Below are 56,617 nucleotides of genomic sequence, written 5' to 3'. Positions count from 1 at the left end.
CTTGCAGCTGTGCGCCGGTTTCGTCGATGTCGGGGCGTCGGCAGCGACGCTTTATGTGCTTCTGCCCGCCGATATCGCCGGATCGCCGGGAAGCTTCTTCATCGTTTACATATCGGCGGTCATTCTGGGCACCGCCAGCCATGCGCCGGGCGGCCTCGGCGTATTCGACGCGACGGTGATCGCCGGGCTGGGCGCAAGCGGAAGACCCGACGTGCTCGGCGCACTCGTTCTCTACAGGCTGATCTACTATATCGTTCCGGTCGTTCCGGTCGTCATCGTCATGCTGGCGACAGAGCTTTTCCATGGCGGGCGCGCCATCAAGGGCGGCGTCGGCGAGATTGGCCGTGTGACGCAACCGCTCGTGCCGCCGCTTGCCGCCGGACTGACCTTCGCGGCCGGGTTCGCGCTGATGCTGTCCGGGTCAATCCCGGTTGGCTCGTCCGGGCATGAATGGCTGAAGTCCAACCTGTCGCTGGCGATTTTCGAATCGTCCCATATGCTGGCGAGCCTCGTCGGACTGGCTTTGATCATCATTTCTCATGCATTGCTCAGACGCCGCCGCAGCGGATATTACGCTGTTCTCGGGCTACTGCTCGCAGGCGCTCTTTTCGCGCTCGGCAAGGGGCTGAATCTCTATCTGGCGGCTGGCCTCGTCGTCGTCTTCCTGGTGCTTCTTCCATTTCGGGAGGCGTTCCATCGCCGGTCCGGAGACTCTTTTCTCGCGCTCACGCCGTTCTGGCTGATGTTGATGCTCGTCACGCTGGCATCTGCTGTCTGGCTCGGTTTCTTCGCCCATCGCAACGCCGCATTCGCCAGCGATGTCTGGTGGCGTTTCGGGTGGGACAGCGACGCATCGCGTTTCCTGCGTTCGGCTTTCGTGATGGCCGTGGCGGTCTTTGCAATCGGTCTCTTTATGCTCCTCAACAGGCGCACCCTCACAATTGGCCCGGGCGAAACGATTGCCGAAAGCGTGCGCGAACTGGTGGCGCAATCGCCGAAGGCCGAGTCGACCATCGCGCTGCTCGGCGACAAGTCGTTTCTGATCTCTCCGCAAGAGAACGCCTTTCTCATGTACGGCGTCAGCGGCCGCACGCTGGTCGCCAAGGGCGATCCGGTGGGAGACCGCGGCGAGGGAGAAAATCTGGCCTGGCGGTTCAGGGAAATGGCCGATCGCGACGGCTATCGCCCGGCCTTTTACGCTGTTGGAACCGATTATTTGCCTCTCTACGTCGATATGGGCTTGTCGGTTTTGAAGATCGGCGAGGTCGCCCGGGTCGATCTCGCAGGCTTTACGCTTCAAGGGCACGGCAAGAAAGATCTGCGACATGCGCAGCGGCGCGCCAGCAAGGAGGGCCTGTCATTCGAAATCGTTCCGGCTTCCTGGATTACGCCCCACTTGCCGTCTCTGCGCCGGGTCTCGGACGCCTGGCTGGACGGCAAGTCGGGAAGCGAGAAACGCTTTGCGCTCGGAAGTTTCGACGAGCCCTATCTGATGAATTTCGACATGGCCGTCATTTGGCGCGATGAGGAGATTATCGCGTTCGCCAATGTCCTGCGCGGATCCGACCGCGAGGAAATGGCGATCGATCTGATGCGCTTTGTCCCCGGCGCTTCCAACGTGGTCATGGATTATCTCTTTGCCGAATTGCTGCTTTATGCGCAATCGGATCATTACCGCTGGTTCAATCTCGGCGCGGCCCCGCTTGCCGGCCTCGCCGACCACCCTTTGGCAACGACCTGGAACCGGATCGGAACGCAGATCTACAAGCGCGGCGAGGATTTCTACCACTTCGAGGGATTGCGGTCCTACAAGCAGAAATTCGATCCGGTCTGGACGCCAAACTATCTTGCCTGCCCCGGAGGTTTGGCCGCGCCGCAGGTTCTGCTCGACATCACGTCGCTGATTTCCGGCAGCCGGTTGGGCATGCTCAGAAAGTGATCAGAACAGGCTGCCCTGTCCTGCCGGTTTCTTCCGGGCGGCGGGTTTCGGTTTGGCCTTGCCGGCTGATCCGCCGGCAGTGACGGCGTCGACGCGACCGTCCTTGAACTCGATCGATACGGCGTCGCCGGAAGACAGATCTGACGCCCTGTCCACCACGTTCTCGCCGGCGTCGCGTATGACGGCGTACCCGCGCTGCAGAACGTTCTTGTAGGACATGGAGTCAAGCAGTCGCCCCGCCTCGTTCAGACGGCGGCGCTGTCTTTCGGAAAGCAGGGAGATCGCCTTGTCGCTACGCCCGGCAAGGCCCTGCAGGCCTGTGCGTCCCTGGTCAATACGCGCGAGCGCCGGCCTCAGTGAAAGACGGCTTGTCGCGTTCGACAGCCTTCCTGCGAGCCGGTCCTGCATGCGTTCGACGCGCCGGTCATAGGCGTTCGCCAGTTCGCCGATCCGCTGACGCTTCTGCAGGAACCTCCGCAACAGGGATTCCGGCGTTATCCGCTGGGCGCGACGCTCGAAGTCGCGCCTCTTGTTGGCTGTATTCAGTTGCAGCGCCCGGCCAAGATTGCCGGCCGACTCGTCAAAGCGGCGGCGCGGAAGGGCAAGCAGCATGTCGATGGAAGGCAGCGCGCGGGCCATCGCGCGCACGGCCTGGCGTCTGGCGTCGAGAAGCCGCGTCAGTCCTCCGGAGTGACGCGCGGCCAGCGCCGAGAGATCGGCTTCCAGATCCGCCTTGACCGGAACAGCCATTTCGGCCGCGCCCGTCGGCGTCGGGGCGCGGCGGTCCGCGACATGGTCGATCAGGGTCCAGTCGGTCTCGTGGCCGACGGCGGCAATCAGCGGAATGCCTGACGCCGCCGCGGCTCTCACAACCTCCTCGTCATTGAAGCCCCAGAGATCCTCCAGGCTGCCGCCCCCGCGCGCAACGATCAGCAAGTCAGGCCGCGGAATGGCTCCGTCCTTGTCGAGAGCGTTGAAGCCTTTGATCGCGGCCGCAACTTCCGGTCCGCTGGTCTCGCCCTGAACGCGCACCGGCCAGACGACGACATGCACTGGAAAGCGGTCGCTGATCCGGTGCAGGATATCGCGGATCACCGCCCCGGTCGGCGAGGTGATGACGCCTATGACCTCGGGCATGAAGGGCAGGAGCTGCTTGCGATTATCGTCGAACAGGCCCTCCGCGGCGAGTTTCTTCCGCCGTTCTTCCAGAAGCGCCATCAAGGCGCCGGCCCCGGCCGGTTCAAGCTGTTCGATGACGATTTGATACTTGGAGGAGCCCGGATAGGTCGTGACCTTCCCGGTCGCGATCATCTCCATGCCTTCTTCGGGCTTGAATTTCAGTCGCGAGAATACGCCGCGCCAAATCACCGCCTCGATGCGCGCCCTGTCGTCCTTCAGTGAGAAATAGGCGTGTCCCGACGAATGCGGTCCGCGATAGCCGGATATTTCGCCGCGCAGGCGCACATGCCCGAAAGCGTCCTCGACGGTGCGCTTGATCGAACCTGAAATCTCGCTGACGGTGTATTCCGTCAGATTGCTGGGCGAATCGCTCGTCTGCTGTGTCGACATGACCCCATAGCGCCTGTTTCGGGCGGCGAGGTCAAGAACGCCGGCGCAAGTAAACGCGCCCGCCTACCAGCTCGAAAACATCAACTCGTTGCGAATCCGGTTGTTCTGCATAAGGTTGGAAGCGGTGGCCTCGCCGCCCTCGTCAATCGATGTGTTCGAGATGTTGTCGAGGCTCGCCGCGACATGCTCGGTGATGGCGTCCATCAGCGCGGTCGGAACGCCGGCCCGCCGGATCATGCCGATTTCGGCGGATGGCAGCGAAGGAAATCCGTCTGCGGCAGTCAGAATACGCATGCCTGGCCTCAGTGCGGATTCCGGCAGGATGGACACGGCCAGCCCCGCAAGCACCGCCGATGCGACGACGGTGGACGAAAAGCTCGTGAAAAGGATCTGGTATTTGCGGCCCGTCGAATCGAGCGCCGCGCATCCCAGTTGCCGCCAGTCGCAACTGAGCCGCCCGACCGCCAACGGCACCGGGTCGTTCTGGTGCACTGAATGCGCCATCGAGGTCACCCACAGGAGCGGCTCCGCCCTCAGCATGCGTGAGCGCCAGTTCCGCGGACTATGCGTCACAAGCGCGATATCGAGCTCGTTGCGCTCCAGCCGGTCGATGAGATCTCGGGACGGCTCGCACATGATCGACAATTCGACATTCGGGTTGGTCTTCGCGAACCGGGCGATGATGTCGGGCATGTAGCGGTCGGCGTAGTCGTCCGGCGTTCCGAGCCTGATGCTGCCGGCCAGCGCATTGTCGTCGAACGCCGCAAGCGTTTCGTTGCTCAGCCGCACCATGCGGCGGGCGTAGGGCATCAGCCGCTCGCCTTCCGCCGTCAGCCGGTTCACGCGGCCGTCCTTTTCAAAGAGCGATTTGCCGATCCGCTCCTCCAGCCTTCGCATCTGCATGGAGACGGCGGACTGGGTCTTGTTCACCTCCTCCGCCGCGCGCGTGAAGCTGCCAATGTCGACGATGGCGATAAACGTTCTCAATTGGTCGATGTCGAGGGGCGAAGCCATATCGGTCTCATATCAAAAAAGATGATCATAAACATTAGAAACATTCACTGGACTGATTAGTCAAGGTTTGAAATGTTCGCACTGTCGATGACTTCCCGTCGTCGACAAGGCGGGTTTCCCAACAACCGGATTCAACTCACTCGGTGAAGCCACCTGAAGCACAGCGTTTTTCTGCCTTCGGCATCAGAGAGGCAGGCGCGGAAAGGAGACTGACATGACAGACAGACAGACACAATTGCTACTCGATACGACATTCAAGCCGAAAGGTCGCTTTGCTGCCTACTGGAACACGCTCGGCTCCTTTGTGCGCCGCTATCGAAACCGGCGCGAAGTGTACCGGTTGCTGGAGTTTACCGACAGCCAGCTTGCGGATATCGGATTGCGGCGCGATGACGTGCGCTACGCCGTTCGCGGCGGCGCATTCGATGATTACTCAAACGAACTGACGCGCGCCGCGCTGCGCCGGCGGTCTCGCAGATCATTGTCCCTGTAAGGTGAATGTCTGGTCGTTGACGTCGTTCGGCGCTAGCCCGCAAGGGCGATGAAACGGCAAAGCGGCCAGACGCCATGCTTTCCCCGCGGGTCACGTGCCCTGTGCCCGCTCCCTCCCGGCGGCTGGAGTGACAGTCGCCGGGTTTTTACGGGCTATTGCTTCTTTGCGCCCGATACATAGGTGTCGAAAATCGACTCCATGTTTTTCTGGTAGTCTTTCTGGATCTCTATTCCCGCCTCGAACATATTCCCGAAAAGCTTGTCGTAGGGGTTGGCGGATTTCTCGGGTTCAGGTTCCGGTTCGGGTTTCGATGAAGGCATGCTGGCGGCCATCATGTCTTCGAACATCTTCATGAACGGATTGTCGACCGCAGGTTTTTTATCCGGTTCCTTTTTTCCGCTCCCGAACATCTGCTCCATCATCGTCACGAAGGGATATTCGAATTCCTTCGGCTTCTGTCGAACGCCGGTCATCTGTTCCATCATGTCGGTAAAGACGTTTGCGCCCTGCGCGGAGTTTGCGCCGAATGCGTTCGACGCCTGTTTGTAGAGCCCGCCCATCATGGAGGCCGCGATAACAGGCATCATCTGCTTGAGAATTTCCTGGCTTAACCCCGAGAACTGCGCGGCCTGATAGGCGACCGCCCGGCTGATTTCCTTCGAGCCGAACAACTGGCCGAGAATATGGTTGCCTTCATCGATGCCCTTGGGCGTGAAAGCCTTCGTCATATTCTCGAAATATTGCGTATGGCCCGGATCGGCGAAAGCCTGCCAGAAATCCATCATCGTGTACGGATTGGTCGCCTTGCGCTTCAGGCCGGTCGAAAAGGCAGGCATCAAGGCTTCCATGGCGCGCGCGGCCTGGTCCTCGTCCAGCCCGAACTGCCGCGCCATCACCCGCATCGCCTCGCCGTTTTGCGCCTGCATCATCATGTCGTAGAGCGGTAGCATGGCCGGACACATCCTTTCGCTGCCTGTTGCGTGTGCATGCAGGCGTTCTGCCGAGTATATGTTCAGAAAGGATGAAGCGAAAGGGCAGTGTTCGCCCGGCCGCACAGCGCGATCAGTACGAGAATTCCTCGAAAACCGGCTCCACCGATTCCTGCCATTTGCCGTGGTAGAGGTCGAGCAGAAGGCCGGCCGCCGTCTTGCCGCGCGCCACGGTTTCTTCCAGCGGCGCCAGGAAGTGCGTTTCGTCATTGCCGTCATCGTTGAGGCGGGCCCGACGTTGCAGGCCCTGCCTGGACAGGCCGAGCACCTGCCGCGACAGCGTATGCAGGTCGACGCCGTTGATTTCAGCGTCGAGCCCCTTTGCCGGAACATCGTCGCGCAACGTTTGCACCTGTTCGACGGTCCAGTCCTTCGTGAGTTCTTCAGCGGCGTATAGTGACGTTTCGTCATAGAGCAGCCCGACCCAGAAGGCGGGCAGGGCGCAGATCTTGCGCCAGGGGCCGCCGTCGGCGCCGCGCATCTCCAGAAACTGCTTCAACCGCACTTCGGGAAACAGCGTCGAAAGATGGTTTGTCCAGTCGCCCATATTGGCCACGCCGTCGGGCAGTTCATCCTTCAGCGCCCCGTTCATGAATTGCCGGAAGGTGACATGCGTGCAGTCGTGATATTTTCCATCCCGCAGAACGAAATACATTGGAATGTCCAGCGCCCATTCCACATAGTCGGCGAAGCCGTAGTCGGGCGCGAAGGCGAAGGGCAGGATGCCGGTGCGATCCTTGTCGGTGTCGCGCCAGATGTTCGAGCGCCAGGAAAGCAGGCCGTTCGGTTTTCCTTCCGTAAAAGGCGAAAAGGCGAACAGCGCCGTCGCCAGCGGCTGAAGCTTCAGGGAAACCTGCATTTTGCGGCGCATGTCCGCCTCTGACGAAAAGTCGAGGTTCACCTGGATCGTGCAGGTGCGATACATCATGTCGAGGCCCTGGCTGCCGACCTTGGTCATGTAGTTCGTCATGATGTCGTAGCGCGACTTCGGCATGCGCGGCGTTTCCTCGCGCGTCCATTTCGGACTGCCGCCGAGGCCCAGAAAACCAATGCCCATCGGTTCTGCGACTTCGCGCAACTGCGCCAGATGCGCGTTTGATTCGCGGCAGGTCTGGTGAATGTTCTCCAGAGGCGCGCCGGACAGTTCGAACTGGCCGCCCGGCTCCAGCGAAATGGCGCCCATGCCGGTCGGCTCGACGAGGCCGATAATCTTGCCGGCGTCAATGATCGGCTCCCAGCCGAGCAGCTCGTGCATGCCGTTCAGGAGCGCCGAAATCGAGCGGGGCCCCTCATAGGGAACCGGGGATTTGTCCTCGCGGAAGAAGGCGAATTTCTCGTGCTCGGTGCCGATCCGGAATTTCTCGGGCGGCTTGCATCCCTCCGCCAGGTAGGAGACGAGGTCGTCGATGGACGATACAGGTGTCTGGTTGGTCGTATCTCGCGCCATGGGTCAGCTCTGGTACTCGGGCCACATGGCCGTGACAGTAGGGTGACGTTTCTCGCCGTGCTGCTTGGACCGGATTGGCGTTCGGCGCAAGTGAAAAGCGCTGACCTGATCGTTCAGAAATTCTAGATAATCTTTCATGCTACCAGTCGCCGATGGTTGACTGTAAGACCGCCAGGGCGGCGACCGCCGCCGTATCGGCGCGCAGAATGCGCGGCCCAAGCGGTATTGCCGTCACGAAGTCGAGGGAATGCAGCAGATCGCGCTCGTCGTCGGAAAATCCGCCTTCCGGGCCGATCAGCAGCGCCAGCTTGTCCTCCGTCACCGCCTGCAGAATCTCGATCGGGTTGTGTGTTTGCGCTCCTTCGTCGCAGAAGATGATGCGGCGCGACGCTTCCCAACCGTTCAGGAGTTCAGCGAGCGGTTGCGGATCGCGCGCTTCGGGAATGGCGAGTACGCCGCATTGTTCCGCGGCCTCTATCGCATAGCGCTCCATTTTCGCCATGTTGATCTTGTGGCTCTGCGTGTGATGGGTCAGCGCCGGCTGCAAGACGCCGGCGCCCATCTCGACAGCCTTCTGGATCATGTAGTCGAGCCGGCCCTGTTTCAGGGGCGCGAAAAGGTAAACGAGGTCAGGCGCCTCAGGCTGCAGGCGCGTCTGTTCGTCGATAACAAGTTCTATCCGCTTGCGGGCGGTATAGGCGATGCGCGCCGACCATTCGCCGTCGCGGCCGTTGAAGACGAGAACCCGGTCGCCTTCGGCGTAGCGCAACACGTTTGCCAGGTAATTGAACTGGTCCCGGTCGGTCGGCAGACGCGCGTCTTTCCCGATCGGCTGATCGACGTAAAGTCGCTGCATTCTGAAATTGGCGCGCATGAAGAGGCTTTTGGCGTCGTTCAGCTTCGGCGGGCAAAGGCCGACGCGACGCCTGCGCCGATCAGCATGACCGCGCCGCTGCGCGAGGCGGCTCTCAAAACAGCCGGGCGCCGGATGACCTGCCGGGCGCCGCTGGCAAGCAGCGCATAGGCCCAGGCGTTCGCGATGCCCAGTATCACGAAGACCGCGACGAAGATCGACGCCTGAGGCGCGAACGGCGCCGACGGCGTGATGAATTGCGGCACAAACGCCATGAAGAAGACGATGCCTTTCGGGTTGAAGAGCGTCACCAGAAAGGAGTCGCGAAACACCGGCCAGCGGGAGCGCTGGGCGCCGCCGTCAAAATCGAACTCCGGCAAGCTCACCGGGTCGCGCCACATCTTTACGCCGATGTAAATCAGATAGGCCGCGCCCAGCCATTTGACGATCATGAAAACGGTCGCCGAAGTCGCCAGAATGGTTCCGACCCCGATGATTGACAGCGATGCGGCCGCCAGGTCGCCGAGCCCCACGCCTGCAACGCTGGCGAAAGCGACGCGCCGGCCATGCGCAAGCGCCTGGGAAATGACCATGATGATGGTCGGTCCCGGAATGACCAGCAGCACAAAGCTGGCGAGCATGAAGGTCAGCAGAATTTCAGATGATACAGGCATGGACGGACGATAGTTCTCTGGCTGGTTGCGCGCAATAAGTTATTTTCCCGAGACGCGTCAGAAGAAGCGGTCCAGAAAATCGAAATACCACGCGCCGAGCGTCTCGTTGTGCAGGTCGAAGCCGCGGTTCTGTTCCTCCACCGACTGGGTTCCGGGCTTGCCGATATTGTGGGACAGTTCCTGCTGCCAGCGATCGAGCATCGGACGCGTCACTTCCGGGTGAAACTGGAAGGCGATGGTGCGGTCGCCGTAGATGAAGGCCTGATTGGGAAACACGTCGCCCGCGGCCAGCAAGGTCGCACCGGCCGGACAGTCGAAACCCTGCGCATTGGCGGCGAGCACGATGAACTCTTCCGGAAACCAGTCGAGACCGGCGCCTGTCGGGCGAAGCGGGTAATAACCGAGCGCGACATTTTCCTCCGGATGGTAGTCAACGGTCGCGTCCAGCACATGCGCAATCAGCTGCCCCCCGAGACAGATGCCGAGCAGCGGTATGCCGCGCTCCATGACGGCGCGCGCGAACTCCGCCTCGTCGCGCAGATAGGGAAAAGCCTCGAGATCGGAAACAAATTGCGCGCCGCCCTGGATTTTCACGCCCGCGATATCGTCGGTGAGGTCCGGCAGCGCCTCGCCGAGATAGGGTCGTATCTCCTCGACCTCGAACCCCTGCGACATTAAATGCAGCGTGCCGCGATCCGTTTCTGCCGGAAATTCGTGCATGATCGAGAGAATGCGTGTCATGGCCTGCGCGCCTTGAAAGGAGTGTCGGAGGCGGATGCCTCCAACGCATCGCGCGACGCTATCAAACGGGCCTGAATTTCGTCAATTGTTTGTGATGAGCGCGCCGGACCATCGGCTAATTCTCCCAATAGGGCCGCGGCCCGAACAGCTCCGCCCAGTAGTCGACGAAAACGCGAATCTTGGCCGGCAGGAACTGGCGGCTGGCGTAGACCGCGTAGACGGCGAGATTGCGCGAGCCCTCATAGGCCGGCAACACTTGCGTCAGCCTGCCCGCTTTCAGTTCCGCCGATATGTCCCAGGTTGAGCGGAGCGCGATGCCGAGACCGGAGATCACGCATTCCCGGATCACCTCGCTGGAATTCGTCATCAGCGGTCCGTCGGGCCGGTAGACGAGCGGTCCGTCCGGTCCTTCCAGTCGCCAGGGGTCGTTGTTGTGCGGCGGCAACAGGACATGGTTCGAAAGGTCCGCGATGGTTTGTGGGCTGCCGTGACGGGCGAGATAGTCCGGCGTCGCGCACAGAATCCGCCTGACAGGCGCCAGCCTTCGGGCGACGAGGCTGGAATCGGCGAGTTCGCCGATGCGGATAGCGATATCGAATCCGTCTGCGACGATGTCGACGAAGCGGTCGCTCAGCGAAAGATCGATCGAAAGATCCGGATTGGCGCCCATGAAAGCCTTGAGATTGGGCGCGATATGCATGCGGCCGAAGGAGGTCGGCGCGGACACCTTGAGCACGCCGCGCGCCTGCTGCGACCGTCTTGCGGCGAAGGCTTGCGCTTCCTCGATGCCGGCCAGTATGGCGGTGACGCGCTCGTAGAAACCCTTGCCGGTCTCCATCAGGGAGACCTGGCGCGTCGTGCGCTGCACGAGGCGCGTGCCGAGACTGTCCTCCAGTCGCTTCAGCCGCTTGGAGACCATCGCGGGCGAAAGCCCCAGTTCGCGGCCCGCCGCCGACAGGCTGCCGGTTGCGACAACCTGCGCGAATATTTCCAGATCGCCGAGATTCTGCATAATGATTTTGCTTCCGTTCGTTTCTGTGTTCTAGAACCAGTCAGCAATGAATTGAAGCCGTGAATTCGGCAGGAGGAGGCCGCCATGACAGGACCGCGAATGCCGGACCCCGACGTCAAGACGCTCGCCGAGCGCGCGCGCATCGTCGACGATCTGCGCGATATCGTGCCGGGCGAGGGGGTCGTCGATACGACCAACGAGATGCGCGCCTTCGAGACGGACGGTCTCACCGCCTATCGCCAATTGCCGCTCGTCGTCGTTCTGCCGGAAACCGTCGAACAGGTTTCGCGCGTGCTGAAATACTGCCACCGATACGGCGTCCGCGTTGTGCCGCGCGGCTCCGGCACCTCCCTTTCCGGCGGCGCGCTGCCGTTGCAGGACGCCGTGCTTCTGGTCATGTCGCGCTTCAACCGCATCCTCGAGATCGATTACGACAATCGCGTCGCCGTCGTGCAGCCGGGCGTCACCAATCTCGGCATCACCAATGCGGTCGCCGGTGACGGTTTCTATTACGCGCCCGATCCCTCGTCGCAGATCGCCTGTTCGATCGGCGGCAACGTCGCGGAGAACGCCGGCGGCGTCCATTGCCTGAAATACGGCCTGACGACCAACAATGTTCTGGGCATCGAGATGGTGTTGATCAACGGGGACGTGATTCGCGTCGGCGGCAGGCATCTCGACAGCGCCGGCTACGATATTCTGGGTCTCATGACTGGATCGGAAGGCCTGCTCGGCGTGGTCACGGAAGTCACGGTGCGGATCCTGCGCAAGCCGGAAACCGCGCGCGCTGTGCTGATCGGTTTTCCGACCAGCGAGCAGGCCGGCCAGTGCGTCGCCGACATTATCGGCGCCGGCATTATTCCGGGCGGCATGGAGATGATGGACAGGCTGGCGATCAAGGCGGCTGAAGATTTTGTCCACGCCGGCTACCCGCTGGATGTCGAAGCTCTGCTGATCGTTGAACTTGACGGTCCGGCCGCAGAAGTCGAGGCGCTGATCGGCGAAGTCGAGCGCATCGCCGGATCGAATGGCTGCGTGACCTCGCGCGTGTCCGAAAGCGAAGAGGAAAGGCAGCGCTTCTGGGCCGGCCGCAAGGCGGCGTTTCCGGCCGTCGGGCGCATCTCGCCGGACTACTACTGCATGGACGGCACCATTCCGCGCAAGGCGCTGCCTCAGGTGCTCGCCGGCATGCGGAGCCTCTCCGAAAAATACGGCCTGGCCGTCGCCAATGTCTTCCACGCCGGCGACGGCAATCTGCATCCGTTGATCCTGTATGACGCCAACAAGCCCGGCGAGTTGCAGAGCGCCGAGGATTTCGGCAACGACATCCTGCGGCTCTGCGTCGAGGTGGGCGGTGTGCTGACGGGAGAACACGGCGTTGGCGTGGAGAAGCGGGACCTCATGCCGGAAATGTTCAATGAGGAGGATCTCAACCAGCAAATCCGCGTCAAATGCGCCTTCGACGAAAAGCACCTGCTCAATCCGGGCAAGGTGTTTCCGGAACTGCATCGTTGCGCGGAAATGGGCCGCATGCACATTTCCCGTGGTCAGTTGCCGTTTCCGGACATTCCGAGGTTCTGACAGAGATGTCCGCGTATCCGACCGACGAAGTCTTGCGACCGCAGGACGAGAAGCAGGTTCTAGACACGGTGTCCTGGGCGGTTTCCGAGAGAAAGCCGCTCGAAATCCTCGGCCACGGCTCGAAGCGCGGCATTGGCGCGCCCATGCAGGTTGCGGACACCCTGGATCTCTCGGCGGTGTCCGGCGTCACGCTCTACGAACCGGAGGAACTGGTGTTGACGGCGCGCGCCGGCACGTCCGTCGCCGAGATCGAAGCGCTGCTCGACGAGAACAACCAGGAGCTCCAGTTCGAGCCATTGGATTATCGCGGGCTTTTGGGAAGCGAAGGCGAGCGTGGCACGGTCGGCGGCCTCCTTGCCTGCAATTTGTCCGGACCCCGCCGCATCAAGGCGGGAGCGGCCCGCGACCATGTCCTCGGCATTCGCGCAGTGACGGGCCGCGGCGACGTCATCAAGTCCGGCGGCAGGGTGGTGAAGAACGTCACCGGCTATGATCTGTCGCGCGGTCTCTCAGGATCCTGGGGCACGCTGGGCGTCTTCACGGAACTGACTTTCAAGGTGCTTCCGAAATCGGAAACCAGTTCGACGCTTGTTTTGAGCGGCCTTGCCGACGGCGATGCGGCCGATGTCATGGCGCACGCCATGGGGTCCGACACGGAAGTGTCGGCGGCGGCCCACCTTCCCGAAAGCGTGCGGTCTCATTTCATCGACCGCGGACTGCCGGACGGGTCGGCGACGGTTTTCCGTCTCGAAGGCTTCGAACCATCGGTGCGTTATCGCGAAAAACGGTTGCGCGAAATTCTGGGGAAGGTTGGTCCCTGTGAGAGCCTGGATGCTGAAACCTCGGCTGTTCTCTGGCGGGAGATCCGCGACGTAAAACCCTTCTGTGACGGCACGCAGCGCGCCGTCTGGCGCATTTCCATTGCGCCGTCGCAGGGCCATGTGCTTGTCGGCAGTCTTCGCCTGCAAACCGGCGTCGACGCCTACTACGACTGGCAGGGTGGTCTCGTCTGGCTGCGGATGGAAGCCGACGCCGAGGCCGACATTGTGCGGCGGACCATTGCGAAACTCGGCGGCGGCCACGCGACGCTTGCGCGCGCCCCTGCGGCCCTGCGCGCCTCCGTTCCGGTTTTCGAACCGCAGCCGAAAGCGCTCGCAGCCCTGTCGCAGCGGTTGAAGGAGCAGTTCGATCCGGCGGGGGTCCTCAATCCGGGTCGCATGTCCGGCTTCATGTGAACACGGTAGCCACGATCAGCGACTGTGATACAGTGCCGCTGGAAGGTTCGAAAACGGAGAGGACGCTATGTCGGATATGCAGAACAACCAGGGTGAAAACGCCGCCGGCTGGTTCGACCCGGGCAAGCAGAACGCGCAGCTCGTCTATATTCTGTATCTTGTCAGTCTGGCGATCGGGCTTTCCGTCATAGTCGGATTGGTATTCGCCTATATCAACCGCGGAAAATCGGAAGACTGGATCGATACGCATTATACGTATGCAATCCGGACGTTCTGGATTGGCGTGCTTTATTCGATCATCTGTACTGTTCTGGCGGTTGTAGGCATCGGGTTCATCCTGATGATCGTTGCCCTCGTCTGGTACGTTATTCGCTGCATTAAAGGGATCCAGTTGCTTGCGCGCAACGAGCCTGTCGCCAATGTCGACACCTGGCTGTTCTGAGGCGGCGAAACAGGCATGCAGACGCAATTTTCGGCTGAGCAGCTCAGAGACAGCGCCGTCGCCGAATCCGAAAAGATCCTCAGAAGCTGCGTCCATTGCGGCTTCTGCACGGCCACCTGCCCGACCTATGTGACGCTCGGCAACGAACTCGACAGCCCGCGCGGCCGCATCTATCTCATCAAGGACATGCTGGAAAACGACCGGCCGGCGGACGAGACGGTGGTCCGCCATATCGACCGCTGCCTGTCGTGCCTGTCCTGCATGACGACCTGTCCCTCCGGCGTGCACTACATGCATCTGGTCGATCACGCCCGGGCGCATATCGAAAAGACTTACAAAAGACCTGTGATGGACCGGTTTATCCGGCAAGTGCTGACAATGGTGCTGCCCTATCCGGACCGGTTTCGCGCAGCGCTTCGCGTTGCGCGGCTAGGGTGGCCCTTCCGTCCGGTCCTGGCGCGCCTGCCGGGTTTGAGACCACTCGCTGCGATGCTGGAATTGGCGCCACGGCGCATCGCGCCGAAATCGCCCTTCGCAAAGCCGGGCGTCCACAGCCCGTCCGCAAAACGCAGGCAGCGCGTCGCGCTTCTCACCGGCTGCGCCCAGCAGGTTCTGGAGCCCGAAACAAACGCCGCCGCGATACGGCTGTTAACGCGCCTCGGCGTCGAGGTCGTAGTGCCTGAAGGCGAGGCCTGCTGCGGCTCGCTGGTCCATCATATGGGCCGTGAGGAGCAGTCGCTTGCCGCCGCGCGCGTCAATGTCGACGCCTGGACTCGCGAAATCGAGGGCGAGGGGCTCGACGCGATCATCATCACGGCGTCCGGGTGCGGCACGACGATCAAGGACTACGGTTTCATGCTGCGCGAGGATCCGGCCTACAGGGAAAAGGCGGCCCGGGTTTCCGGCCTTGCCCGCGACATTACCGAATATCTGGCGACGCTCGACCTGCCGGAGCCGGCGATCGTCGTCGACCGCACGGTCGCCTATCATTCGGCCTGTTCCATGCAGCATGGTCAAAAGATCAAACTCGAACCGCGACTGCTTCTGGAGAAAGCGGGGTTTCGCGTCAGGGAGCCGGCGGAGGGGCATCTGTGCTGCGGATCGGCCGGCACCTACAACATAATGCAGCCGGAAATCGCAACGCGTCTGCGCGACCGAAAAGTGAAAAACATCGAGGCGACAAAGCCCGATATCGTCGCCGCAGGCAATGTCGGATGCATCACGCAGATCGGCATGGCGACCGGTGTTCCGGTGGTCCATACGGCGAAACTGCTGGACTGGGCCTGGGGCGGGCCGCGCCCCGTCGAACTGACGGATTGATCAGGCGGGCCCCAGCGCCGCTTCGATCCGGCTCACAAGGCTTTCAATCGTATCCCTGTCTTCCTCGGTCCGGTCCTTCAGCGCTTCCACCAGACAGACCTCGGATTGCAGGATGACGCCGTCGGTCAGGATCTTCAGGTGATTGGCCTTGAGCGTCGATCCAGTCGAGGTGATGTCGACGATGATGTCGGCCTGGCCGGAAGCCGGCGCGCCCTCGGTCGCGCCCAGGCTCTCGACGATCCGGTAGACCTGGATGCCGTGCTTGGCGGAGAAGAACTGCTGCGTCAGGCTCCAGTATTTCGTCGCGATCCTCAGACGCCGGCCATGCCGCAGGCGAAAATCGGCCGCGACGTCGCCGAGATCAGCCATGGTGTCGACGTCGAACCAGACTTCCGGAACCGCCACGACCACATCCGCCTTGCCGAACCCGAGGCGCGAGCGGAACGCCACCCTGGAATGCAGCGCTGCGACATCCTCGCGGACAAGGTCTTCGCCGGTGAGGCCAATGTCGATGCTGCCCCGCCCGAGTTCCCGCGCAATCTCCGAGGCGGAAAGATAGGCGACCTCGACGTTCTCGATCCCGTCGATACGGCCGCGATAGGACCGTTCGTTGCCGACGGCGGAGATCTGTATGCCGGCGGCCTCGAAGGCCTCGATCGAGCCGTCTCTGATGCGGCCCTTGGAGGGAAGGGCGATGGTCACGGTCATGGCGCGCCTCCTTCCACCGCCGTATCGATCCGGTCGAGCCACAGCGAAAAGCCGACGGCCGGAATCGGTTTCGGCGCGCCGAGCAACGTCAGAAGCCGGTCGAAACGGCCGCCGCCGGCGAGCACCGAGCCCCTGACCGAGATTTCGAAGACGAGACCGGTATAGTAGTCGAGCGGCCGGCCGAAAGCGGCGCGGTAACGGATCGCGTCTGTCCGGGCGCCCATTTCTTTCAATGCGGCGACCCTGCTTTCGAAAAGCGCAAGCGCATCGCTCAGATCGATCCCGGCGATGCGCGAAAAGGCGGCGAGCGATCCGCCGGCTTCGTCCAGCGAAGCGTTGAGCGCCAGGAAGGTCTTCAATATGTCCAGCGCCTTGGGATCGAGATGCGTGGCGGAGAGTCGGGCCTTTTCCACCAGCCTCTCGGCGATCTCCGCCGGGCCGCGGCTGGTGTTGGAGAGAAATCCGGTTTCGTGCATACGCCTGTCGATGAGGTCGGTCAGTCCGGCCACGTCGCCCGATCGGACATATCCGGCCAGATCGTCATCGAGGCCTTCGGCTGCGCGCCGCTCTCCGGCGAGGTTCTGCAGGAGCAGATCGATCTGCGCGGCGTCGCCGAAAGCCCTGATCAGGCGGGTCTGCCACCCCTCGGGAAGCCCGAGCGCCTCGACCACCGCTTCGAACACCGTCTGGTCGCCAAGCGTGACCTGCAAATTGTCGGCCGGAAGCAGGCGGGCGAGCGTTTCGATCGCTTCGCTGACGGCGCGGGCGTCGGCCTCGGCGAAAGCCTCGTTGCCGAGATCCTCGATGCCGGCCTGGAAGAATTCGGTCTCGCCGTCGCGCCGCTGCCGGAACACCTCGCCAAGATAGGAATAGCGCTGCGGCGTGCCGGCCGCCGTCCCGATATGTCTGAGACACACCGGGATCGTGAACTCCGGCCGCAGGCACAACATGTCGCCCAGCTCGTTCTGGGTGAGAAAGATGCGCCGTCTGAGATCTTCGCCCGCCGTATCGAGAAACGGATCGGCCGGCTGCAGCACCGGAATCTCCACGGCTCTCGTGTCGCGGTCGGCGAAAAACTCCAGAATGCCGTCTGAAAAAGCGGGTCGGTGCGCCATGGTTAAGCCGTCTTGCGGTCTTCGGCCTGGGCGGCGAGGATTTTCTGCACTTCGGCGACAAGGTCGCTTTCCGACACGGAGATTTGCGCCGGGCGGCTTTCGCGCCAGGCGGCGTTGTCCTCGATTTCGCCGGACAGCCGCTTGCCCTCGATCAGATCCTTGATCTGGACCACGCCTTCATCGCGCTCCTGCGAGCCCTGGATGATCGCGATCGGACAGCCGCGCCGGTCGGCGTATTGCAATTGCTTGCCGAAATTCTTCGGATTGCCCTGGAACATCTCGGCGCGAACGCCGGCGGAACGCAGGCTGCTGACAAAGCCCTGATAGCGCCCCATACTCTCGATATCGCGGTCCATCACGCAGACGATGACCGGTTCGGCAACATCGATCGCATCCAGCTTGCCGAGGTTCTTCAGCGCCGTCATCAGGCGCGACACGCCGATCGAAAACCCTGTCGCCGGAACAGGCTGCCCCATGAAGCGCGACACCAGTCCGTCATAGCGTCCGCCGCCGCCGACCGAGCCGAACTGCACTGTCTGGCCCTTCTCGTTGGTGACGTCGAAGAGCAGTTCCGCCTCGTAAACCGGGCCGGTATAGTATTCGAGACCGCGCACCACGGAGGGGTCAATGCGGACGCGGTCTTCTTCGTAACCTGCGGCGTCGAAGAGCTGCGCCATCAGCTTCAGTTCCGCAACGCCGTCCTGTCCGGCGTCGCCGCCGGCGATCACCTGTTCGAGATTGGCGATGGTCAGGGCGTTGCTTCCGCCCCCGGCGCCGACAAAGGCGAGAACAGTGTCGATGGCGTCCGCTTCGAGACCGGCGCCCTTGGTGAAATCGCCGCTCTCGTCCTTGCGACCGGCGCCAAGCAGCAGCCGAACGCCTTCGGTTCCGAACTTGTCGAGCTTGTCGATCGCGCGCAGCACGGTCAGCCGGGTGTCGGCATGGTCGTCACCGCCGATGCCGATGGCCGTCATCACACCATCCAGAACTTTCCGGTTATTGACGCGGATGACGTAGTCGCCCCGGCGGACGCCGAGCGTCTCCATCGTGTCGGCCATCATCATGCACATTTCGGCGTCCGCCTGCACGCCGGGCGCGCCCACCGTATCGGCGTCGAATTGCATGAACTGGCGGAACCGTCCCGGACCCGGCTTTTCGTTTCGGAACACCCAGCCGTTGCGATAGGTGCGATAGGGCAGCTGGATGTCGTTGAAGTTTTCCGCGACATGGCGCGCCAGCGGCGCGGTCAGGTCATAGCGCAGGCTCATCCACTGCTCGTCGTCATCGGTCAGCGAGAAGACGCCCTCGTTCGGGCGGTCGCTGTCCGGCAGAAACTTGCCCAGCGCGTCGGTGTATTCGAACATCGGCGTTTCCACCGGGTCGAACCCGTAAAGTTCGAAAACCTCGCGGATTCCGGACACCATCTTCTCCGTCGCGCGGATGTCCTGCGGCGATCGGTCGACGAAACCGCGCGGCAGCCGCGCTTTCAGTTTCTGCTGCTTTTTGTCTTTCTTGCCCATGGGGCGCGTGTGTCCGGGTGAAGCTGGAGTTGAAATCGCGGACTTCCTAACCCATTGGCCGGAAAGCGGCAAGGCGCATGTTCGTGGGCGACGGCCGGGTGGATTTCAGACGGGTCTGACGAAGTTGCGACGCTCGTCTTCCACCGCTTCTCGCATGCAGCAGCCTTCGATATGATCGTTGACGAGGCCCATGGCCTGCATGAAGGCGTAGACCGTGGTCGGGCCGACGAAACTCCAGCCGCGCTTCTTCAGATCCTTCGAAATCGCCGTCGATTCCTCGGTCTTGCCGAGCGTTCGCAGCGTTTCGTAGTCGAGTTTCGCCGGTCGTGCGTGTGCGCCCGGTTCCTGCGACCAGAAATACGTCGCAAGAGAACCGAATTCCTTCCTCAGTTCGATGGCGCGGCGCGCATTGTTGATCGTCGAATTGATCTTGCCGCGATGGCGGATAATGCCTGCGTCCTGGACCAGCCTCTCCACGTCGGTCTCGTCGAATTCGGCGACGCGCTCGAAGTCGAAACCCGCGAATGCGGCGCGGAAATTCTCCCGCTTGCGCAGGATCGTCAGCCACGAAAGGCCTGACTGGAATCCTTCCAGGCAGATCTTTTCAAACAGGCGCGTGTCGTTGTCGACCGGACGACCCCATTCATTGTCGTGATAGGCAAGGTAGTCGTCCTTGTTGTCATGCCAGAAGCAGCGAAGATTTCCGTCCGGTCCCTCGATCAGTCCATTGTGCGACACGTCAGCCCCTCCGTTTCAACGACTCGCGCATTCTAGCAATCGCGCCGGCGAAGCGAAGCGTTAACGCCGCAGCCGCGCGTTTAAACTGACATTAACTGCAATTTTCAACGGCTCGATAACCCTGCCGAAAGCTTTCTGCTATTGCGCGCCTTTTAACCACGGCGATTCACCATTCGGAGTCCAATGGCGATGCAGACTTCAGGACGAATGCCTGCGTCGGCGCATCTGCACAGCGACGTCAGGCGCCTGTTCAGACGCAGTGTTGAGAGTACGTCCGATGTATATGAAATTCGTTCTCGTCATCCTTGGGGCGACAGTCATGGCCGGTGCGGCCGAGGCCGGCGAACGCTATGGCCAGCGTCCTCCGGTAGTTCTTAGTCCGGATCTGACGGCCCCCTGGGTCGTGCAGCTTCGCCAGCCCGGCACGCCGCACGGCGCCGGCAGGGTCGTACAGCCGGGGCGTCCGAAGCAGCGGCGCTCGACGGGCTCTGTACGGCGCAAGCCGGTGCAGACCGCGTCCGCGGCCCAGACGGCGAAACCGGCGCTCGATCCGGTGTTCCTGCCGCAAACAGTCGCCTACGACACCGCCCAGGCGCCCGGAACCATCATCATCGACACACCAAGCCGGCATCTCTATCTGGTGCTCGGAAACGGCCAGGCGCGGCGCTACGGCGTCGGCGTCGGAAAGCCGGGTTTCGAATGGGCCGGCACCCACAAAGTCTCGCGCAAGGCGGAATGGCCTTCCTGGCGCCCACCGGCCGAGATGATCAGCCGCGAGGCGAAGAAAGGGCATTACCTGCCGGAATACATGCCGGGTGGTCCGGCCAATCCGCTCGGCGCGCGCGCTTTGTACCTCGGTTCGACGCTCTACCGGATCCACGGCACGAATCAGCCCTGGACGATCGGTCGGGCGGTTTCCTCCGGCTGCATCCGGATGCGGAACGAAGATGTGATCGATCTGTACGAGCGGGTGCCTACAGGCGCAAAAGTCGTTGTGATCTAAATATCTAGCGGAACGTCAACTTCTTTGGCATAAAGATTTAATAGTTCCCGCAGGTAGAAATCGTGCAAGTTTTGTTGCATGTTTTTCAACGAATGCTAGGTTCTGGTAGGGGATATCAACAGGAGTTCAGCCGTGAGAAAATTCATTTCGTCATTGCTGGCGGTCGCTTTTATAGCCACATCGGCAACTGTCGTAACGGGGACCGGGGCGTTCAGCCGTGACCGGCAGGAACCGGTATACAGTTCGAGTTCAAAGCGCCCGCAGGCGAAATATCAGCGCAAGAAAGTTCGGATCGACACCAGCGAGAGGCCGGGGACGATCATCGTCGACACCAACCGCAAGTACCTCTACTACTACGAGGGCAACGGCAAGGCCACGCGCTACGGAGTCGGCGTGGGACGCGACGGTTTCGGCTGGTCGGGCACCGTAAAGGTCGGGCGCAAGGCCGAGTGGCCGGACTGGCGTCCGCCTGCAACCATGATACGGCGCGAACGCGCCAAGGGTCATAATATTCCGGCCTTCGTTCCGGGCGGCGTCAACAATCCGCTTGGCGCGCGCGCAATGTATCTGCACAAGGGCGGTCGAGACACGATCTACCGTATCCACGGCACAAACCAGCCCTGGACCATCGGACAGAACATGTCATCCGGCTGCATTCGTATGATGAACAAGGATGTCGAACATCTTTACAGCCGGGCGCCGGTCGGCACCAAGGTGATCGTCATCGGACCCGGCTCGCGCAACGCTTCCAGTGTCTACAGCGAGCGCGGCGTCGATGTTTTCGGAAGCATCTTCAGCTTTGGCGGCTGACGCCGCAGATAAACCTGTGAAATGAAAAACCGCAGGGCCATGCGCAATGGCCCTGCGGTTTTTTGTTATGAGCCGTATTGTCAGCCGTTGCGGCGCGCGTCCACGGAAATGCTTCCCGGCCCATGGGCGGCGAGAACCAGGAAACCGCCTGCAATGGCGAGGTTCTTGAAGAACATGACGAACTGGGTCTGGTCGCCGAGATTGAAGTGCGCCAGAAATGCGGAAACGATGCAGAACAGGGCGAGAGCCAGGGAAGCAGGCGCCGTCATGAAGCCGATCAGAACCGCGATCCCGCCGAGCACCTCAAGCAGAATGACGAGCCAGACGCCGACGCTGGCGAGAGGAAGGCCCAGACTGGTCATGTATCCGGCTGTCCCTGCCGGGTCTCCGAGCTTGTTGAGCCCAGCCAGAATGAATATAGCTGACAGGAGAATGCGTCCTATCAAAAGGGTTGCTGCGTTTGACATTGATCTCTCCAAAGTGTGTCGATTGCAGCATAATAGAAATTCAATCATGCCGGGACAGGCGGGTAATATTCTACAGATTGTTCACTAAACAGAGCCAATTATCGAAGATTGTTCCCTTGATGGTGGACGGCGTCGACCGATATTGAAGGCAATCGCCTTCCTCAATCAGAATTCCCGAAAACAGGATCCATAAATGACTGCTTTGAACGACTTCCCCATTACGAAGCTTTTTCCGCCATCCAGGCCTGACGCCATCCAGCTCTACTCCTTCGCCACGCCGAACGGGATCAAGGTCTCGGCCGCGCTTGAGGAGACGGGGCTGCCGTACGAGGCGCATCTGATCAATATCCTCGAGGATGACCAGAAGACGCCGGAATTCCTGGCTCTCAATCCGAATGGCAAGATCCCGGCGATGATAGATCCGGCTGGGCCGGGCGGTGACGCGATCGGACTGTTTGAATCAGGCGCCATACTCGTCTATCTCGCCGAAAAATCAGGAAAGCTGATGCCCGCCGATCCGCAAGGGCGCTACGAATGTCTGCAATGGGTGTTCTTCCAGATGGCTGGCGTAGGTCCGATGTTCGGTCAGTACGGGCACTTCTACAAATTCATGGCCGGCAAGCTGAAGGACGACTATCCCGTAGAGCGTTACGCGAAGGAATCGCGCCGTCTTCTCGAGGTAATGGAAGGGCGGCTCGAAGGGCGGGAGTGGCTCGTCGGAGACGACTATTCGATCGCCGACACAGCCTCCTTCCCCTGGGTGAGGACCCTGGGCGGTTTCTACGACGCCGGCGAGGCCTTGAAGCTCGATGAACTCGTCAATGTCGGCGCCTGGCTCGACCGCTGTCTTGCAAGGCCGGCGAGCGAGAAGGCCCTGAATATCCCGCCGCGTCCCTGACGCAACTAGCGTGAAATTCCTTTTGCCCGCGCGTCTGCGCGGGCGGGAGGTGTGACGCCCTTTCACAAGAGCGGCGAAAGTGTCACTATGGTCGGGATTTGAAGGGCGCCCAATCGAAGGAGATCCCGATGAGAGTCCTGCGTCTGCTGATTATCGCGCCGCTCGTTTTCACGATGGGGTTTTGGGCCAGCGTCATGCCGGTTGGCGTCAAACGCTGGGGAACGGATGCGCGCATCACCTGCACGCAGTCGTCCTGGGGGCGCACGGAGCAGGCCTGTCGCTACGAGGTGATCAAGATCTGCGGACCGGATGTGAAGATACTCGACATAACGACGACCCACCGGCCGCCCAAATGGGACGAGTGGTATTACGCCACGGACCAGCGCATTTATACCTGGACGTATGAGCTGAAGAACTGTCCGCGCAACTGGTGATGTAAATCCTGAAAAAGAAAAGGCGGCCCGAAATCCGCCTTTCCGATAGTCTGTGCGAAGAGCGCTGGCTTAGAAGCCCATTCCGCCCATGCCGCCCATGTCGCCGCCGGGCATAGCCGGAGCCGCGGATTCCTTCTTCGGAACTTCGGCGACCATGGCTTCGGTGGTGACGAGGAGACCGGCAACCGACGCTGCGTCCTGCAGAGCGGTGCGAACGACCTTGACCGGATCGACAATACCCATCTGGATCATGTCGCCATACTCGCCCGTCTGGGCGTTGTAGCCGTAGTTGTCGTCCTTGGTGTCCAGGATCTTGCCTGCAACGACCGATGCTTCATCGCCGGCGTTGGTGACGATCTGGCGGGCCGGAGCCTGCAGAGCGCGGCGCACGATATTGATGCCGGCTTCCTGGTCGTCATTCTCGCCCTTGGTCGTGAGGTTGGCGGAAGCGCGAAGAAGCGCTACGCCGCCACCCGGGACGATGCCTTCCTGAACGGCCGCGCGGGTTGCGTTCAGAGCGTCGTCGACGCGGTCCTTCTTTTCCTTCACTTCGATTTCGGTTGCGCCGCCAACGCGGATCACAGCAACGCCGCCGGCGAGCTTCGCCAGACGTTCCTGCAGCTTTTCGCGGTCGTAATCGGAAGTGGTTTCTTCGATCTGCGCCTTGATCTGGGCGACACGGCCTTCGATTTCGGCCTTCTTGCCTGCGCCGTCGACGATCGTGGTGTTTTCCTTGGAGATCGAGATGCGCTTTGCAGTGCCGAGCATGTCGAGCGTGACGTTTTCAAGCTTGATGCCGACATCTTCGGAGATGACCTGACCGCCGGTCAGGATAGCGATGTCTTCAAGCATGGCCTTGCGGCGGTCGCCGAAGCCCGGAGCCTTGACAGCGGCGATCTTGAGGCCGCCGCGCAGCTTGTTGACGACGAGAGTCGCGAGGGCTTCGCCTTCGACGTCTTCAGCAATGATCAGGAGCGGCTTCGAGGACTGAACGACCGATTCCAGGATCGGCAGCATGGCCTGAAGGTTCGAGAGCTTCTTTTCGTGGAGCAGGATGTAGCAGTCGTCCAGCTCGGCGATCATCTTTTCGGCATTGGTGACGAAATAGGGAGAAAGGTAGCCGCGGTCGAACTGCATGCCTTCAACGACTTCAAGTTCGGTTTCGGCGGTCTTGGCTTCCTCGACGGTGATGACGCCTTCATTGCCGACCTTCTGCATTGCAGCTGCGATGTCTTCGCCGATCTGCTTTTCGCCGTTGGCGGAGATCGTGCCGACCTGTGCGACTTCTTCCGACGTGTTGATCGGCTTTGCCTTGTTGAGAAGGTCTTTAACGACGTCGCTGACTGCGAGGTCGATGCCGCGCTTCAGGTCCATCGGGTTCATGCCGGCTGCGACGGCCTTTGCGCCTTCGCGGACAATAGCCTGGGCCAGAACGGTCGCCGTGGTGGTTCCGTCGCCGGCTTCGTCATTGGTCTTGGATGCGACTTCGCGCACCATCTGTGCGCCCATGTTCTCGAACTTGTCTTCCAGTTCGATTTCCTTGGCGACGGTTACGCCGTCCTTGGTGATGCGCGGAGCGCCGAACGACTTGTCGATGACCACGTTGCGGCCTTTCGGGCCGAGCGTCACCTTTACAGCGTCTGCGAGAATGTCGACGCCTCGCAGCATCTTCTCACGAGCGTCGCGGCTGAATTTGACTTCTTTAGCTGACATGTTTCCTCATTTCCGGGCCTTGTGGCCCTCGTTCAGAAGGGGATTGGTTGACTTGTATTCGGGGATTAGCCGACTACGCCCATGATGTCGCTTTCCTTCATGATCAGAAGGTCTTCGCCATTGAGCTTGATTTCGGTGCCCGACCATTTGCCGAACAGGATGCGGTCGCCGACCTTGACGTCCATCTGGATGATGGAGCCGCTGTCGTCGCGCGCGCCGGATCCGACTGCGACGATTTCGCCTTCGGACGGCTTTTCCTTGGCTGTGTCGGGAATAATGATGCCGCCAGCAGTCTTTTCTTCAGACTCTACGCGACGCACAACCACACGGTCATGCAATGGACGGAAATTGACGTCTGTCATCGTCTTTGCCCTCAATAGGTTACAGATGCGGACTTGTGTCCGGCTCTCGAAAATTAGCACTCATCAAATGCGAGTGCTAATTTGCAGGGGGACATAAGATCGATATCGCCGGGTGTCAAGGATTTCGGCGCCGCTTTTTCAGTTCGCGGTTGAGAACCTTTCAACCGGGGCGTCGCTCGGGTCGCCGGATAACGCGAGCCTCTGGTCCGGGTCAACAGCAATTCCCGGATCGCGGTTAATTAATTTGCCGGCGGGGACTTGTTTTCTCGCCGCTGCTGGTCAATGTCTGCCTTGCCCGCGCCGGGGCGCAAGGTCATGGCGCGAAACAGAGTTCCGGACGTCCTGAAGGCAATAGTATTCATGGTGGCAAAGATCGATCGCCTGGCTGACAGCAAAGGCCAATATGATGTGGTTTTGTGCGACGTCTGGGGTGTGCTGCACAATGGCGTCGAGGCGTTCCAGCCCGCCGCCGAGGCGCTTCGAAACTTCCGGATCGAGGGCGGGTCCGTCATCCTGATCACGAATTCACCGCGGCTCAGCGCGGATGTCGGCCTGCAGATCGCCGGGCTTGGCGTTGGCGCGGAGAGCTACGATGCAATCGTCACGTCGGGCGACGTGACGCGGGCGCTGATCGAGGACGGTCCGAAGAACATTCATTTCGTCGGCGCAGACTGGAACCAGAGCCTGCTCGACGGTCTTGATGTTTCCTGCGTCGAGATTGAAGAGGCGGACGCCGTCGTCTGCGCGGGCTTGCGGGATGACGAGAACGAGCGGGCGGAAGATTACCTCCCGATGCTCGAACAGGCCAAAGCCAGGGATCTGCCGTTCGTGTGCGCCAACCCGGATATCGTGGTCGAGCGCGGTCACAAGCTGGTGCCCTGCGCCGGAGCGATCGCGGCGCTCTATGAAAGAATGGGCGGCGCGACAAGGATTTCCGGAAAGCCGCACAGACCTATTTATAAGGCGGCGCTGGAAACGGCAGAAACCGTCAGGGGACCTGTCGATCCCGGGCGCGTGGTCGCCATCGGCGACGGCATGCCGACCGATATCAGGGGCGCGCATGATTTCGGGCTCGACGTCATATATATTGCGCTCGGAATACACGCCGCGATCTACTCTCGATCAGGCGTGATTGACGAAACCGCGCTCGACACGTTTCTCGCCGAACATCGCATGACGCCGGTGGGCTGGATGCCGCGCTTGAGGTAAGCATGACAGCGTTCGTTCGAACTCAATCGACGACCGGCCTGCCGCCTTCGCTGAAAGGCGGCGTCGTCGCCATCGGAAATTTCGACGGACTCCATCGCGGCCACCAGGCCGTTCTCGGGGAGACGCTCGAGATCGCGTCCCGAAAAAATGCGCCAGCCGTCGTTCTGACCTTCGAACCGCATCCAAAAACCGTTTTCAAGCCCGACAATCCGGTCTTTCGTCTGACGCCCGCGCCGCTCAAGGCGCATCTCATTGAAAGGCTGGGTTTCGCAGCCGTCGTCGAGATGCCTTTCGACCGCGCATTCGCGGCAATGGAAGCCGCCGATTTCATCGAGGACATACTGGTGGACGGTTTTGGTCTCACCCATGCGGTCACCGGCTTCAATTTTCATTTTGGCAAGGCGCGGGCGGGAACGCCGGACTATTTGCGAGAGGCGGGGAAAAGTTTCGGCTTCGGCGTGACAGAGGTGGAGTCGTTCGAGGACGAGAACGGCGAAGTCGTGTCTTCAAGCCGGATTCGCCAGCTCCTCTCCGAAGGTCGGGTAGCCGAGGCGTCGGGCCTGCTCGGCTACCACTACACCGTGGAGGAGGAAATCGTAGGCGGCAAGCAACTTGGCCGGACGCTCGGATTTCCGACGGCCAATATGCGCATGCCGGACCACGCTATGCTGAAGCCTGGCGTCTACGCGGTTCGGTTTCGTCGTTCCGACGGCGCGCTTTTCGACGGGGTCGCGAGTTTCGGACGCAGGCCCACCGTTGATGAAGACGGCGCGCTTCTGCTCGAAACATATCTGTTCGATTTCGAAGGCGACCTTTACGGCGAGACCTGCAGTGTTTCCTTCGTCTCCTGGCTGCGCGGGGAAGAAAAGTTCGACAGTCTTGAGGCCTTGACGAGCCAGATGAACCTGGACGCCGAGGAGGCTCGCGCGGCGCTGTCCGGCGCGCCCCAACTGGCGCCCCGAATCTGAAGTTCGTTACATCCCGCAGCACGCTCTATTCGAACTTCAGATTCGATGAGGGCACTAGCAAGATAATGATTCTAGTGTGGTTTACGGATTTGAAGTTCCTGTATGAGACAGCTGCTACATTGTAAGGAACGTCAAATCCACCACACTAGGACCGCTCGACATGACGGTCCCGCTTTCAGGATAATCTGAGGCCAAAAGTCGCTGTCGGCCGAGAAAAGCCTTTATTCCTGCAAAGAGCGTTGATAGAAGGCCTCTCGTTATGAAGGCCGCTTTCGGATTGAACAGCACGATACGAATTATCGGCCCGGCTTCCTGATCAAGGAAGTCCGGGAACCCTCCGTTGCGTCCAGAGGGCGCGATCAATCCACACACACTGCATTCCGACGCTGCGCGTCAGAACCGCAACGGCGACAGCCGGGCGGACCAGATCAGAACCGAAAAACCGATGACCGACACCAAAGAACAACTGGACTATTCACGCACGCTCTTCCTCCCGAAGACAGACTTTCCCATGCGCGCCGGCCTCCCGAAGATGGAGCCCGATCTTGTTAAGCGCTGGAAGGAAATGAACCTCTATCGCAAACTGCGCGAGGAAGCCGCCGGCCGGCCGAAATTCGTGCTGCACGACGGACCGCCCTACGCCAACGGCAACATCCACATCGGCCATGCCCTCAACAAGGTTCTCAAAGACGTCATCACCCGCTCTTTCCAGATGCGCGGCTATGACAGCAATTATGTGCCGGGCTGGGACTGCCACGGCCTGCCGATCGAATGGAAGATCGAGGAGCAGTATCGGGCCAAAGGCAAGAACAAGGACGAAGTGCCGATCAACGAGTTCAGGCGCGAATGTCGCGAGTTCGCCAGCCACTGGATCGAAGTCCAGACGGAAGAGTTCCACAGGCTCGGCATCGAGGGCGATTTCGAACAGCCCTACACGACCATGAATTTCCACGCCGAGGCGCGTATCGCCGGCGAACTGATGAAGATCGCCGCACTCGGCCAGCTCTATCGTGGTTCGAAACCCGTCATGTGGTCGGTTGTCGAGCGGACGGCGCTCGCCGAGGCCGAAGTCGAGTATCAGGATTACGAAAGCGACACGGTCTGGGTGAAGTTTCCCGTCATCGAATGGGGTGCGAAGCCGGATTCAGCCGATCTCGCCGCAAAGGTCGCGGAGTTGCAGGGCGCGTTCGTGGTCATCTGGACAACCACGCCGTGGACGATCCCGGGCAACCGCGCAATCTGTTTTTCGCCGCGCATCAGCTATGGCCTCTATGAAGTCACGGCGGCCGAGAATGATTTCGGACCCCGGCCGGGCGAGAAACTGGTGTTCGCTGACGCGCTCGCAGAGGAAAGCTTCGCCAAGGCGAAACTGGAATACAGCCGGCTGCGCGATGTGACCGGCGACGAGTTGCGGCATCTCACATGCGCGCATCCGCTCTGCGACATTGGTTATGATTTTCCGGTGCCGCTGCTTGAAGGCGATCATGTCACCGACGACGCCGGCACCGGCTTCGTGCACACGGCGCCGAGCCACGGCCGCGAGGACTTCGAGGCGTGGATGGATCACACCCGCGAACTCGCCGCGCGCGGCGTCGACGTGGCGATACCCTTTCCGGTCGGCGACGACGGCTACTATACGAAGGACGCGCCGGGCTTCGGTCCGGATTCGGCGGATGGCGCAGCCCGTGTCATCGACGACAAGGGCAAGAAGGGCGACGCCAACAAGCGCGTGATCGCCGCTTTGATCGCCGCCGATATGCTGTTCGCCAGAGGCCGGCTGAAACACACCTATCCGCATTCCTGGCGTTCCAAAAAGCCGGTGATCTTCCGCAACACACCGCAATGGTTCGTCCATATGGACAAGGAATTTGCAGATGGCGCGACGTTGCGTCAGCGATCGCTGAAGGCGATCGACGACACGCGTTTCGTGCCCGCCGGCGGACAGCGGCGGCTGCGCGGCATGATCGAGACGCGGCCGGACTGGGTGCTGTCTCGCCAGCGCGCCTGGGGCGTGCCGATCACCGTATTCGTGGATGAAGACGGCGAAATCCTCATCGACGAAACGGTCAACCGACGCATCTTCGAGGCTTTCGAGGCAGAGGGAGCGGACGCCTGGTTCGAGGACGGGGCGAAGGATCGGTTCCTGGAAGGTCGCGACGACACGGATCGCTGGACGAAGGTCACCGACATTCTTGACGTCTGGTTCGATTCCGGAAGCACGCACACATTTACTCTGGAAGACCGGCCTGACCTGAAATGGCCCGCCGATGTCTATCTCGAAGGCTCGGACCAGCATCGCGGCTGGTTCCATTCCTCGCTGCTGGAAAGCTGCGCGACGCGCGGCCGCGCGCCCTACAACGCCGTCGTCACCCATGGCTTCACCATGGATGAGAACGGTGAAAAGATGTCCAAATCCAAGGGCAACACGGTCACGCCGCAGGACATCATGAACCAGTCCGGCGCCGATATCCTGCGCCTCTGGGTGATGACGACGGACTATTGGGAAGACCAGCGTCTCGGCAAGGCGACGATCCAGACCAACATCGACGCCTACCGCAAGCTGCGCAACACCATCCGCTGGATGCTCGGAACTCTCTCGCATGACGAGGGCGACGAAGTGGCCTACGCCGATTTGCCGCAGCTCGAACGATACATGCTCCACCGGCTGGTCGAGCTCGAGGCCCTCGTCAATCGCGGCTATGACGATTTCGACTTCAAGACGATCGCCCGCGCGCTCATCGATTTCGCGAGCGTGGATTTATCGGCCTTTTATTTCGATATCCGCAAGGACGCGCTCTACTGCGACGCGCCTTCGAGCATCCGCAGGAAAGCCGCGTTGCAGACCGTGAGGAAGATCTTCGACTGCCTGACGTGCTGGCTTGCGCCTATGCTGCCTTTCACCATGGAAGAGGCCTGGCTGATGCGGTATCCGGATGCGACATCCGTTCATCTGGCGCAGTTTCCGGCTGTCGAGGCCGAATGGCTGGACGAAGCGCTCGCAGCCACCTGGCGCCGCATTCGCACGGTGCGCCGGGTCGTGACCGGCGCCCTCGAGATCGAGCGTCGCGAAAAGCGGATTGGTTCGTCGCTTGAGGCGGCGCCCGTTGTGCACATCGCCGACGCAGAATTGCGTAAAGCGCTCGAAGGGCGTGATTTCGAGGAGATCTGCATCACCTCAGGCGTGGTGGTAAAGGACGGTGAAGGTCCGTCCGCCGCCTTCCGGATGCCGGAAGTCGCAGGCGTGAGCGTCGAGCCGGCGCTTGCGAATGGCCGCAAATGCGCCCGTTCATGGCGTTTGACCAACGATGTGGGCTCGGACCCGGAGTTTCCGGAGGTTTCGGCGCGCGACGCGGCGGCGCTGCATGAATTGAAGGCGCTCGGCAGGCTGGAATAGCCGGACGATCGACTTCTGGGAGAGTTGGAACCGGATTTACCGCTTCAAATTTGCGGCGGACGCCAAAATCGGTTACAACTCTCCCAAATATTGCCGGATTCGACAGTCAAACCGGACACGAGTTGGACGGGTGGAATATAGGCATGCGTCCTGAGGGACGTCAGGTGGGAAACGGGATAACCAGTTAGATGAAGCGAAGTACTTTCCGGTCGGGTTGCGTCATTGCCGGTGCGACAGCGGTTTCAGCCGCCCTTTCGGGCTGCCTCGGCGGTCCGACCTACGGCACGGGCACGTCGCAGAATGTGCAGTTGCTGCAAGACATCACCAGCATCGCCTCGATAGGCACGCCGGGCAAGAACCAGAAGACCGAATACAATCCGCGGCCGGAAATTGTCGAGCCGCCGGAAGGCGCCACGCTGCCGCAACCGCAGCAGAGCCTGGCCTCGAAAGACAATCCCGCCTGGCTTGAATCGCCGGAAGAAACCAGGACGCGTCTGCGCGAGACGGCTTCCGTCAATCGCGACAAGAAACCGTACACGTCGCCGCTGGCGAGCCCTGACGACAACGTCACCAGTGAACAGTGGCAGCAATTCCGTGAAGCCAAGGCCAACTCCAAGGGCGCCTATTCGGACCGCCGCACCTTGAGCGATCCGCCCATGGCCTATCGCGAACCGGCGGACACGGCGCCTGTCGGCGAACTGGGTGAAACCGAATACGACAAGGAAAAGCGCCGCGAAGCAGAAGCCAAGGAGAAAAAGAGCTTCAAGCTCTGGCCCTTCTGATCGCCTGATCAGCGCTGCCTGCGTTCGGCGAAAAACGACTTGAGCATGGTTTCAGCCGCTTTTTCGGAGAATCCGGAATAGACCTCAGGACGGTGGTGACAGGTTGCGGAATCGAAGAACCGCACGCCATTGACAACGCCGCCGCCCTTGGCGTCCTCTGCGCCGAAATACAGCCGCCGGATGCGGGCGAAGGAAATCGCCGCGGCGCACATGACGCAAGGCTCCAGCGTGACGTAAAGGTCGCATTCGCAAAGCCGCTCGCTCCCGAGCATCTCCCCGGCGCTTCGGATGGCCACAACTTCTGCATGGGCCGTCACGTCGCTCGTGGCGCGTGTAAGATTTCCGCAACGCGCGACGATCTCGCCCCTGTGGACGATCACGGCGCCCACCGGCACTTCGCCGCGTTCGGCGGCGAGCCTGGCTTCTTCGAGCGCCACATCCATAAAACGCATTGTCGTCGACATATTCCGGTGTAATAGAGCAACTTGCTCCTGATAGGAATCAATAGATGGTGGAAAATCGGTCCCCTAAAGCCAAATCACCGAAATTTGGCAAAAGGCCGGGCGGCGCAAAAGGCGGTCCGGGCCGCGGAGGTAAAAAACCGGCCTCAAAGCCTGCCGCAAAATCAAATCGCGCGCCGGTTGTCAGCGTCGACGAAACGAGCGAGGAACGCATCGCAAAGCGTCTCGCGCGCGCTGGCGTCGGGTCGCGTCGCGACGCCGAACGCATGATCGCCGAGGGCCGCGTCAGCCTGAATGGCGAGGTGCTGCAGTCGCCGGCCGTCAACGTCACGCTGAAGGACCGGATCGAGGTCGACGGCGCGCCGATCCGCGCGATCGAGCGGACCCGGCTCTGGCTCTACCACAAGCCCACTGGCCTCGTGACGACGCACAAGGATCCCGAAGGCCGTCCGACGGTGTTTGAAAAACTCCCCAACACGATGCCGCGCGTCATGTCGATCGGTCGTCTCGACATCAACACCGAGGGCTTGCTGCTCCTGACCAACGACGGAGGCCTCGCCCGGACGCTCGAGTTGCCCTCGACCGGATGGCTGCGCCGCTACCGCGTGCGCGCCCATGGCAAGATCGAGCAGGCTGAACTTGACAAGCTGCAGGAAGGCATTGCTGTCGACGGCGTGCTCTATGGCGGCATCGAAGCAACGCTCGACCGCGTTCAAGGGTCCAATGTCTGGATCACGATGGGTCTGCGCGAAGGCAAGAACCGCGAGATCAAGAACGTGCTTGGCGCCCTTGGCCTTGAGGTCAACCGTCTCATTCGCACCTCCTACGGTCCGTTCCAGCTCGGCGACACGCCGGAAGGCGGGGTATCGGAAGTGCGCAGCCGCCTGCTGCGCGAGCAATTGGGCGAACGTCTCGCGCTGGCGGCCGGCGCCAATTTCGACGCGCCGCTGCTCAAGCATGGTCCGGACGCCGAAAAGCCGGAGCGTCCGCGCAAGGAATTCAAGAAACCCGACGGCCGCACCGAGCGGGCCGGAGACATGAAACGCGGCAGGCCTGACGGCGGCGACAACCGAGGCGGCAAGTCTTCCTTCGGCGAGGACGACAAGCCGCAGCGCAAACCCGCGCCGCAACGCAATCGCGGCTCCAACGTCTGGATGGCGCCGGGCGCGCGTCCGGTTGGCCCGGAGAAGGCCTCCAGGAAATCCTCCGGCAAGCCGGGCGCGAAAATGGGCGCCGGCAAGTCGAAACCCCGTCCGGCCGGACGCAAGCCGCGCGGAAGCGATGCGGATCGTCGGCGGTAGTCATCGCGGTCATCGGCTCGCCGCGCCCAAAGGCGCGTCGATCCGTCCGACGACGGACCGTGCGCGGGAGTCGCTGTTCAACATTCTTGCCCACGGACTCGAAATAGACGTGGAAGGCAGCCGGGTCCTCGACCTGTTCGCCGGAACCGGCGCAGTGGGTCTTGAAGCCCTTTCGCGCGGCGCGTCATTCGTCCTGTTCGTGGAACAATCCGCAGAAGGGCGCGCGCTCATCCGTTCCAATGCGGACGCCCTGCATGCGCAGGGCAGGTCGAAACTCTACCGGCGCGACGCCACGGCCCTCGGCGATATCCCGGCAATGGAGCCATTCGATATCCTTTTTGCCGATCCACCGTACGAAAAGGGTCTCGGCGAGCGCGCGCTTGATGCGGCGGCGCGAGGAAGCTGGCTCAAGGCCGGCGCTCTTGCGGTGCTGGAAGAACGCGCGACCGTCACGCCGGAAGTGGACAGCGCCTACCGGTTGCTGGAACGACGCGCTTTTGGCGACACCGCGATGCATTTCTATATCCATGAGCCGGATTGAGCGTCCTTCGCGTTGACTGCGACCGTGCCTGTTTGTCGCACTGCTCTTGAACTCCCGCCGCGAACAGCGCACATTCGACCTATGCCGGCCGGATGGATTGTCCGTCCGTCGCCGCGCGATCCGGGAAAGCCGATTATGCAGAGCCAGCCAGCGCTTTCGGAAGATCTGTCGTCCGTCCACCGCATCTCCGGCGAGCCAACGGTCGCCGTCGCATTCGGCGCTGGCGGCGCGCGCGGCGTCGCCCATATTCACGTCATCGAAGTGCTCGACGAACTGGGCATCAAACCGGTGGCGATTTCCGGGGCGTCGATAGGGTCTATCCTCGGATCGGGCATGGCCGCGGGCATGACGGGTCGCGAGGTTCGCGAAAGCATGTTGGCCGTCTTTTCGAAGCGCAGCGAAGTCATCAGCCGCATCTGGAGATCGCGGCCCTATAGCATGGGCGACATGTTCTCCGGCGGATTTCGTCTCGGCCAGTTCAATATCGAGCGGACCCTGCCGGCCTTCCTGCCTGAAAGCGTGCCCAAACGCTTCGAGGATCTCAAGATCCCGATGAAGATCATCGTCACCGATTTCTACGCGCAGGAAGAGGCCGTTTGCACGAGCGGAGATCTCCACAATGCGATCGCCGCCTCGTCGGCGATACCGGCCCTGTTCCGGCCTGTGCTTTGCAACAACCGCTACATGATCGATGGCGGCATCTTCAATCCCGTTCCCTACGACCATCTGGCCGGTCTGGCCGACATCATCATCGGCATCGATGTCGTGGGCAGGCCGAGCGGCACGAGCGAGGACTGCCCGACGACGGTCGACCTGATCTACGGATCGAGCCAGATCATGATGCAGTCGATCATATCGATGAAGCTCAAGGCCGCGAGCCCACATATTTTCCTGCGACCGGACGTAAGCGCCTTCCGGGTGCTCGATTTCTTCAAGGCGGATGAAATTCTCGAAGCCACGACCCCGATTCGCGACGAGCTGAAATATTCGCTCGATGCGATCATGGCCTTTGCAGGCAAGGCCAATCCATAAATTCAGGTTGCAGCCTTGCCGCTGGTGAACGGAGAATTGGCGGCCGGCGGGAACCGGATGTCCGGCGCGTGCGGTGGTTTGGGCGGCTTCGTCTTTGCGATCTGGTCGATCACCTTCAGGCAGGTAAAGGCGGCGCCAAGTCCGAAAATAACGCCGCTCAGACCGAAGCCCGCAAGCGCCCCTTCGGCGCCGTAGAGCCAGGATCCCAGCCACACCAGCGGTATCACGCCCGCCGACCGTCCCCAGTTGAACAGCGTCGAATAGAACGCGTAGCCCAGATTGTTGAAGGCGGCGTTTGAGACGAACAGCAAGCCGTTGAACAGGAACGAGAAGCTGACGAACAGGCAGAAGAAACGGACGAGATCGCCGGCCTCGCCGGTCGCGTCGAAGAGCGCTGCGATCTGGTTGCGGCCTAGCGCGAGAATGACGCACATCACCGCGACATAAACAGTCATCAGAAAATAGGAATTGCGCATCGTGCTGCGCAGACGGTCATATCGCTTTGCGCCGTAGTTCTGCCCAAGGATCGGGCCGACCGCGCCGGACATTGCGAACAGCGCGCCGAACGCCACCGGAATTATCCGCCCCACCACCGCCCAGCCGGCGACAGCGGAATCTCCGTAGGACGCGATTTCGAAGGTGACAAAGGCGTTGCCGACCGGGGTTGCGAGCTGCGTCATGATCGCCGGCCCGGCGACCGCGAAATAGGGCCGCATGGAACGGGTGAGCACGGCAAGGGACGGCAAGGCGAGCAGGTCGTGGATTCTGCGCAGAAAATAGTAGCCGGCGATCACGATCGTGAACCTCGAAATCACGGTCGACAAGGCTGCGCCATGAATGCCGAGATCGAGGGCGAAGATGAAAATCGGGTCGAGCACGGCCGTCGCCGCGCCTCCGATCAGGGTGATGAACATCGCCCGCTTGGCGTCTCCTGTCGAACGCAACAGGCCGGCCATGCTCATGCCGACTGCGATCACCGGAAGGGAGGGCAAAACGATTTGCATATATTCGACGGTCAGCGCCGCGGTTCTCCCGGTTGCGCCCAGCATTCCGACCAGAACATCCAGAAACGGAAAGGCGATGGAGACGAACAGCGTTGTCGTCAGACCGGTGAAAAACAGGCTCGCCCCGGCCAGCCTTCGCGCCCGCTCCCGATCCTCCGCGCCCAGCGCCCGCGACGTGATCGCGGTGCCGGCGATCGACATTCCGATGGAAATCGAAACGGTGAAGAAAATCAGCGTTCCCGCGTAGCCGATCACGGCGGCGAGTTCCGACTGGCCGAGCAGGGAAATGTAGAACAGGTTCAGGGCGTCGACGATGAAGATCGAGACGAGGCCGACCGAGCCGGTCGCCGCCATCACGATGACATGGCGCATCGTCGAGCCGGTGACGAATTTCGCAGGCGCGCTCATCGGTCGACAGTCGCGTGAGGAGCAGGATTCTTGCAGGATAGGGCAAGGGCGGCCGCGAACGGCGCGGAGACAAGCATGAGAGACTCGCTTTGAAGAAACCAGCCAGCTATAGACCGGTATGGTCGCCAGTCAAAGCCCGCAAGACAATTCGGTTCGGCAGCGCGCCGCTATCCCGTAAGTCGCCTGAATAATCCCAAAATGCCTTCGGGCGCAAGCCGCAGAACCAATATCATGGCGATGGCGATGACGATGTATCGCGCCTCCTCGAAGCCGCGAATTCCGGCCAGCGATTCCGTTGCGAAGGATATGGCGAGCGCGGCGACAATCGGTCCGTAGGTGGTTCCAACGCCTCCGATCAGCAGCATGGACAGCGCAAGCGTCAAGGTGCCGAAACCGAATACTTCCGGAGAGGCGACCCGCAGATAGATCGCGTAGAAACCGCCGGCGACGCCGGTAAATATGGCGCTGAGCGCCAGCGTCAGCACGCGTTGCCGCGACACCGATATTCCGCGCGACACGGCGTAGTCTTCCGCGTCGCGCACCGCCTTGAGGGATTTGCCGAAGGGGGAGCGGGCGATCAGAATGAGGAATATGGTGGAGACGACGAGCAGGCCGAGGCACAGATAGTAGTATCCGAGCTTGTAGTCGCGGATGAAGGAGTAGTCTCCGATCTTCAGATAGGGGATGCGCACCATGCCCTCGGCTCCGCCGGTGATCTGAGATTGGCTCAGCACAAGCTGCATGACGAGCTGGCTGAAGGCGAAGGTTACCAGAACCACATAGATGCCCTTCAGTCGGGCGACCGGCGCCGCCATCAGAAAAGCGACGATTGGCGCTGTGACGCCGGCAGCGGCGATCGCCAGAAGTGGATTGAGCCCGACCGTCTTGGCGAGGATCGCCGCCGTGTAGACGCCCACGCCGAAGAATGTCAGATGGCCGAAGTTGAAGACCCCGCACTGGCCGAGGCTCAAATTCCAGTTCGATGCGATAATCGCGTAAATGAAGGCGATGATGAAAAGGTGGCGCGTATAGCTGTCGATCACGAAGATCGGCGTAAGCGCCAACGCAATCAGCGCCGCCAGTGGCAGAACGACGTTCCTGATCATCGGGGTCATTGGTTGCCTCCGAATATTCCGTTCGGCCTGAAGACAAGGACGACAATCATGATCAGGAACAGCACGAAGGGCGTCCAGTAGAGCCCGAGCCAAAGGACGAGGATGGCTTCGATGAGACCGATCAGATAGGCGGCGCCGGCGGTCGCGCCCAGGCTGCCAAGCCCGCCGAAGATCACCACGATCATCGCCTTGGTCAGCGGATCGGCGCCCATGGCGGGCGTGATGAAGCGGATCGAGCCGAGCAGCGCGCCCGTCAGGCCCGCCAGCGCCGCCGAAAGCCCGAAAGCCAGCGCAAAGGCGAAGGGCACGTTGATGCCGATCAGCGCCGCCGAATCCTGGTTCTGTCCGACCGCCCTGAGCGACCGGCCGATATTGGTTCTGACGGTGAAGGCCCAGATGGCGGCAAGCACGAGGGGCGCAAGCAGGATCATCACGGCTTCATGGGCGGAGATGGTGGCGCTTGCGATCGAAATCTCGCCGTCGATCAGTCGCGGCAGTTGTTTCAGCCGCGCCCCCCAGATCATCTGGGCGCCTTTTTCCATGATGATCATCGCCGCGAGCGTCGTCATCACCGTAATCAGCAGCATGTTGCGGTTGCCGTAATAGGGTCGCACAAGCAGGCGTTCGATCACGATGCCGAGGGCGGCGGCGCCGAGCGCGCCGCACAATATGCCAACCGGCAAAGGCAGGCCCACTGGCTCAACCAGCGTCCACGCAAGAAAAGCCCCGATCATCATCAAGGCGCCATGCGCAAAATTGAAGACGCCGAGCGTTGTCCACACCACGCTGAGGCCGCTCGCCATCAGGGCGTAGAGCGAGCCGAGAACAAGGCCCGAAACAAGAGTTGCAATAAGCGTGTCGATCAATGGGAGACCTCGCCGAAATAGAGTTTCATGACCTCCTCGTGGTCAGGCGCATTGGCCTTGTCGATCTCCCGTACGACCTCGCCGTGCTCGATCATGTAGAGCCGATCCGTCAACGCCATCAGGAACTCGACGTCCTGCTCCACGACCACCAGCGGCACGCCGCTTTTGGCGATGTCGCCGACAGCGGCGGCCAGTTCCTTCTTCAGGCGCGGCGAAAGGCCCAGCGTCGGTTCGTCCAGCATCAGCAGTTTGGGAACGCACATCAGCGCGCAGCCGATCGAAAGCATCTGCCTTTCGCCGCCCGACAGGGTTCTCGCCTTTTGCGTCCGGCGCTCTTCCAGCCTTGGAAACAGTTCGAAGACGGATTTCAGGTTCTTGCGACTGCCGCCTTTCGCCCGCTTCGCAATCGACGCCAGTTCGAGCGTTTCATGCACCTGCATGTCGCCGAACAGCGTGTTGCCTTGCGGAGAGTGGATCAGCCCGGCGTTGACGATATTGGACGGTCTCGCCTTCGTAATGTCATTTCCTGAAAACCGGATGGCGCCCGCTGTCGGCCGTATCAGGCCTGAAATAGTCTTGAGCAGCGTGGTCTTGCCATGTCCGTTCGGACCGAACAGGCCAATGCTCTCGCCCGCGTCCAGGTGGATATCGACGCCTCGAAGCACGGTGACGGCGCCATAGCCTGCGGAAAGGTCAGTCACCTCGAGAAGCCGTTCCATCAGACGCCGCCTCCGAGATAGGCTTCCGCGACGGCCGGGTCCTTGACCACATCCGCCGGCAGACCCTGCGCCAGAATGGCGCCCTGGTTGAGCACGATCAGCCGTTGCGACACGGAGAGCAGCAGGCTCAGCACATGTTCGATCAGAAGAATGGTGACGCCCGCCCGGTTCACGCCGAGCAGCAACGCGTCGAGCTTCGCGATTTCAGGTTTCGTCAAACCCGAGGCAGGCTCGTCCAGCATCAGAACCTTCGGCTTCGAGATCAGGGCCGATGCGATCATGAGTTGCTTCTTTTCATAAACGGAGAGCTCGCTTGAGAGCATGTCCACGCGGTTTGGGTCGAACTGCGCGAGTTCGAGAACGCTCTGCGCTTCGTTCGTCGCCTTTGAGGCCGACAGGTCGCCGTTGTAAACGGCGCTGACCAGCAGCGTTTCCCGTACGGTCAAATCGGGGAACTCCGCATCCTTCTGGAATGTCCGGCAGAGCCCGGATCGGGCGATCGCATGGGCGGGCTTGCGATCGATACGGTTCCCGTCGAAACGGATCTCACCGCTTGTCGGTCCGTAGGGGATGCCGGTCATGAGGTTGAACAGCGTGCTCTTGCCCGAACCGTTCGGACCGGCGATGCCGAATATTTCTCCGGTCCCTACGGTGAAGGACACGTCCTTGACGGCTTTCAGGCCTCCGAACGATTTGCAGGCGTCCACAACCTCGATTATCGCATTGGTCATTGAAACTACCGGTCGGGCGCCGGGTCGAATTGCTTCGACCCGGCTTTTCGGTTGCTATTTCATCCAGGACGGCTGTTCGAACTCACCCGTTGCGTACTTGTCCGGATAGAACAGGATGCGCTCCCCATCGCGGATCTGGTAGAACTGGATCGGCACGCCGTCATTGCTCTGGACCGACAGGTGTGTCGCGGGGTCGAACTGGATGTTGCCGCTGACGGTCTGCTTTTTCGTCTTGCCGATCGCTTCGCCGATTTCGAGCTTCTTTGAAGGATCGCCGACTTGGTCGAGCGCGTCTGCGTAGATCATCACCTGTTCGTAGAGGGCAGGCCCGTAGGTGCCTGGTTCAGTTCCGTAGGCCGCCTTGTATTTCTCGAGGATTTCTGCGGCGCGCGGATTGCTTGGTGTGTTCAGCACCCCGCCCAGCAGATTGTAGACCACGCCGGAGGATTTCTCCTTCGTCAGTTCCAGGAACTCCGGAACAGACGGCGCGTACTGGATGAAGACGAGACTGTTTGTCGGGTCTTCCATGAATTGCGTCATGAAGGTCGCCGCGTTGGCTGAAACATAGTCGGTGTTGATGAGAACGGCCGGTGGATCCTGACGGATCTTGGCGAGAAAGGCGCGCCAGTCATTGATCTCGCCGAAGGGAACGAGATCGTTTTCCGTGACATCCCATCCGGCCTTGGTGAACGATTCAACCATGCCTTCGGCTATCGTCGTGGAATAGGGATTGTCGGATGAGATGATCGCGACCTTCTTGTTCGGAAGGCTGAGCTTGCCGCTTTCGGAGAGCCCCTCGATCACCGGCACGATTTCTGTGTTGTAACCGTCATAGGAAGGCGTTGTTGACCAGACCGTCATGAAATCGTCCGGGCTGGGCGCAATGATTCCCTCCGTCTGGGCCGAGTTCGCTGAAATCAGATAGATCATGTCCTGTTCGGCCATCATCTCGATTTCGAAGTTCGAGCCGGATGCGTAACCGGTCATGATCGCGCCCATGTCGCGATCGCCGAGCAGGCGTTCGGCGGCGGTAGCGACCGCGTCCGCGCTCGCCTCGCCGACATCGCCGACAACGACTTCGAACGTGTTGCCGTCGATCCCGCCTTTGGCGTTCAGTTCGTCGACGGCGAGCTGGACGCCGTTGACCATTTCCTGTCCGTCGGCCGCGGCCTTGCCGGTGACCGGCGCCAGGACACCAATTTTTACGACATCGGCTTGCGCCATGCCTGCCGAGCAGGCCAGAACCAGCGCGGAAGCAGCGCCAAGCAGCATTCGTCTGTTCAACATAGCTTTCTCCTTGTTGATCGGGTTTGCATTATCTGGTGCCGCAATTGTCGATCACTGCCGCGGCGATGACCTTGGTCGCGTCGATGAGGCTTTCGATATCGACGCATTCGTCATAGGCGTGGAAGCCGTCTCCGGTGGCGCCATATATCACTGCGTCCACCCCGGCGCCCGCATAGTGGGCGGCGTCGGTCACGGCCTCGAATCCCTTGACGACCGGCGCCGTCTTCTGGACCTGACCGGCCCGCTCGCAGATGGATGTGACGAGCGGGTGGTCGACCGGCGTGTTCATCGGCGGGAAATTCAGGTCAAACAGGTCCCAGAGAACTTTCGGCGGGTGCTCGCGCATCCACGGGTCCATGGCCGCGAAATTCAGCAGGAACGCCTCGAATTCGGCCTTCACGTCCTCGAAATTCTCGTCGGGCATGAACTTGTAGTCGAGATCGATCGTCACGACGTCGGAGATGATCGCGGCGTTGGACATGATGATCGGATTGCCGTCTTCGCCCATCCCCGCGCCGCCGCGGATAACGCCTGGATTGATCGTCGCAAGACCCGCGGGAACCAGCGGATGCCAGTGATCGCGGCACCGGCTCGCCTCAAAGTCCCGCAGGGCGTTGAGGAATCTGTTCGCCAGCTCGATGGCGTTGACGCCAGGCTCGACCCGATCCGCGGTATGCGCCTGCGGCCAGATCGAGTTGAATCGCCATCCGGCGTGCGCCTGCTTTCCGAAAATGGTGACACGCGCCCAGGTCAATCCGCCCTCTGCCGGCACCACATTGCCCCAGGTGGGCTCTGCTATGATCGCCCGTTTGGCAAGTCTCTTGTTGCGGACGATATCGATGGCGCCGAAACCGCCGGCCTCTTCGTCCACGACGCTGTGGATCGCCAGCCGGCCGTCCAGTTCGACGCCGGCCTTGCGGATGGCGCGCGCCGCAGCCATGCAGGCGGCGACGCCGCTCTTCATGTCGATGGCGCCGCGACCCCAGATACGGCCGTCGGCGATCTCGCCGCCGAAGGGTTCCTTGGTCCAGTTTGAATCGTCTCCGACCGGGACGACATCGATGTGACCGCACAGGATCAGACTCTTTTCGTCAGAGCCTTCCCATTCGCCGATAACGTTGGGCCGGTCGGGGAACACGTCCCAGCGTTCCGTCGTAAATCCGTCGCTTTCGAGTTGCTGCTGGACGATGTCCTGCACTTCCGGTTCGCGGTTGAGTTCCGGATCGACCTGGAATTTCGGATTGACCGAGGGAACCCGCACCAGTTTCTGCGTCAGTTCGAGAACGAAATCCGGATCGTCGTCGATTGCCTTCCAGACGGCTTCGATAGCGTTGCTCATGCTGCCTCCTGTCCAAGTTCTTTGAGAAGTTGATCGGTAGTCACCTGCCGGCAGTAGCCTCTGATCGCCGAAAGCGAATGGTCGTGCCGAAACTGCGAATAGGTGGCGCATGCGTCGGTGACGAGGGTGACCAGATAGCCAATGTCGCACGCGTCCCTGACAGCGCTCTCCACGCACTGATCCGTCACAAGACCGCTGATGACGAGTTGGCGGACGCCGAGATTGCGCAGGAGATAGTCGATATGCGTCGAGACGAAGACGGATGATGAGGATTTCGGGAGTACGATTTCGTCGTCGCTCGGCGCCAGTTCGTCGATAACCTTGCCGTCCCATGATCCTTTGGGAACATGAAATCCGGTGATCTTGTAATCGAGACTGCGATCGCGCCCGTCTTTCGTAAGGCTCTCGATCGTGGTGTAGAGCACTTCGATCCCGGCGCCGCGGCATCCTTTCTGAAGGCGTTGCATGTTGGGCAACACGCGTGTCCTGAACTGGTCGTAGAACCAGCCATATTTCGCGTCGAACTCGGCGTCATCGAGGTGCTTGAATTCGCCGCCGTCGCGTCGTGCGCAGAAATTCTGGACATCTATGAACAGCAGCGCGGATTGCTCGGGCGTGAGAGGCAGGTCGCGGGTCAACGTCATGACGGCGCCTTTCTTGAAGCCAGTTCCTCGATGGCGCCGCTGAGCAGGTTCGCCCATCGGCGATGGCCGGCGGCGTCGCGCAGGTGGTCGTTGCGGATTTCAATCAAACTGTGCGCGAGTTGACGCCCCTCTCCGTGCGCCGGGATCGACCAGTCGGAGGCGTCGATGGCATAGGGCTCGTTCATGCCGATCACAAGCGAAGGGTCTCGATGGCGCAACTGGTTGGCGAGAAACTCGGCGGTCGGTCGATCGGCGCGAAAGGCGAAGCCGACATCCCACAGGCGCTGCAGTCCGCTGAATTGCCGGGTGAAACTATGAATGGCGATAAGGGTCGTGCGGTGCGACTTCTCGATCAGATCGGATATTGTCCGGTGAAAGGGTTCGAAAATTGCTTCCACGCGGCGTTTGCGGCTGTCTTGAGACAGGTTCCGGTTTCCCGGAACAACCACGCCGTCGCTGGTTTCCGGGATCGCATCGGCCGCTTCGACCGGACGATTGCAGTCGATCACCAGCCGGCTGTAGGGTTGAAGCACCAGCGGCGCATCGAGCGCGTCTGCGACGAGCCTTGCCACATTGCCTGCTCCGATGTCGTAGGCAATGTGCATGTCCATGATCTGCGGCGCCAGTCCAAGATGCTCGAGGTCGGAGGGAATGGCGCGCCCTGCGTGCTCGCACACAAGCACGACGGGGGATGGACTGTCACCGTTCACAACCTCGAAAGGTTGTGGATCGTCATTCCGCAACAGCGAAGAATCATGCCTCATGGCATAGGACGTCATATGTTTGGTGCCCTCTGGTTGAGAGGCAGTAGATGAAAACATTCAATCAATGTCAACGAATTATTCGATATTGACGAAATATTTTCAAAGTGAGAGTTTGGGCTCTGCAAGGGATTACATTGCAATGGACCTGCGACAGCAAATCGGGGAAATATCCGAAAGCCTGACGGCGACGGAGCGCAAACTGGCGTCCGCGCTGCTGGCGGACTATCCGTTCGCCGGGCTCGAGCCAATACAGACGCTCGCCGAGAAAACCCATATTTCAGCGCCGACCATCACCCGTTTCATTCAGAAGCTTGGCTGCAACGGTTACCAGGATTTCCAGCGCCGTCTCATCGGCGAACTCAAGGAAGGGCAGCAGTCGCCGGTCGAACTGCGCCGCCGCACCAAGCCGATCGGCAGCGGATTTCTGGAAGGCTACCTCAACAGCACCTCGCTGCTCCTGCAGCAGGTGTCCAAGGCGGTGACGGAAGCGCAGTTCAATCGCGTATGCGCGTTGACGGCTGACAAGAAGCGAGCAGTTTACCTGATCGGCGGACGCATCAGCGACACCGTGATGGAATATCTCGGGCGGCATCTGCGCCAGATTCGCCGCGACGTCTATCATATGCCGCCCGATCCGGAGGTTTGGCCGGAATATCTGCTGCGCATGCGTTCACAGGACATCCTGATCATGATGGATTTCCGGCGTTACGATCCGCGGCTGGAAAAATTGGCGGGCATGGCCGCCCGCGAACGCGGTTCGCAGGTGATCGTGATCACCGACAAGTGGCTTTCGCCGATCGCCCGCCATGCAACGGAAGTGCTTGCATTGCCGATTGAGAGTGGAACGGCGTGGGATTCCAGTTGCGGAGCTGTTGCGCTTGTCGAGGCGATGATCTCCCATGTATCCGAGCAGGACTGGGAGGCGACCAGAAACAGAATAGGCCAGTGGGATGGCTTCAGACTTGATCAGGAAATGGACGAATAATGAGACATGAACCGATGATCATCGCTGCGACGAGCGACCTCGCGGGCAAGATGCGCGGAAAGGCCTTCGCCGCGCATGAATTCGAAAAGCGACTGAAGCGGGGCGTCGGATGGACGCCGACCAATGTTCAGATCACCTGTTTCGACGTTATTGCCGAAAGTCCCTACGGCGCGTTGGGCGATCTTGTGCTCATTCCCGATCCGTCCGCGCTCGTCCGGGCGGATTTCGGCGACGACGGTCCGGCGGAGCAATTCGTTATCGGCGATATCCTGACGACGTCCGGAGAACCCTGGGAATGCTGCACGCGCTCGATCCTGAAACAGGCGCTCGCGCGTCTCGAAAAGGCGACGGGATTGCAGCTCAAGGGCGCATTCGAGCATGAATTCCAGTTCGTCGATGGCGGCTGCCCGCCTGGCAGCGCCTATACGACCGCCGGGTTTCGCGCGGAAAGAGTCTTTGCCGAAACCCTGTTCTCGATCTTTGGCGAAGCCGGGCTGAAGGCGGACACCTTCATGAAGGAATACGGCGCCGATCAATACGAGGTGACCATTGGACCGTCGACGCAGACGCGGATTGCGGACCAGGCCGCAATTGTCCGCGAACTTGTACAGGAAACGGCGGCGCGCCTCGGCCGCCGCGCCAGCTTTACGCCGCTTCGCGATCCCGCAGGGGTCGGCAACGGCGTTCATATTCATCTCAGCCTGCAGGATTCCTCAGGCGCTGGACGAACCTGGGACGCCAATGGTCCATACGGCCTCAGCGCCGTCGCCGGACAATTCATCGCCGGCGTTCTCAAATATCTCGACCGGATCGTCGCCCTGACGGCTCCGAGCGTCGTCTCCTACACGCGGCTGACGCCGCACCGCTGGAGCGCCGCCTTCAACAATCTGGGCTTTCGCGATCGCGAGGCGTCCGTGCGGATCTGTCCGACAAGCGACTTAAGCGATGTCGATCCCGCCGAGCAGTTCAATTTCGAATTCCGGGCGGGCGACGCCGCGGCAAGTCCCTATCTTGCGCTGGCCGCGATTATCCATGCGGGCGTGCAGGGCGTCGAGGAAGGCCTGGAGTGCCCGAAAGCCACGGAAGAGGACCTGTCGCTTCTCTCGGCCGACGACCTCGCCTCGCGCGGTTTCGTCAGGTTGCCGCAGACGCTCGTGGAGGCGCTCGATCGGTTTTCGTCCGACGAGATTGTCACAGGCTGGTTTCCGGGCGCTTTCGCGGACGTCTACCGCCAGCACAAGCTCGGCGAGATGAAGGTGCTTGAAGGCAAGACGGAAGCCGAGATCTGCAAGGCTTACGAAGAAGTCTACTGATTCTTTGCTTCGGCCGCTTCGGCTTCTGAATCCTTCAGGTCGATGCGTTCGGCGGCGCGCTTCGGCTTGATCAGCGGTTCTGGCGTAACCGGACGGGTGTGCAACATATCGTTGCCGGCGTAGAAGCCCTCGATCGCCTGCACCTTCAGCCTGTCTTCGTCCCTGCGGCGCGTGTCGCTGACGATTTCGTCGGCGATCTCCTCGTCCATGCCGAGCATCTCCAGTGTCTTTCGGCTGAAGACAAAACTCGATTCCAGGGTCTCGCGGATCTCGTAGTCCACGCCGCGGTCCCGCAGCGACAACGTGTGGGCGCGGTCATAGGCCCTGACCAGCAATCGCGTCTCGGGAAATTCGGCCTGGATCAGGTTGACGATACGGTCAGTCGTCGCCCGTCCGTGGGTGCACACCGCCACCACCTTCGCCCGCTTGACGCCGGCCGCCAGGAGCACGTCCTTGCGGGCGCCGTCGCCGAAATAGATGTTGAAGCCGAATTTGGAGGCGCTGCGGATCTGGTCAGCGGAATGATCGATAATCGTCACGTCCGTTCCACCGGCAAGCAGCGTCTGCGACACGATCTGTCCAAAGCGCGAGAAGCCGATCATCAGCACATCGGAGCCGGCGTTCTCGAAATTCTCCTCCAGTTCTTCGTGCTCGCTGGCCGTCTGCAACCGTTCAGCCAGCATGGTGGTAAAGGGCGTCAGCGCCATGGTGACCGTCACGATGGCGATCAGCAGCGACCCCGTGTCGGAGGAAAAGATGCCGGCGGTCGCCGCCGCCGTGAAGATGACGAACCCGAACTCGCCGCTTTGCGGCAGCAGGCCGGCGATCCGGATTGCGGCGTTGTGGCTCGATCCAAAGAGGCGGCACAATATGTAGATCAGCAGACTCTTGATGATCATGATGACGGGCACGGCGATTGCGATCATCAGCCAGTTCTCGACCACCACGTCCAGATTGAGCGACAGGCCGACGGCCATGAAGAAAAGCGCAAGCAGAATCCCGCGAAACGGTTCGATGTCGGCTTCGAGCTCATGCCGGTAGGACGATTCGGCGAGCAGAACGCCGGCAAGGAATGCGCCCATGGCCATCGAGAGGCCGGCGAATTGCATGAGGTTCGCCGATCCTAGAACAACGAGGAGCGCCGCCGCGATCATCGCCTCGCGCGCGCCAGACGTGGCGATCAATTGAAAAATCGGGTTAAGGATGTAGCGGCCTGCGATAAAGAGCGCGACGATGGCTGCGATCGCGATGCCGAAATCCAGAAGGGGGTTCGTGTTCCCCTCGGCGCTGAAGGGCGTCAGCAAGGGAATGATTGCAAGCAGGGGAACGATCGCGAGGTCCTGGAAAAGCAGGATGGAGAACGCCCGCTGTCCGGCTGCCGTGTTGCGTTCGCCGCGTTCCTCGAGAATCTGCAGGGCGAATGCGGTCGAGGACAGGGCCAGGCCGAAGGCGATGATGATCGCCGCGTTGAACGACGTCAGTTTCAGAAGCAGGATCGGCCCCATCAGCACAAGCCCGGTGACGACCACTTGCGCAAGTCCAAGCCCGAAAATCTCTCGGCTCATGGACAGAAGCCGGGAAGGCTTGAGTTCAAGCCCGATGATGAACAGCAGAAGCACGACGCCGAGTTCCGCAAAATTCAGGATCTCGCCGCCGCCAATCACGATTCGCAACATGGGGCCAAGCAGAATTCCGACGAACAGATAGCCAAGCACGGTTCCAAGGCCGAGGCGCTTGGCTAGCGGCGCTGCGATTACTGCGCCGGCGAGGAGTATCAGCGCCTCGCGGAAATAATGCATGTCGTGTTCCGGCATGAATGTCAGTCCCTCGCTTTGGATGCGTCCGGTTTACCACAGCTTTGGAAAAGCCCCTGTTAACGGCAATATAGTAATATTGATGAAATTTTCCCCATGCCTGCAGGTTATTGCCGGAATGATGCGCAGTGATGCTGCGATCTCCGGCGGTTTACGCTTGATGCCGAACCGCCTTGACCATAAATGATGCCCAACGGAAAGGCTTTTTTGATGTTGCAGCAGGACAAGACCAGTGAATTGTTGGGCAAGGCCGAATTGCTTGTGGAGCAGGCAAAGCGGGCCGGCGCCGATCGGGCCGACGCGGTCGTCGCCAGCGGACAATCGGTCTCCGTGAGCGTGCGCATGGGCAAGGTGGAAAGCACCGACGCCTCGGAAGCCGACAGTTTTTCGCTGCGCGTCTTCGTGGGAAACCGGTTGGCGAGCGTTTCGGCGAACGCCAGGGCGGACATGACGGCGCTTGCCGAGCGGGCCGTCGCCATGGCGAAGGTTTCGCCGGAAGATCCGTATGCGACGCTCGCCGATCCGGAAAATCTGGCGCGGGACACCATCGATCTGGACCTGTTCGACGCGACCGAGGTCACCGCGGATGAATTGACCGACGCCGCGCTCGCCATGGAAAATGCGGCGCTGGAGGTGCCGGGCGTCAGCAATTCTTCCGGCGCGGGAGCATCCACCGGCATGGTCGGCGTGGTGCTGGTGACGTCGCACGGCTTTTCCGGCGCCTACCGGCGAAGCAGCTTCGGACGATCGGTCAGCGTGATCGCCGGCGAGGGCACCGGCATGGAGCGCGACTACGAATTCGACAGCGGGGTTTATTACGACGCGCTGGAAAGCCCGGAAAAGATCGGTCGCTCTGCGGGCGAGCGCACAGTGCGTCGTCTCAATCCGCGCAAGGCCGCGACCGGAACCGGCGTTCCGATCGTTTGTGATCCGCGCGTCGCGCGTGGCGTCGCAAGCCATATCGGCGGCGCCATCAATGGCGCGGCCGTCGCCAGAAAAACCAGCTTCTTTCGCGACAGCATGGGCCAGCAGGTGCTTGCTCCGTCGATCACCATCACCGACGATCCCCTGATCGTTCGCGGTTCGGCGTCCCGTCCGTTCGACGGCGAGGGCGTGCGTGGCGAACGGTTGGAAATGATCAGGGACGGCGTCCTGCAACACTGGTTCCTGTCCACCGGAACCGCGCGGGAGCTGGGTCTGAAGACGAACGGACGCGGCGCGCGCAACGGCGTGAATGTAAGCCCGTCCTCGACCAATCTCGCCCTGGAGCCTGGCGGCCGTTCGCCGGAAGAACTCATCGGCGAGATCGAAAACGGTTTCTACGTCACCGAAGTGATCGGGCAGGGCGTCAACATGATCACCGGCGAATACAGCCGGGGCGCGTCCGGATTCTGGATCGAGAACGGGCAATTGACCTACCCGGTTTCCGAGGTCACTGTGGCCTCGAATCTCAAGGACATGTTCAAGCGCATGACAGCCGCCAACGACATCGACAGAAGCTTTCCAACGGCTTCGCCCACCCTTGTCATCGAGGGAATGACGCTGGCGGGAATCTGAACATGACGACAAGCGATCTGGCGCTCATCCGGGACGCCGCCCGGGAAGCGGCGTCGATCGCCATGGGCTATTTCCGCCGCGATCCCGATGTCTGGTACAAGGATGGAACGTCGCCTGTCTCCGAGGCCGACATCGCCGTCAACGACTATCTGCAGGAAACGCTTGGCCGCAGCCGGTCGGATTATGGCTGGCTGTCGGAAGAAAGCGCCGACGACCTGTCGCGGCTCGGCGGAGCCCCCGTCTTTGTGGTCGATCCGCTCGATGGAACCCGCGGCTTCGTCGGCGGGCAGGACCAATGGTGCGTCAGCATCGGCGTCGTTTGCGACGGCGTTCCGCAGGCGGGCGTGCTCGCCTGTCCCGCGCGCGACGAATATTTCGAAGCCGCGATCGGTGGGCCGGCCATGAAAAACGGCCAGCCGATAGCGGTGTCGTCGAAGGGGTTCGAGGGACGTGTCGCTGCGCCCAAATCGATCATGAAGAAACTGTCCGGCGGTCCTCTCGCCACAATGGTGCACGAGGTTTACATTCCATCGCTCGCCTACAGGATCGCGATGGTCGCTGACGGCAGGCTCTCGGCCACGCTGGTCAAGGCGAACGCCAGTGACTGGGACATCGCAGCCGCCGACATCATTCTCAGACAGGCCGGCGGAAGCCTCGTTGACATCAACGGCAATGCGCCGGGCTATGCGCGCGCGACGACGAAGCATGACGTGCTGATCGCCGCCGCCAACGGCATGATGTCGACGCTCAGGAGAGAACTGGAGGGCGTCGAGTTGTAGACGCTGTCTCTTGCAATGCACAATCCCGGCGTCATACTGCTGTGGTAAGACAGTGTTGGTTTTTTACCGGTTGAACAATGGAGTTGGCCATGGCGCAGGAAAACAAGCAACTGCTTCATCTGGTATTCGGAGGCGAACTTGAGGATCTGAAGCAAGTCCGGTTCCGTGATCTGGACGATCTGGACATCGTCGGCATCTACCCCGACTACAGGTCGGCGCTCGTGGCCTGGAAGGCCAAGGCCCAGCAGACGGTCGACAACGCGCATATGCGATATTTCATTGTCCACATGCATAAGCTCTTGAATCCGGAAGATGATGATTCTACCAGCCTCTAGGGCGTTTGCGGCCGCATGAACCGGCCAGCATGAATGTGCCCCTGTCCGGTCGTGGCGCCGGGCGTCGTGGTTTTTGCTGGCGGATGAACGATCGCTGATGAGTTCTGGAACAAGGCCCCCTGACGGTGACGTCGCCCACAGGCGCAGGAAGCGGCGTCCGTTGCGCGGGCTGCTGCAGTCGAATGTTTTTCTCACGATTGTCTCCTATTCCATACACGGGGTGCTGACATTCATCCACTGGACCAACCGGTTCGTGCCGGCGTCCGACGACTTCGTGAAGAAATCGGAAGGCATGCGGCCCGGCATCTTCGCGATGTGGCACGGGCAGCAATATCTCATTCCCTATCATCGCCCGAAGAGCGAGCCGGTCGCAGCCCTCGTTTCGAGAAGCCAGGACGCAGAGATCAATGCGCGCATCCTGGAGCTCAACGGCGTCAAGACCGTCCGCGGGTCGGGCGGTCGGCCCAGCTACTTCCAGAACCAGAAGGGCGGCGCCCAGGCTCTGCGCGGACTGATCCGGGCCATTCGCGACGGCTACAACATCACCATCATCGCCGATATCTCGAAGAGCACGCCGCGCCAGGCGAGCGAGGGCATCGTCATGTTGGCGAAACTTTCGGGCCGACCGATATTTCCGATCGCCCTTGCAACCAGCAATCACTATGTTTTCAAGAAAACATGGGATAAGACCACCATAAATCTGCCATTCGGCCGGGGTTGCCTTAAGATCGGAGACCCTGTTTACGTTCCGCGCAATTCGTCGGAGGAGGAGTTGCAGGAATTCCGGAAGATATTGACAGAAGAGATGAATCGGGTGACGAGCCAAGCCTACGAGGCCGTTGGAGTGCGTGAATGAGCCATACCTGGGCGCGCGTTGCTCTGACAGCCTATCGCTGGACCGGAGCAGGCATCTATCCCTTTATCGGCAGCTACCTTGCGGTGCGGGCGACCAAGGGCAAGGAAGAGCGGGCGCGCCGGCTCGAACGCTACGGCTATGCAAGCGTGGAACGTCCGGATGGACCAATCGTCTGGTTCCATGCCGCGAGCGTCGGCGAAACCAACGCCGTCGTGCCGCTGATCCACGAGGTGCGCAGCCGTGGCATTCACGTCATCCTGACGACAGGCACCGTCACCTCCGCCTCCGTCGCCCGCGAACGCCTCGGCAACCTTGTCATCCACCAATATGTGCCGCTCGATCTCAAACCGGCCATTTCCCGCTTCCTCGATTACTGGAAGCCCGATCTCGCCGTCATCGCCGAATCCGAGATCTGGCCCATGACGATCCTCGAGCTCGGCGCGCGCAAAATGCCCCAGGTTCTCGTCAACGGCCGGCTTTCGGACCGGTCCTTCTCGAGCTGGAGCAAGCGGCCGAGCCTCGCTGAGGCGCTCTTCGAAAATCTGTCCCTGGTCGTCGCCCAGTCGGATCTCGACGCCGAGCGTTTTCATGCGCTCGGAGCCCGTCCGATCACCATATCCGGCAATCTCAAGGCGGACGTGGCGCCGCTGCCCTTCGACGCCGAAGCGCTGCGCAAGATGCAGCTGCGCATCGGCGACCGTCCCGTCTGGGCGGCCGTCTCCACCCACGCCGGCGAGGAGGAAATCGCCGTCGACGTTCATGAAGCCCTCATGCAGAAATACGACCTCGTCACGGTCATTGTGCCGCGTCATCCCGAAAGGTCGGATGATATCGAAAACCTCATCAAGTCGCGCGGCCTGATCGTCGCCCGTCGCTCGCGCGGTGAAGTCATCACCCAGAACACCGATGTCTATCTCGGCGATACGATCGGCGAGATGGGCTACTATCTCAGCCTTGCAAGCATCGCTTTCGTCGGACGCTCGCTCACCGGCGAAGGCGGTCAGAACCCGATGGAGCCGGCGGCGCTTGGCTGCGCGATCCTGTCAGGCCGCAACGTTCAGAACTTTCGCGAGAGCTACCGGAGCCTTTTGAAACGCGGCGGCGCCCGGCTGGTGCGGGACCGCGACATGCTGATCCAGTCCGTCGACTATCTCATCAGCAACGAGAAGGTGCGCCGCGACATGTGCGCCGCCGCCGCCAAGACGATCGAGGAAATGAGCGGCGCGCTGCCCAAGACCGTTCGCGCGCTGGAGCCCTATATCAAACCGCTGATGGTCCAGGCGCAGCTTCAAAAAAGCAACGGACAGCGCCGCCCATGGTGAGTGAAGCCCCGCCATTCTGGTGGGCGCGATCGGACTGGCGCGCCTGGTGCCTCTCGCCGCTGGCGTTCGCCTATGGCCGCGGCGCGGCGATCCGCATGCGCCATGCGCCGCGCGCGCCGGTCGATTGTCCCGTGATCTGCATCGGCAACCTGACAGTCGGCGGAGCCGGCAAAACGCCGACGGCGCTCGCGCTTGCCGACGCCGCCCGCGCAATGCGGCTGAAACCGGGTTTTCTGACGCGTGGATATGGCGGCTCGCTGCGCAAGACAACGCTCGTCGATCCGTCGCACCACTACGCAACGGAAGTCGGCGACGAGCCGCTGCTTCTGGCCGACAAGGCCCCGACGGCCATTGCCCCCAAGCGCGTCGACGGCGCAAAGCTCCTGATTGAAAACGGCGTCGACCTGATCATCATGGACGATGGCTTTCAAAGCGCGAAGATCGCTTTCGACTACGCGCTTCTCGTCATCGACGCCCGCCGCGGCGTCGGGAACGGGCACATTCTGCCCGCCGGTCCGGTGCGCGCGCCGCTTATCGATCAGATCCGCGGCGCAGACGGCCTGCTGGTGATCGGAGACGGAGACGCGGCCGACCGGGTGGTGCGCATGGCCGGGCGGGCGGCGAAGCCGGTCTATGAGGCGCGCCTCGATCCGCTCAAGCCGAAGTCGTTTCGCGGCAAGCGGGTTCTGGCCTGGGCCGGTATCGGTGATCCCGGAAAGTTCTTTCACAGTCTTCAAACGATTGGCGCGAAGGTGGAGCTGACGCGGAGTTTCGGCGACCATCACTCTCTGAACGAGGAAGAGATGGCGGACCTCCTCGATCTCGCCCGTCGCAACGACCTGCAGCTCGTCACCACGTCAAAGGATATGGCTCGCCTGAGGCACGCCGGCGGAGAAACGCCGGAGCTCGCCGCTCAATCCGAGGTGCTTGGCGTTCGTTTGAAATTTGATCTGCCCGATCTCGGGCAACGCCTCATCGAGGAAGCGCGGGAAAACTTCAGGAAGCGAAGAATGTCGGAAAATCAGCCGCCAGTCTGATTGGGCAATACGCCGGCGATCCGGTCCGCCTCGACCGAGGCCTGGATGTTCGCATAGGGCTCCTGTCGCGCCACGCTCCAGTATTTCAGTTCCTCCAGTGGAATGGATTCGCCGGTAATCGCGCAACGGACAAAGGAACCGGGCGTGATGACCTGGAAATCGGAGTCGAGATAGCGGATCTTGGCTTCGCCAGACCCATGGCCTTCAAACTTGTTCATCCCGTTCTCTCGTCGTATCTTCTTGGCTTGGCCGGATCTTCTATCGCCGGCCGAACAACTTCTCAATATCAGATAGTTTGAGTTCAATATAGGTCGGGCGGCCGTGATTGCACTGGCCGGAGCCCGGCGTCGCCTCCATTTGGCGCAGCAGCGTATTCATTTCCTCGATCGTGAGGCGCCTGCCCGAGCGCACCGAACCATGGCACGCCATCGTCGCCGCGACATGGTCGATGCGCGACTTCAGGCCGCTCGCATCGTCCCACTCGGCAATATCGTCGGCAAGCTGGCGCACCAGGCCGGCGGCGTCGATCTCTCCCAGTATGGCCGGCGTCTCGCGCACGGCCAGCGCGCCGGGGCCGAAGCGCTCGACTGCAAGTCCGAGCTCCGCAAAGGCGTCGGCGTGAGCCATGAAACGGTCGCAGTCCTCCTCCGCAAGATCAACGATCTCCGGAATGAGCAAGACCTGCGACGGCGTCCGGTCCGCGTGAAGAGACTGCTTCAACGCCTCGTAGACCAGGCGCTCATGCGCCGCGTGCTGGTCGATCACGGCGAGGCCGTTGCGGGTCTGGGCGACGATGTAGTTCTCGTGCAACTGCGCCCGCGCCGCGCCCAGCGGATGGTCGGTCGCATCCTCCGCAGAAGGCGCATGATCACTCGCTGGCGCGCTTTCGCCGCGCGCGCTTGGGCGATCGACGTCGCCAAAGACGGCCTGCCGCTCCTCCGCGAAACCTGCAACCGCCGCCGTCTCCAGGGGACGAAAAGGCGACTGATCCATGGCGTAATTTTGCGGGCGTTGCCCACCATGGAAGTAAGGCGCGTTTCCAAATCCCGACGGACGGCTTTGCGGCGCAGCGGTTTGCGACCCGAAACCCGGTCGAAAGGCCTGGATCATCCCCTCGGCGCCCAGCGTCGAGGCGCGGCCGCCTTCGCGCGTCAGGGCCTCCCGTATCGCGCCGACGATGAGGCCGCGCACCAGCCCCGGATCGCGGAACCGGACATCGGCCTTTGCCGGATGAACATTGACGTCCACCAGCGCCGGATCGAGTTCGATGAAGAGGGTCGCGACCGGGTAGCGCCCTCGCGGCACAGTGTCGGCGTAGGCGCCGCGGATCGCTGAAATCAGCAGCTTGTCCTGCACCGGACGCCCGTTCACGAACATGTACTGGTGCAGCGAATTGCCCCGGTTGAACGTCGGCACGCAGGCAAAGCCGGTGAGGCGGACATCTTCCCTCACGGCGTCCAGTTCTATCGCATTCTCCTTGAAGTCCCGACCGAGTATCTGGGCGATGCGCGCGAGCCGGTCATCCTCGGTCGCCGGAAATTCAAGGCTGGTCCGGTCGGGGCCGGAAAGCGCGAAGCGCACTTCAGGAAAGGCGATCGCCATGCGGCGCACGACCTCGGTGATCGCGCCGGTCTCGGCGCGCTCGCTCTTCATGAATTTCAGACGCGCAGGCGTCGCGAAGAAAAGGTCGCGAACCTCGACGATCGTGCCCTTGTTGCCGGGCGAGGGGCGGGGCTCGGTCATCCGGCCGCCTTCAACGCGAACCTCGAAACCGGTGTCAGCGCCGTCCGGCCGGCTCTGGATCCGAAGCTTTGCGACCGATCCGATCGACGGCAGCGCCTCGCCGCGAAAACCGAGCGTCGAGATGTGATCCAGTTCCCCTTCGATCTTTGATGTGCAGTGACGCTGCACCGCAAGCCCCAGATCTTCAGGGCCCATGCCGAAGCCATTGTCCGTCACGCGGATCAGCGACTTGCCGCCTGCGGCCGTCGCGATTTCAATGCGTCGCGCCCCGGCGTCGATGGCGTTCTCCACCAGTTCCTTGACGACGCTCGCCGGCCGCTCGATCACTTCACCGGCGGCGATCTGGTTTATCAGCGTCTCTGAAAGAAGTTTGACGGCCATGGCGCATCATCGGAGATTCGCGGGCGCAAGGAAAGCCGGAGCGCAATATTGTTAAGATGTAAACGCGTTACGCAGCAGGAGACGAGGCCGCTCCCGACACCGTTTCGAGAATAAACCGCGCCTCGCTGTCGTCTGCTCCCCGCCAGGCAACGATCTGATCGGGCCGGACAAGAACAAGCGGCGCTTCGTAGAGGACGGCCACCTCTGGAGCGTCAATATCAAGGACTTTTAGCGGTATCCCGCGGCGCTCCGCCTCGGCGATCAGGCCAGCCGCCTCCGGCGCGGCCTCGCCGAGGCGCAGCAGCGTCCACTCGAAGCCGAACAGATCATAGAGCGATGTGGTTTCGTCGAACCAGAAATGCGGCGCGCGCCCACCCGGCGAGGCGGTCGATGTGTAGACGTCCGGCTTGTCCGCCGCCGGTTCGCGCGCTTCACTTGCAATGATCGGCGAGCCGTCATAACGCGCGCCAAAGGTGACGCCGGGGATGTTGAATTCCGCCCGGCCATGCGCCCCGAGATAGGCTCCGGCCTCCAGGCGTAACCGGGCGCCCTCGTCGGTATCGTCCTCCAGCCCCGGCTGCGGCTTGTAGTTGCCCAGCGATTCCGCAAAGCGCCGGGCGAAATCGGTGTTGCGGATCGCCACCGGTCGCCGCTCGATCTCGTAACTGTCGAGAAGTTGAGGCGGCGAAATTCCCTTGACGACGGCGGCGAGTTTCCAGCCGAGATTGACCGCATCGTCGATCGCCGTGTTGTAGCCGAGCCCGCCGGCCGGCGTGAAGAGATGCACCGCGTCGCCGCCGAGAAACACCCGGCCTGCGGCGAAGCGCTCCGCCACAAGTGCATGGCCGGCCGT

52 protein-coding genes and 2 pseudogenes (2 of these 54 running past the window's edge) are annotated in these 56,617 nt (G+C 61.5%); 25 read left to right on the top strand and 29 right to left on the bottom strand.

Going from position 1 to position 56,617, the window contains the following annotated elements:
- A protein-coding gene (gene mprF / locus K1W69_RS09575) for a bifunctional lysylphosphatidylglycerol flippase/synthetase MprF (protein WP_220228141.1) crosses the window boundary here: on the top strand, positions 1-1,939 show its 3' portion. 629 nt of this gene lie to the left of the window's left edge; 1,939 of the gene's 2,568 nt are visible here — the last part of the coding sequence; its start codon lies off the left edge, out of view; its stop codon occupies positions 1,937-1,939.
- Here mprF and xseA read toward each other — a convergent pair whose 3' ends face one another.
- Positions 1,940-3,508, bottom strand: coding sequence for an exodeoxyribonuclease VII large subunit (gene xseA / locus K1W69_RS09570; protein WP_220228140.1), 1,569 nt, complete (start codon positions 3,506-3,508; stop codon positions 1,940-1,942). It abuts the gene before it with no gap.
- A gap of 63 nt (positions 3,509-3,571) precedes the next feature.
- A complete protein-coding gene (locus tag K1W69_RS09565; RefSeq protein WP_220228139.1) occupies positions 3,572-4,522 on the bottom strand; it encodes a LysR substrate-binding domain-containing protein in 951 nt (316 codons plus the stop codon).
- 214 nt (positions 4,523-4,736) lie between these two features.
- On the opposite strand from K1W69_RS09565, the gene K1W69_RS09560 reads away from it, so the two are divergent.
- Positions 4,737-5,015, top strand: a complete 279-nt coding sequence (locus tag K1W69_RS09560; RefSeq protein ID WP_220228138.1) for a DUF1127 domain-containing protein — start codon at positions 4,737-4,739, stop codon at positions 5,013-5,015.
- A gap of 152 nt (positions 5,016-5,167) precedes the next feature.
- Here the strand turns inward: K1W69_RS09560 and K1W69_RS09555 are convergent, their stop codons facing one another.
- The 6 genes from K1W69_RS09555 to K1W69_RS09530 form a co-directional block, all read right to left on the bottom strand.
- On the bottom strand, positions 5,168-5,965 hold the full coding sequence (locus tag K1W69_RS09555) for a DUF937 domain-containing protein (protein ID WP_220228137.1): 798 nt from the start codon (positions 5,963-5,965) through the stop codon (positions 5,168-5,170).
- Positions 5,966-6,077: 112 nt separating this feature from the next.
- A complete protein-coding gene (locus tag K1W69_RS09550) occupies positions 6,078-7,451 on the bottom strand; it encodes a glutamate--cysteine ligase (RefSeq protein ID WP_220228136.1) in 1,374 nt (457 codons plus the stop codon).
- 139 nt (positions 7,452-7,590) lie between these two features.
- Positions 7,591-8,325 carry a 16S rRNA (uracil(1498)-N(3))-methyltransferase gene (locus tag K1W69_RS09545; RefSeq protein ID WP_220228135.1) on the bottom strand — a complete coding sequence of 245 codons (735 nt, stop codon included), beginning with the start codon at positions 8,323-8,325 and terminating at the stop codon, positions 7,591-7,593.
- A gap of 20 nt (positions 8,326-8,345) precedes the next feature.
- A complete protein-coding gene (locus K1W69_RS09540; RefSeq protein ID WP_220228134.1) occupies positions 8,346-8,978 on the bottom strand; it encodes a LysE family translocator in 633 nt (210 codons plus the stop codon).
- 57 nt (positions 8,979-9,035) lie between these two features.
- Positions 9,036-9,719 (bottom strand): glutamine amidotransferase-related protein, encoded by a 684-nt coding sequence (locus K1W69_RS09535; protein ID WP_220228133.1) that lies wholly within the window; start codon positions 9,717-9,719, stop codon positions 9,036-9,038.
- Between the two features lie 115 nt (positions 9,720-9,834).
- Complete coding sequence (locus K1W69_RS09530; protein WP_220228132.1) at positions 9,835-10,731, bottom strand: LysR family transcriptional regulator; 897 nt, start codon at positions 10,729-10,731, stop codon at positions 9,835-9,837.
- An 84-nt stretch (positions 10,732-10,815) separates the two neighbouring features.
- On the opposite strand from K1W69_RS09530, the gene K1W69_RS09525 reads away from it, so the two are divergent.
- The 4 genes from K1W69_RS09525 to glcF all read left to right on the top strand — a co-directional run bounded on the left by K1W69_RS09525 (position 10,816) and on the right by glcF (position 15,309).
- On the top strand, positions 10,816-12,312 hold the full coding sequence (locus tag K1W69_RS09525) for an FAD-linked oxidase C-terminal domain-containing protein (protein WP_220228131.1): 1,497 nt from the start codon (positions 10,816-10,818) through the stop codon (positions 12,310-12,312).
- Between the two features lie 5 nt (positions 12,313-12,317).
- A complete protein-coding gene (gene glcE / locus K1W69_RS09520) occupies positions 12,318-13,547 on the top strand; it encodes a glycolate oxidase subunit GlcE (RefSeq protein ID WP_220228130.1) in 1,230 nt (409 codons plus the stop codon).
- Between the two features lie 67 nt (positions 13,548-13,614).
- Entirely contained in the window at positions 13,615-13,989 is a 375-nt protein-coding gene (locus K1W69_RS09515; protein ID WP_220228129.1) for a DUF4870 family protein, read from the top strand.
- A gap of 15 nt (positions 13,990-14,004) precedes the next feature.
- Positions 14,005-15,309: a glycolate oxidase subunit GlcF gene (gene glcF / locus K1W69_RS09510; RefSeq protein ID WP_220228128.1), complete on the top strand. Its 1,305-nt coding sequence runs from the start codon at positions 14,005-14,007 to the stop codon at positions 15,307-15,309.
- On the opposite strand, the gene hisG is transcribed toward glcF, so the two are convergent.
- The 4 genes from hisG to K1W69_RS09490 all read right to left on the bottom strand — a co-directional run bounded on the left by hisG (position 15,310) and on the right by K1W69_RS09490 (position 19,390).
- Positions 15,310-16,017: an ATP phosphoribosyltransferase gene (gene hisG / locus K1W69_RS09505; RefSeq protein ID WP_220228127.1), complete on the bottom strand. Its 708-nt coding sequence runs from the start codon at positions 16,015-16,017 to the stop codon at positions 15,310-15,312.
- Positions 16,014-17,132 carry an ATP phosphoribosyltransferase regulatory subunit gene (locus K1W69_RS09500; protein ID WP_220228126.1) on the bottom strand — a complete coding sequence of 373 codons (1,119 nt, stop codon included), beginning with the start codon at positions 17,130-17,132 and terminating at the stop codon, positions 16,014-16,016. The genes hisG and K1W69_RS09500 overlap by 4 nt, the downstream gene beginning before the upstream one ends.
- Positions 17,133-17,134: 2 nt before the next feature.
- A complete protein-coding gene (hisS, locus tag K1W69_RS09495) occupies positions 17,135-18,652 on the bottom strand; it encodes a histidine--tRNA ligase (RefSeq protein WP_220228125.1) in 1,518 nt (505 codons plus the stop codon).
- Between the two features lie 105 nt (positions 18,653-18,757).
- Entirely contained in the window at positions 18,758-19,390 is a 633-nt protein-coding gene (locus K1W69_RS09490; RefSeq protein ID WP_220228124.1) for a DNA-3-methyladenine glycosylase I, read from the bottom strand.
- Positions 19,391-19,667: 277 nt separating this feature from the next.
- Between K1W69_RS09490 and K1W69_RS09485 the strand changes: the two genes are divergently transcribed.
- Together K1W69_RS09485 and K1W69_RS09480 are read left to right on the top strand one after the other, a co-directional pair.
- Positions 19,668-20,393, top strand: coding sequence for a L,D-transpeptidase (locus K1W69_RS09485; RefSeq protein ID WP_220228123.1), 726 nt, complete (start codon positions 19,668-19,670; stop codon positions 20,391-20,393).
- A 132-nt stretch (positions 20,394-20,525) separates the two neighbouring features.
- On the top strand, positions 20,526-21,203 hold the full coding sequence (locus tag K1W69_RS09480) for a L,D-transpeptidase (RefSeq protein ID WP_220228122.1): 678 nt from the start codon (positions 20,526-20,528) through the stop codon (positions 21,201-21,203).
- Between the two features lie 80 nt (positions 21,204-21,283).
- On the opposite strand, the gene K1W69_RS09475 is transcribed toward K1W69_RS09480, so the two are convergent.
- A complete protein-coding gene (locus K1W69_RS09475; RefSeq protein WP_220228121.1) occupies positions 21,284-21,670 on the bottom strand; it encodes a DoxX family protein in 387 nt (128 codons plus the stop codon).
- 193 nt (positions 21,671-21,863) lie between these two features.
- On the opposite strand from K1W69_RS09475, the gene K1W69_RS09470 reads away from it, so the two are divergent.
- Positions 21,864-22,568, top strand: coding sequence for a glutathione S-transferase N-terminal domain-containing protein (locus K1W69_RS09470; RefSeq protein WP_220228120.1), 705 nt, complete (start codon positions 21,864-21,866; stop codon positions 22,566-22,568).
- Positions 22,569-22,696: 128 nt separating this feature from the next.
- A complete protein-coding gene (locus K1W69_RS09465) occupies positions 22,697-23,002 on the top strand; it encodes a hypothetical protein (protein WP_220228119.1) in 306 nt (101 codons plus the stop codon).
- 69 nt (positions 23,003-23,071) lie between these two features.
- Here K1W69_RS09465 and groL read toward each other — a convergent pair whose 3' ends face one another.
- Together groL and groES are read right to left on the bottom strand one after the other, a co-directional pair.
- On the bottom strand, positions 23,072-24,715 hold the full coding sequence (groL, locus tag K1W69_RS09460; RefSeq protein WP_220228118.1) for a chaperonin GroEL: 1,644 nt from the start codon (positions 24,713-24,715) through the stop codon (positions 23,072-23,074).
- Between the two features lie 65 nt (positions 24,716-24,780).
- A complete protein-coding gene (groES, locus tag K1W69_RS09455; protein WP_220228117.1) occupies positions 24,781-25,077 on the bottom strand; it encodes a co-chaperone GroES in 297 nt (98 codons plus the stop codon).
- 360 nt (positions 25,078-25,437) lie between these two features.
- On the opposite strand from groES, the gene K1W69_RS09450 reads away from it, so the two are divergent.
- From K1W69_RS09450 to K1W69_RS09435, 4 genes are all read left to right on the top strand, one after another.
- Complete coding sequence (locus K1W69_RS09450; protein ID WP_220229280.1) at positions 25,438-26,286, top strand: TIGR01459 family HAD-type hydrolase; 849 nt, start codon at positions 25,438-25,440, stop codon at positions 26,284-26,286.
- 2 nt (positions 26,287-26,288) lie between these two features.
- Complete coding sequence (locus K1W69_RS09445) at positions 26,289-27,254, top strand: bifunctional riboflavin kinase/FAD synthetase (protein WP_220228116.1); 966 nt, start codon at positions 26,289-26,291, stop codon at positions 27,252-27,254.
- A gap of 445 nt (positions 27,255-27,699) precedes the next feature.
- The gene (ileS, locus tag K1W69_RS09440; RefSeq protein ID WP_220229279.1) at positions 27,700-30,648 is read left to right on the top strand and encodes an isoleucine--tRNA ligase; all 2,949 of its coding nucleotides are present in this window, start codon (positions 27,700-27,702) and stop codon (positions 30,646-30,648) included.
- A gap of 188 nt (positions 30,649-30,836) precedes the next feature.
- Positions 30,837-31,430, top strand: a complete 594-nt coding sequence (locus tag K1W69_RS09435) for a hypothetical protein (RefSeq protein WP_220228115.1) — start codon at positions 30,837-30,839, stop codon at positions 31,428-31,430.
- Between the two features lie 8 nt (positions 31,431-31,438).
- Here K1W69_RS09435 and K1W69_RS09430 read toward each other — a convergent pair whose 3' ends face one another.
- The gene (locus K1W69_RS09430) at positions 31,439-31,882 is read right to left on the bottom strand and encodes a nucleoside deaminase (RefSeq protein WP_258570970.1); all 444 of its coding nucleotides are present in this window, start codon (positions 31,880-31,882) and stop codon (positions 31,439-31,441) included.
- Between the two features lie 56 nt (positions 31,883-31,938).
- Between K1W69_RS09430 and K1W69_RS09425 the strand changes: the two are divergent.
- The 3 genes and pseudogenes from K1W69_RS09425 to K1W69_RS09415 form a co-directional block, all read left to right on the top strand.
- Positions 31,939-33,180 (top strand): annotated as a pseudogene (locus K1W69_RS09425) (pseudouridine synthase); the annotation flags it as partial.
- Positions 33,173-33,733, top strand: a complete 561-nt coding sequence (rsmD, locus tag K1W69_RS09420; protein WP_220228112.1) for a 16S rRNA (guanine(966)-N(2))-methyltransferase RsmD — start codon at positions 33,173-33,175, stop codon at positions 33,731-33,733. The pseudogene K1W69_RS09425 and the gene rsmD, both read left to right, overlap by 8 nt.
- Positions 33,734-33,868: 135 nt before the next feature.
- Positions 33,869-34,765, top strand: a complete 897-nt coding sequence (locus tag K1W69_RS09415; protein ID WP_220228111.1) for a patatin-like phospholipase family protein — start codon at positions 33,869-33,871, stop codon at positions 34,763-34,765.
- Between the two features lie 2 nt (positions 34,766-34,767).
- Here the strand turns inward: K1W69_RS09415 and K1W69_RS09410 are convergent, their stop codons facing one another.
- The 9 genes and pseudogenes from K1W69_RS09410 to K1W69_RS09370 all read right to left on the bottom strand — a co-directional run bounded on the left by K1W69_RS09410 (position 34,768) and on the right by K1W69_RS09370 (position 43,657).
- The gene (locus K1W69_RS09410) at positions 34,768-36,177 is read right to left on the bottom strand and encodes an MATE family efflux transporter (protein WP_258570969.1); all 1,410 of its coding nucleotides are present in this window, start codon (positions 36,175-36,177) and stop codon (positions 34,768-34,770) included.
- Positions 36,178-36,344: 167 nt separating this feature from the next.
- Positions 36,345-37,292, bottom strand: coding sequence for a branched-chain amino acid ABC transporter permease (locus K1W69_RS09405; protein WP_220228110.1), 948 nt, complete (start codon positions 37,290-37,292; stop codon positions 36,345-36,347).
- Positions 37,289-38,173, bottom strand: a pseudogene (locus tag K1W69_RS09400) (branched-chain amino acid ABC transporter permease); the annotation flags it as partial. The gene K1W69_RS09405 and the pseudogene K1W69_RS09400, both read right to left, overlap by 4 nt.
- Positions 38,155-38,877, bottom strand: a complete 723-nt coding sequence (locus K1W69_RS09395) for an ABC transporter ATP-binding protein (protein WP_220228109.1) — start codon at positions 38,875-38,877, stop codon at positions 38,155-38,157. The gene K1W69_RS09395 and the pseudogene K1W69_RS09400, both read right to left, overlap by 19 nt.
- Positions 38,877-39,608, bottom strand: coding sequence for an ABC transporter ATP-binding protein (locus tag K1W69_RS09390; RefSeq protein WP_220228108.1), 732 nt, complete (start codon positions 39,606-39,608; stop codon positions 38,877-38,879). The genes K1W69_RS09395 and K1W69_RS09390 overlap by 1 nt, the downstream gene beginning before the upstream one ends.
- Before the next feature lie 54 nt (positions 39,609-39,662).
- Positions 39,663-40,895 (bottom strand): ABC transporter substrate-binding protein, encoded by a 1,233-nt coding sequence (locus K1W69_RS09385; protein ID WP_220228107.1) that lies wholly within the window; start codon positions 40,893-40,895, stop codon positions 39,663-39,665.
- Positions 40,896-40,923: 28 nt separating this feature from the next.
- Positions 40,924-42,234: a M20 family metallopeptidase gene (locus tag K1W69_RS09380; RefSeq protein WP_220228106.1), complete on the bottom strand. Its 1,311-nt coding sequence runs from the start codon at positions 42,232-42,234 to the stop codon at positions 40,924-40,926.
- Positions 42,231-42,878 (bottom strand): cysteine hydrolase family protein, encoded by a 648-nt coding sequence (locus tag K1W69_RS09375; RefSeq protein WP_220228105.1) that lies wholly within the window; start codon positions 42,876-42,878, stop codon positions 42,231-42,233. The genes K1W69_RS09380 and K1W69_RS09375 overlap by 4 nt, the downstream gene beginning before the upstream one ends.
- Positions 42,875-43,657, bottom strand: a complete 783-nt coding sequence (locus tag K1W69_RS09370) for an N-formylglutamate amidohydrolase (protein WP_220228104.1) — start codon at positions 43,655-43,657, stop codon at positions 42,875-42,877. Before K1W69_RS09370 ends, K1W69_RS09375 begins: the two co-directional genes overlap by 4 nt.
- A 124-nt stretch (positions 43,658-43,781) precedes the next feature.
- Here K1W69_RS09370 and K1W69_RS09365 point away from each other — a divergent pair, with 124 nt between their 5' ends.
- Together K1W69_RS09365 and K1W69_RS09360 are read left to right on the top strand one after the other, a co-directional pair.
- Positions 43,782-44,627: a MurR/RpiR family transcriptional regulator gene (locus K1W69_RS09365; RefSeq protein WP_220228103.1), complete on the top strand. Its 846-nt coding sequence runs from the start codon at positions 43,782-43,784 to the stop codon at positions 44,625-44,627.
- Positions 44,627-45,940, top strand: a complete 1,314-nt coding sequence (locus K1W69_RS09360; protein WP_220228102.1) for a glutamine synthetase family protein — start codon at positions 44,627-44,629, stop codon at positions 45,938-45,940. The genes K1W69_RS09365 and K1W69_RS09360 overlap by 1 nt, the downstream gene beginning before the upstream one ends.
- Here K1W69_RS09360 and K1W69_RS09355 read toward each other — a convergent pair.
- Positions 45,934-47,754: a monovalent cation:proton antiporter-2 (CPA2) family protein gene (locus K1W69_RS09355; RefSeq protein WP_258570967.1), complete on the bottom strand. Its 1,821-nt coding sequence runs from the start codon at positions 47,752-47,754 to the stop codon at positions 45,934-45,936. The genes K1W69_RS09360 and K1W69_RS09355 overlap by 7 nt on opposite strands.
- A 210-nt stretch (positions 47,755-47,964) precedes the next feature.
- On the opposite strand from K1W69_RS09355, the gene K1W69_RS09350 reads away from it, so the two are divergent.
- The 6 genes from K1W69_RS09350 (at position 47,965) to lpxK (ending at position 53,640) form a co-directional block, all read left to right on the top strand.
- Positions 47,965-49,311: a TldD/PmbA family protein gene (locus K1W69_RS09350; protein WP_220228101.1), complete on the top strand. Its 1,347-nt coding sequence runs from the start codon at positions 47,965-47,967 to the stop codon at positions 49,309-49,311.
- A gap of 2 nt (positions 49,312-49,313) precedes the next feature.
- Positions 49,314-50,090, top strand: coding sequence for a 3'(2'),5'-bisphosphate nucleotidase CysQ (locus K1W69_RS09345; protein WP_220228100.1), 777 nt, complete (start codon positions 49,314-49,316; stop codon positions 50,088-50,090).
- Between the two features lie 89 nt (positions 50,091-50,179).
- Positions 50,180-50,425 carry a DUF4170 domain-containing protein gene (locus K1W69_RS09340; protein WP_258570966.1) on the top strand — a complete coding sequence of 82 codons (246 nt, stop codon included), beginning with the start codon at positions 50,180-50,182 and terminating at the stop codon, positions 50,423-50,425.
- 97 nt (positions 50,426-50,522) lie between these two features.
- Positions 50,523-51,281: a lysophospholipid acyltransferase family protein gene (locus K1W69_RS09335; RefSeq protein WP_220228098.1), complete on the top strand. Its 759-nt coding sequence runs from the start codon at positions 50,523-50,525 to the stop codon at positions 51,279-51,281.
- Positions 51,278-52,603, top strand: a complete 1,326-nt coding sequence (waaA, locus tag K1W69_RS09330; protein ID WP_220228097.1) for a lipid IV(A) 3-deoxy-D-manno-octulosonic acid transferase — start codon at positions 51,278-51,280, stop codon at positions 52,601-52,603. Before K1W69_RS09335 ends, waaA begins: the two co-directional genes overlap by 4 nt.
- On the top strand, positions 52,597-53,640 hold the full coding sequence (gene lpxK, locus K1W69_RS09325; RefSeq protein ID WP_220228096.1) for a tetraacyldisaccharide 4'-kinase: 1,044 nt from the start codon (positions 52,597-52,599) through the stop codon (positions 53,638-53,640). Before waaA ends, lpxK begins: the two co-directional genes overlap by 7 nt.
- Here the strand turns inward: lpxK and K1W69_RS09320 are convergent.
- The 3 genes from K1W69_RS09320 to K1W69_RS09310 form a co-directional block, all read right to left on the bottom strand.
- On the bottom strand, positions 53,625-53,858 hold the full coding sequence (locus K1W69_RS09320) for a DUF2093 domain-containing protein (RefSeq protein ID WP_220228095.1): 234 nt from the start codon (positions 53,856-53,858) through the stop codon (positions 53,625-53,627). The genes lpxK and K1W69_RS09320 overlap by 16 nt on opposite strands.
- A 40-nt stretch (positions 53,859-53,898) precedes the next feature.
- Positions 53,899-55,764 (bottom strand): DNA mismatch repair endonuclease MutL, encoded by a 1,866-nt coding sequence (gene mutL / locus K1W69_RS09315; RefSeq protein ID WP_220228094.1) that lies wholly within the window; start codon positions 55,762-55,764, stop codon positions 53,899-53,901.
- A gap of 67 nt (positions 55,765-55,831) precedes the next feature.
- Positions 55,832-56,617: the end of an FAD-dependent oxidoreductase gene (locus K1W69_RS09310; RefSeq protein WP_220228093.1), read on the bottom strand. 876 nt of this gene lie beyond the right edge of the window; only the last 786 of its 1,662 coding nucleotides appear in the window; the start codon falls outside the window, past its right edge — the gene reads right to left on this strand; the stop codon is at positions 55,832-55,834.

Origin of the sequence: Flavimaribacter sediminis (genome assembly GCF_019492055.1) — a bacterium.
GTDB lineage: Bacteria > Pseudomonadota > Alphaproteobacteria > Rhizobiales > Rhizobiaceae > Flavimaribacter > Flavimaribacter sediminis.
Note: the sequence above shows the minus strand (reverse complement) of the source record. Positions and strands in the feature narration are given on the sequence as shown.

Coding starts and splice junctions, on each gene's coding strand:
- lpxK (WP_220228096.1), top strand. CDS start 52,597: ATGGTGAGTGAAGCCCCGCCATTCTGGTGGGCGCGATCGGACTGGCGC.
- K1W69_RS09345 (WP_220228100.1), top strand. CDS start 49,314: ATGACGACAAGCGATCTGGCGCTCATCCGGGACGCCGCCCGGGAAGCG.
- K1W69_RS09525 (WP_220228131.1), top strand. CDS start 10,816: ATGACAGGACCGCGAATGCCGGACCCCGACGTCAAGACGCTCGCCGAG.
- K1W69_RS09500 (WP_220228126.1), bottom strand. CDS start 17,132: ATGGCGCACCGACCCGCTTTTTCAGACGGCATTCTGGAGTTTTTCGCC.
- K1W69_RS09565 (WP_220228139.1), bottom strand. CDS start 4,522: ATGGCTTCGCCCCTCGACATCGACCAATTGAGAACGTTTATCGCCATC.
- ileS (WP_220229279.1), top strand. CDS start 27,700: ATGACCGACACCAAAGAACAACTGGACTATTCACGCACGCTCTTCCTC.
- K1W69_RS09550 (WP_220228136.1), bottom strand. CDS start 7,451: ATGGCGCGAGATACGACCAACCAGACACCTGTATCGTCCATCGACGAC.
- mutL (WP_220228094.1), bottom strand. CDS start 55,764: ATGGCCGTCAAACTTCTTTCAGAGACGCTGATAAACCAGATCGCCGCC.
- hisG (WP_220228127.1), bottom strand. CDS start 16,017: ATGACCGTGACCATCGCCCTTCCCTCCAAGGGCCGCATCAGAGACGGC.
- K1W69_RS09350 (WP_220228101.1), top strand. CDS start 47,965: ATGTTGCAGCAGGACAAGACCAGTGAATTGTTGGGCAAGGCCGAATTG.
- groL (WP_220228118.1), bottom strand. CDS start 24,715: ATGTCAGCTAAAGAAGTCAAATTCAGCCGCGACGCTCGTGAGAAGATG.
- hisS (WP_220228125.1), bottom strand. CDS start 18,652: ATGGGCAAGAAAGACAAAAAGCAGCAGAAACTGAAAGCGCGGCTGCCG.
- K1W69_RS09340 (WP_258570966.1), top strand. CDS start 50,180: ATGGCGCAGGAAAACAAGCAACTGCTTCATCTGGTATTCGGAGGCGAA.
- K1W69_RS09530 (WP_220228132.1), bottom strand. CDS start 10,731: ATGCAGAATCTCGGCGATCTGGAAATATTCGCGCAGGTTGTCGCAACC.
- K1W69_RS09415 (WP_220228111.1), top strand. CDS start 33,869: ATGCAGAGCCAGCCAGCGCTTTCGGAAGATCTGTCGTCCGTCCACCGC.
- K1W69_RS09385 (WP_220228107.1), bottom strand. CDS start 40,895: ATGTTGAACAGACGAATGCTGCTTGGCGCTGCTTCCGCGCTGGTTCTG.
- waaA (WP_220228097.1), top strand. CDS start 51,278: ATGAGCCATACCTGGGCGCGCGTTGCTCTGACAGCCTATCGCTGGACC.
- K1W69_RS09545 (WP_220228135.1), bottom strand. CDS start 8,325: ATGCGCGCCAATTTCAGAATGCAGCGACTTTACGTCGATCAGCCGATC.
- K1W69_RS09370 (WP_220228104.1), bottom strand. CDS start 43,657: ATGACGTCCTATGCCATGAGGCATGATTCTTCGCTGTTGCGGAATGAC.
- glcE (WP_220228130.1), top strand. CDS start 12,318: ATGTCCGCGTATCCGACCGACGAAGTCTTGCGACCGCAGGACGAGAAG.
- K1W69_RS09365 (WP_220228103.1), top strand. CDS start 43,782: ATGGACCTGCGACAGCAAATCGGGGAAATATCCGAAAGCCTGACGGCG.
- K1W69_RS09375 (WP_220228105.1), bottom strand. CDS start 42,878: ATGACGTTGACCCGCGACCTGCCTCTCACGCCCGAGCAATCCGCGCTG.
- K1W69_RS09320 (WP_220228095.1), bottom strand. CDS start 53,858: ATGAACAAGTTTGAAGGCCATGGGTCTGGCGAAGCCAAGATCCGCTAT.
- K1W69_RS09445 (WP_220228116.1), top strand. CDS start 26,289: ATGACAGCGTTCGTTCGAACTCAATCGACGACCGGCCTGCCGCCTTCG.
- rsmD (WP_220228112.1), top strand. CDS start 33,173: ATGCGGATCGTCGGCGGTAGTCATCGCGGTCATCGGCTCGCCGCGCCC.
- K1W69_RS09515 (WP_220228129.1), top strand. CDS start 13,615: ATGTCGGATATGCAGAACAACCAGGGTGAAAACGCCGCCGGCTGGTTC.
- K1W69_RS09475 (WP_220228121.1), bottom strand. CDS start 21,670: ATGTCAAACGCAGCAACCCTTTTGATAGGACGCATTCTCCTGTCAGCT.
- K1W69_RS09555 (WP_220228137.1), bottom strand. CDS start 5,965: ATGCTACCGCTCTACGACATGATGATGCAGGCGCAAAACGGCGAGGCG.
- K1W69_RS09355 (WP_258570967.1), bottom strand. CDS start 47,754: ATGCCGGAACACGACATGCATTATTTCCGCGAGGCGCTGATACTCCTC.
- xseA (WP_220228140.1), bottom strand. CDS start 3,508: ATGTCGACACAGCAGACGAGCGATTCGCCCAGCAATCTGACGGAATAC.
- K1W69_RS09360 (WP_220228102.1), top strand. CDS start 44,627: ATGAGACATGAACCGATGATCATCGCTGCGACGAGCGACCTCGCGGGC.
- K1W69_RS09380 (WP_220228106.1), bottom strand. CDS start 42,234: ATGAGCAACGCTATCGAAGCCGTCTGGAAGGCAATCGACGACGATCCG.
- K1W69_RS09470 (WP_220228120.1), top strand. CDS start 21,864: ATGACTGCTTTGAACGACTTCCCCATTACGAAGCTTTTTCCGCCATCC.
- K1W69_RS09485 (WP_220228123.1), top strand. CDS start 19,668: ATGTATATGAAATTCGTTCTCGTCATCCTTGGGGCGACAGTCATGGCC.
- K1W69_RS09535 (WP_220228133.1), bottom strand. CDS start 9,719: ATGACACGCATTCTCTCGATCATGCACGAATTTCCGGCAGAAACGGAT.
- K1W69_RS09450 (WP_220229280.1), top strand. CDS start 25,438: ATGGTGGCAAAGATCGATCGCCTGGCTGACAGCAAAGGCCAATATGAT.
- groES (WP_220228117.1), bottom strand. CDS start 25,077: ATGACAGACGTCAATTTCCGTCCATTGCATGACCGTGTGGTTGTGCGT.
- K1W69_RS09430 (WP_258570970.1), bottom strand. CDS start 31,882: ATGCGTTTTATGGATGTGGCGCTCGAAGAAGCCAGGCTCGCCGCCGAA.
- K1W69_RS09540 (WP_220228134.1), bottom strand. CDS start 8,978: ATGCCTGTATCATCTGAAATTCTGCTGACCTTCATGCTCGCCAGCTTT.
- K1W69_RS09560 (WP_220228138.1), top strand. CDS start 4,737: ATGACAGACAGACAGACACAATTGCTACTCGATACGACATTCAAGCCG.
- K1W69_RS09435 (WP_220228115.1), top strand. CDS start 30,837: ATGAAGCGAAGTACTTTCCGGTCGGGTTGCGTCATTGCCGGTGCGACA.
- K1W69_RS09395 (WP_220228109.1), bottom strand. CDS start 38,877: ATGGAACGGCTTCTCGAGGTGACTGACCTTTCCGCAGGCTATGGCGCC.
- K1W69_RS09405 (WP_220228110.1), bottom strand. CDS start 37,292: ATGACCCCGATGATCAGGAACGTCGTTCTGCCACTGGCGGCGCTGATT.
- K1W69_RS09335 (WP_220228098.1), top strand. CDS start 50,523: ATGAGTTCTGGAACAAGGCCCCCTGACGGTGACGTCGCCCACAGGCGC.
- K1W69_RS09390 (WP_220228108.1), bottom strand. CDS start 39,608: ATGACCAATGCGATAATCGAGGTTGTGGACGCCTGCAAATCGTTCGGA.
- glcF (WP_220228128.1), top strand. CDS start 14,005: ATGCAGACGCAATTTTCGGCTGAGCAGCTCAGAGACAGCGCCGTCGCC.
- K1W69_RS09465 (WP_220228119.1), top strand. CDS start 22,697: ATGAGAGTCCTGCGTCTGCTGATTATCGCGCCGCTCGTTTTCACGATG.
- K1W69_RS09410 (WP_258570969.1), bottom strand. CDS start 36,177: ATGAGCGCGCCTGCGAAATTCGTCACCGGCTCGACGATGCGCCATGTC.